The organism is Clostridium sp. AF32-7AC, from assembly GCF_003477925.1.
Taxonomy (GTDB): domain Bacteria; phylum Bacillota; class Clostridia; order Lachnospirales; family Lachnospiraceae; genus Otoolea; species Otoolea fessa.
The window spans coordinates 19,707-77,377 of the sequence record NZ_QUEG01000007.1 but is presented as its reverse complement, the minus strand read 5'-3'; the positions used below and the strand labels follow the sequence as shown (position 1 = coordinate 77,377).

Here is a 57,671-nt window from a genome sequence, read left to right as displayed (position 1 = left end):
ATGACCCTTAACCGGCTTTGTCACAAGTTTTTCTCTCTTGTCTACAAAACCAACCTGTACTGCTTTGTAGCCATCGTTCTCTTCTGTCTTAACCTGTGTAACAACACACGGTCCAGCCTGAAGAACGGTTACTGGAGTTAAAACTCCGTCTTCGTTGAAGATTTGAGTCATTCCGACTTTGGTAGCTAAAATCGCTTTCTTCATTAATCTGACCTCCTGTTTTTCTACAGCGGAACGCGTTCGTCAAACTCCCGCGTTCATCCTAGAACTGTCCAGATGTCTCTATCTAAACTAGTATAGGATTCTTAATTATTTGTTTTTCATCTTTACGTTGATAGACACGCCAGCCGGCATTTCCAGTCTCTGCAGTGCATCAACTGTCTTCTGGCTCGGAGCAATGATATCGATGAGTCTCTTATGAGTTCTCTGCTCGAACTGCTCTCTGGAATCTTTGTACTTATGAACTGCTCGCAGAATGGTTACTACCTCTTTCTTAGTTGGCAGCGGCACCGGTCCACTCACCTTTGATCCGTTTTTCTTTACAGTCTCAATGATTTTTGCAGCGGATGTATCTACCAGCTGATGATCATAAGCTTTCAGTGTGATTCTCATTACTTGACTTGCCATAAAAAAAGTCGCCTCCTTTTCGTACTATTAAGCACGACAAGCGGTGACTGTACACATACCCGTGTGTGTCCTCGCAGTCCACACACCAAATCCGTCATTTGTCTTCAGGATACTCTATTCTTGTACAGTGACTTGTCGCCAGTTTCCTAACTTGACATTCGCTCCGCGGAATAACCTGCTTATCATAAGCAGCAACCTCTCGTTTCATCGCTATCATGCCACAGCTTCGTTATAATAACACAGCTTTCTGGGAAATGCAAGTGTTTTTTTAAGAAAAAATCTATATTTTTTAAGAAAAAACAGGAGTTTCTTCTTCCGGTGGGTAATTACACCTTATATATAGAAGAAACTCCTGTTTATCCACAAGAATATATTTCCATGCAGAAATTTTATCTCAGTCGAGAAGACTCCCAGCTTTTTTAATTAATCCTCCCAATACGTCGGTTCCACCGGGGTTCTAGCCTCGTCGCTGCCATCGTCGCTTGTGCCGTCCACCTCTGTGACAACACCCGCAGAGCTTGTCTTAAACTTTGTGCCGTTCGCATCCTTCACGGTGCTGGATTTCACTACCTTGCCGCTCGTCGTTACCAGATAGTTTTTGTCATTGACTTCAATGACTTCATACTTAGTACCGCTGTCTGCCTTCTGAAGCTTACCCATGTAGTACAGGAATCCATCCTCCACACCTGAGTAGCCGCGTCCAGCCTTGTTGCCGCTGTCAGTGAAATAGAACTGTCCGGTCGTTCCGTCGCCCTCTACTACATTTCCCTTGCCTTTTACGACTGAGCTGGTCGCCTTGTCCGCGCCGAAGAAATAGCAGGCATACTGACCGCTCGTTCCTACCTCCAGACGTCTCAGACCATAGACCGGGTTGCCCTTCTCATTAAATAAGTAGGTAATATTGTTGATGCGGACCAGGTTGCTCGTCGAAGCGTCAGAAATCTTCGGACCCACCTTCGGCTCGCCGTTGCTTGAAAAATAATACCACTGTACATCGCTGCCGAGATCCAGATTGTAATCATCATCCTCCGGCGGAGTCGTGGAGAGCCAGCCAGTCTGTACCTGACCGTTGCTCTGATAATAACGGTAATTTTCAAATCCAGAGGAATTTCCCATATCGACCCAGCCGGTCTGCATCGCTCCGTTTTCGTCGAAGCAGTAGTAGGTTCCGTCAATCTTATATTGTTTATATTTGGCACTGCCTAAAGAAGGCACATATTTCTTTCCCGAACTCTGAAAGTAGTACCAATGATGATCCTCATCGTCGTCGCCGGGTTTCACTTCATCATCGTCCTTTTTGGTATCATCCGGATCTTCCAGATATGCCCAGCCGATCTGCATGACACCATCTGCATTCGTGTAGTAGGTGTCATCATCCACCCAGCCCGTCTGCATCGCTCCATCACCGTCGAAGTAATAGTACTTGCCTCCGATCTTGGACCAGCCGTCGGATACCATCTTTCCGCTGGTGGAGAAATAGTACCAGACCGTCGTAGCGGAAGTCTCGTTCCATGCCGGATTGCGCTTCGGCAGTTTCAGCCACTTGTCAGTCGCCATGATGCCGGTACTCTCGACAAAGTATTCGTCGTCCACCCAGCAGTTCGACGCGATGTTGCCCTGGGAATCGAGATAGCGCCAGAGATTGTCTGCTCCCTTCTTCCAGGTATTCGTCACCTTGTTGCCATTGTTGTCCACATATATCCAGCTGTTTCCAGACTGCTGCCAGCCTTCTGCCGCGTAAGATGTCAGGGTCGCCGCCCCTATCATCAGCGCTGCGGAAAGGACGCAGACTGCCAGTTTCTGTTTCTTCATATACAAGCCCTCCCAGTTCACGATTGATAACGTCTATTCTCCCAGCTGCTGCGCATTCGCACACTTCCCGTCGTGTGGAGACTGCATCAGATGCTTATAACGCCTTGTTTTGTTCCAGATACGTGCAATCTATCTTTTACCTAATATACATTTTAACAGGAGATGTAGGAATCTTCAAGGAGATTTATCTTTCAATTTATTTACTTTTTTTTGGCAGGAAGCCGTTCAAAAGGTTTGACACGCCAATCAATGACCGATATAATTAGGTATGCATTTCAACTGAACCGTTTTTCCGGTCAGACAGACTGCGTTTATGGTTACTGTGCACGCATCGTGCCCAGTAACGGAATTTGCCGTGGCTTCGCATTTAAATACGGCAAATTCCTGCTGTCACCACGTTTTCTTACGGCACTTTCGGTTCCAAAAGTGCCTACCCGGGAACAGTAACCATTTATGCCATTTGGATGGAAATGGCTTATGGATAACACCGATTATAAAGGCGGCAGATACCCTTTTCCGGGGTTTGCGCCTCATTTTTTTGAAAGGATAAAATTTTATGTGGATTGCAGATGGATGGAACGATTATGAAGTGATTGACTGCTCCGAAGGAGAGAAACTGGAGCGGTGGGGCGACTATCTTCTGGTTCGCCCGGACCCGCAGGTTATCTGGAACACCCCCAAGACACACCGCGGCTGGAAAAAGATGAACGGACACTACCACAGAAGCTCCAAGGGCGGCGGCGAATGGGAATTTTTCGACCTGCCGGAGCAGTGGTCGATCCATTACAAAGAACTGACCTTTAACTTAAAACCGTTCAGCTTCAAGCACACAGGTCTCTTCCCGGAGCAGGCGGCAAACTGGGACTGGTTCGGTGACCGCATCCGCAATGCCGGACGCCCAATCAAGGTTTTAAACCTCTTTGCCTACACAGGCGGCGCTACCCTGGCGGCAGCCGCAGCCGGCGCCAGCGTGACCCATGTGGACGCCTCCAAGGGCATGGTAGCCTGGGCGAAGGAAAACTCCCGTTCCTCCGGGCTGGAAAATGCACCCATCCGCTGGATCGTCGATGACTGTGTGAAATTTGTTGAGCGTGAGATCCGCCGCGGCAACCATTACGACGGAATCATCATGGACCCGCCGTCCTACGGCCGCGGACCGAAAGGCGAGATCTGGAAGATCGAAACTTCGATTTACCCGTTCGTGCAGCTCTGTACGAAACTGTTATCGGACAACCCGCTCTTCTTCCTCATCAACTCCTACACCACCGGGCTGGCGCCGTCCGTCCTGACCTATATGCTCTCAACCGAAGTTGCCTCCACCCACGGCGGCACAGTGAAATCGGACGAGCTGGGACTTCCGGTTACCCGCACCGGACTGGTATTACCATGCGGTGCATCCGGACGCTGGGAATCTGGTAAATAACACTGGTATTCGGATGACATAGACACCCCATTTTTAAGTTTGATTCCTATTCATTCCAATCCCGGATATCTAACAGCCCCGGGACCAGTTCCCGCGCACTCGTCTCTAATATAATTCGCCCCTTCTCGGCGCTTGCACCAGACGGATCTCCTCCAATTCCAATCGGCGATCCGTCTTTTGTTTTCCAATCCTCCGACACCCAGCCGATCGAAACCGGACCGTATGGCTTCAGGGCGCGGGTCTTCTCAAACGCCGTCGGCTCTCCCGCTTCCGAAAGTTCCAGCTTCACAAGACTCTCATCGACCGCCATTACCATCGATGTCTCCATCTCTCCACCGTGGAAATCCCAGATATTCCCCTTTGAAATCGTTGCTTTTACATCCGGATGACCAAATGCCCCCGATGAAAGGATAAACGGTGCAATCCCCAGCTCACTCCGAAGTTCCCGGCTTAAAACCTGCGCTATCGGCGCATTCCCACCATGGCATACCAAAAAAGCCAGCTTTTTAAAACCGTGATGCGCCAGGCTGACGCATATATCATATAAGAGATGATAGTAAGTGTCCGGCCGGACTGTGACCGAACCGCAGAAATTCTTATGCTCTGTACTTAAGCCCACCGGAATCACCGGAAACAGCAGCATCGGGAAGTCTTCTTCCCCCTCTGCCTCCAGTGCCTTTTTGATCTCCTGACTCATCGCCTCCGCGATAATATCATCCGTTCCCAGTGGTGCCTGATTGCCATGCTGTTCCAGCGCCCCGAGCGGAATCAGGACAATCGTGTTCTCACGGTCCACCTGCTCCATTTCCCATCTTGTCAAATCTCTATAGTTACGTATCATAGTATCTCCTCCTCTTATAAAAACAGATATGTCTTTGCACGTTCCATCAAACAAAAAGGATTGTCCGGGATTCTTCCCCCAGGCAGCTTTCCCAGCGGTTTCCCGACAATCCTTTCTATGAAATGGTTCTGCCGTTTCACAGCAAACAGCCAAATCCGTCAAACCATTCCTCTTATTTCATTTTATACTGCTTTCGGCACAATCTTCGCCGCACGCAGGCGTACAAACAAAAGCTGTCCAACGATATAGTTGAGTCCCACTTTCAATACATTGAATGGGATCGTCGCCAGGATGATAAATCCATTCAGGTCTTTGATCGCCGGGTTGACCGACGCTACCATGCGGATCACTTCATCCAGCGGCAGGCTCATCGCTTTCGCATATAACGGAAGCGTAATGTTCGCATTGATAAAGCATGCACACGCGGTGCGGATCACGATACTGATCAGAAGTGCTTCTACAGCTGCCTTACGGTTAGCGCCCAGCTTCTGATAGAGGAACCACAGCGGCCATACGAACAGGAACGCCGCAATCAGGTTGGCCAGCTCACCGACGTACATCGTGTTAGTTCCGACAGTAATCAGCTTGATTAACAGCTTGATGACTTCTACACAGATACCGGATACCGGTCCCATCAGAAACACGGCAATCACAGACGGTACATCACTGAAATCCACCTTATAAAACGGCGGCATCATCGGAACCGAAAATTCCAATGACATCAGCACGCCAGCAACCGCTGCCAGCATCGCCGTATAAATCAATTTTTGAATACTCCATTTTCCTGTCTTCATCTTAAATCTCCTTTCGGTTTTAAAACTCATTTCTCCGAAGGAGGAGTATGAATCAAGTGCCGGACTAGCTGCATTTGTAAAACTAAAAAAATCCCGGTCGTTCGGGACCTGGGATGATAAATCACAACTTAGCCGATGTACACCAGCCTGCTTACGCTCAAGCGGTACACTCTCTGACTCCTGCCTCTTCTCTCATCCAGACTATACTGTCGGTTTCGGAATCTCACCGAATCGGCCGCCATCGCGGTTCGCGGACTATACCGCCGGTAGGGAATTTCGCCCTGCCCCGAAGAAATCATGGTAATTACTCCGTCTTCATACATATAAACATATGAATCTGCGGAGTAATTATCTCACCCGTTCATAGTATCACATACAAACGAGAATTTCAATATTTTTTTAACAATCTTTCTTTTCGTTCTTCTCATCTACGGCATCGCCGCCCCGGCATCCAGCATACCTCCAGTTGCCACCTTGCCGGACAGACTCTCAAGCGGCCGCGCCGACTGCAGAATACGGTTTCTCACATCCATAAGCGACAGGGACGCATCGTAGGAGTACAGCATCGCCGCCGTTCCGGTCACCATCGGCGCCGCCATCGATGTGCCGCTCATGTAGGCATAGTCATTGCCCGTGATCGTGCTCAGGATATAATTGCCCGGCGCTGCCAGATCCACGCTTCTCACCCCGTAATTGGACGCACGGTCGAGCTGACCGTCAAAGCGCAGGTTTGCCACGGAAATGATATTGTCCAGTTCAAAGCTTGCCGGGTACATCGGCTGCTCATCGATGCTGTAGCCATTGCCGGAGGCGTCGCCGTTTCCAGCCGCCACAATAAACAGCATCCCCGAATCCTTGATCGCCTGATACAGCTCCTCGCTATATTTCATCGTGCCAAAGCTCAGATTGCAGATCGACGCGCCATTCGCCTGCGCATACCGGATCGCCTTAACCACGTTGCTGACGGTTCCGACACCGGACGATGTTCCAAGCGTCTTGATCACCATGATCTTCACATACGCCGGATCGCAGATTCCAACCGTTCCGACTCCATTTCTCGCCGCCGCGATAGTGCCCGCCGAGTGGGTACCATGATTGTCATCCGTCCCGGTAAATACCTGGGCATTATTATCATAGAAATTCCAGCCGTAAACGTCATCGATATAACCATTTCCGTCATTGTCAATGCCATCGCCCGGAATTTCCCCCGTATTCGTCCAGATCGAACCGCTAAGCTCCGGGTGAGTTATGTCAACCCCTGTATCAATCAGCGCCACAATCACCTGACGTTTTCCACTTTTCGCGTCATATTTCTTCCATGCCGGGACAATATTCATATCGATCCCTTCCAGAGAACGAACCGTTCCATCTGCTGAGAGCGCCGGGCTGCCGGTAATCGCCCCAATCGCTGCATCCACTGCCGCCGTATGGCTCGGCACCAGACGCAGTTCACCTGTATTTAAAAAAGCCCACTGATAGGAGGCATAGGAATCCGCATAGGGAACCGACTCCCGTGACGGACCCGCCGCATATGCCGGAAGCGCCGCGCTCCCTGCCATCATGGCAGCACACAGGGCGGCTGCCAGCCCTCTAAAAAGTTTCTTTTTCAACTTGCTTTATCCTCTTTCAATTCCGTTCTTACAGTTCGCGTGCTGCCGCAACCACAGTCTCCGCTTCCTTTTCCGGTTCTTTTCTGACATTCTGCCGTTTTACCGATTTTACCACTTTCCCGGCTTTTTTGCCATCCTTTTCGGATGCCGGACCGGAAATTGGCTTAAAGCCGCGAAATACCAGAATACTCCGCGGCGGAACCATATACTGGCGAAGCTCTTCCTGCGGCTCCTGCCCTGCCTCCAGGCTTTCTGGCGGACAGATTCCGTTATTGTCTGCGTCGTCTGTGTTGATGCACAGAGTCCACTGCATTCCCTTCGGAAGTTTCGGAAGATCAAATTCATGCGGCTCCCAGTGCATATTGTAGGCGACAAAGAAATAGTCATCGCTGGTGCCGTCCGCTCTTCGCCCGTACTCGCCGCAGTAGAGAATGCCGAGCTGGCGGCGGAAATTTTCAAACTCCGGGCACCATGTTTTGACGCCGTGGTAGGAAACATCCGGGTGTCCGCAGACGAGGTAATCAATATTTTTCGGCTCCACCGGCAGATGGAACACTGGATGCGCTTTGCGGAACGCTATCATATATTTTACAAATTCGTAAATATCCCGGTTCGTCTCCAGCTGATGCCAGTTGAGCCAGGAAATCTCATTGTCCTGACAGTAAGCATTATTGTTGCCGTTCTGGGAATTGCCGAACTCATCGCCCGCTAAAAACATCGGCGTTCCCTGGCTCAGAAAGAGCAGCAAAAATGCGTTGCGGAGCTGTTTTTTCCGCATCTGCACAATCTTCTTTTTCCGCGTCGTGCCCTCGACGCCGCAATTCCACGTATAATTATAATCGCTTCCATCCCGGTTATTCTCCCCGTTCGCTTCGTTGTGCTTCTGCTCACAGGAAACCATATCCATCATCGTAAAGCCATTTGTCGCCGCCATATAGTTGATCACGCCATACGCGTCCGGATTCCGGCGTGTCTGGTAAATGAGACGGCCGACCTGATCCTCATCACCCTTTAATACCCGGCGCATATCGATCAAAAATCCTTCATTGTACTCGCCCAGATGCCAGCGGCGCTCCCGCAGCTTCGGTGCCGCTGCCGTTTTTGGCACACGCACGCCATCCCAGGAACCAGCTAATAGCTTCGTATCAGCTAACAGCGGATCAGACGCCAGCAGTTCGGTCGGCGCAAACCCGGACAGGTGCACGCCATCCACATGATACTCGTAAACCCAGAAACGAACCGCCTCCTGCGCCAGTGCCGCGCTCTCCTCGCCGGTAAAATAAAGCTCAACCAGCACTTCAATATCATTTTTATGAAATTCTTTCACCAGATCCTTAAATTCCCGCTCCGGTTCTTTCTCTTTCCCGGATGTGTACGAAGCTTTCGGTGCAAACAGGTATCCCGCCCCATAGCCCCAGTAATTGAGCCGTCCGGTCGGTGTCCCGGTCGCATACGGATTCCCGTCTGCCCCATCCTCCATCATCACTTCCTGAAATTCATTCGGCATCATTAATTCAACTGCTGTGATACCCAATTCCTTTAAATAGGGAATTTTCTCCGTCAGCGCACGGAACGTTCCCCGCTCCCCGGTGCCGGAAGAAGTATGACGGGTAAATCCACGCACATGCAGCCGGTACAGGATCGTCTCATCATACGGATGTTTCAGCGGCTGATCCATTTCCCAGTCATACGTTTCTTCCGGGAAACGGCAGCGCACCGGACGGAGCGCCGCTTTTAAATCGCCCCAGCGCTCATGTCCTGTATAGATGCGCCCGCACGGATCCGGCAGCTCCCCCTGCTCGGTCTCGATCGTGTATTCCAGTCCCGAAAAATCATCGCCCGCAAGCTCCATCATCCAGAGATCCCCCACCCGTTCTTCCGGGGAAAATGGGATCCGGACACCCTGTTTTTTACCTGTCTCATAAATTGCCAGACGGCAGAATGTCCCCGGTGCCTCGACGCACAAGTGCATTCCCGTCTCTGTCCGCTTGATTCCCGGTGTAAAATCAGGGGTTCTTATCTTCTGTCTCACGATTTTTTCTGCTTTCACCTGTATCCCCTCCACGTTTTCATACGGCACTTTCGGTTCCAAAAGTGCCTACTTGTGAGCAGCTGCCTGCGCTTCTATTTTTTCCGCCAGATCGTTCAGATACATCCAGCGGTCCATCTTTTCTTCCAAAAGAGCTTCTTTTTCCTCTTTTTCCTTTATGATGCCGTTCAGAGCCGTATAATCGCAGGCAGAGTCCTGCATCTGCTGCTCCAGATCCGCGATTGTCTCTTCCAGCGCCGCGATATCATCCTCGATCGTCTCCCACTCTTTCTGCTCCATATAACTGAATTTGAGCTTTTTCTCGCGCTGGCGACCGCGGTTTTTATCCTTTGCCGTCTCCGCTGCATCTGACGTTCCCGCACCAGAAGCGTCTCCGGTCTTCTGGCCTCTGCCGCGTTCCTGACCGGATGCCGTCCCAGATGCCTCCATCTCTGCCGCTATGCGTTCCCCGCAGGCTGCCTGATAGTCGGTATAGCCGCCCTCATACTGACGGATCGCGCCGCCGCCCTCAAAGGCGAAGATCCGGCGCACTACGCGATCAAGGAAATACCGGTCATGCGATACCGTAATCACGATCCCCTGGAAATGATCAAGATAATCCTCCAGAATCGTCAGCGTGCCGATATCGAGGTCGTTGGTCGGCTCGTCGAGCAGAAGGACGTTTGGCGCGCCCATCAGGATATGGAGCAGATAGAGTCTGCGCCGCTCTCCGCCTGATAGCTTGCCGATCAGCGTGTACTGCATATGGGACGGGAACAGGAACCGTTCCAACATCTGGGATGCCGATACCAGCCCGTCCGCCGTCCGCACGTACTCTGCCACATTTTTAATGTAGTCGATCACGCGCATCGACTGATCCATATCTTCGTTTTCCTGTGAAAAATAACCCATTTTTACGGTCTGGCCGATGATCGTCTCGCCCGAATCTGGTTTCACCCAGCCGGTAATCATCTTCATCAGCGTCGATTTGCCGCTGCCGTTCGGTCCGATGATGCCGATGCGGTCATCCTTCAAGAAGATATAGGAAAAATCATCGATCAGGAGGCGGTCACCATACGCCTTATGAAGATGGTGTGCCTCGACCGTGGTCCGTCCGAGACGGCTGGAAATCGAGCTCATCTCCACATTTCCATCTACTTTCGGCGCTTCCACCGCACTCAACGCCTCGAAGCGCTGAATACGCCCTTTCTGCTTCGTGCTGCGTGCCTGTGCGCCGCGCCGGATCCACGCCAGCTCCGTCCGCAGGATATTCTGGCGTTTCTGCTCCGAGCTCACCGCCATCGCCTCGCGCTCTGCCTTTAATTCCAGATAGCCCTCATAGCCGGACTGATAACTGTACAGCTTTCCCTTGTCCAGTTCGACGATACGGTTCGTCACGTTATCAAGGAAATACCGGTCGTGCGTGATCATCAGAAGCGCGCCGCGGAATTTTTTCAGGTACTCTTCCAGCCAGTCTGCCATCGCACTGTCCAGATGGTTCGTCGGCTCATCTAAAATCAACAGATCCGCCGTCGATAACAGCACCGCTGCGAGCGCAACGCGCTTTCTCTGTCCGCCCGAAAGTGTCTCCACCTTGGCACTATAATCGGTGATTCCAAGCTTATTCAGCATGGATTTCGCATCGCCCTCGAGATCCCAGGCGTGCTCATGCGCCATATTTTCCCGGATCACGCAGTCTAAGACGGTCCGTCCCGGTTCAAACTCCGGATTCTGAGGCAGATAACGGATATAGAGATTTCGTCCCTTTACCACCGTACCCTCATCCGGCTCTTCCAGACCGGCTACAATCTTTAGAAGAGTAGATTTTCCGGTTCCGTTGATGCCGATGAGACCAATCTTATCACCTTCACCGATGGAAAATGCCACGTCATCAAAAAGCAGCCGTTCCGTATATGATTTTTTCAGATGTTCTGCTGTCAGTAAATTCATGCCTCATCCCGATCCTTTATCTGTAATTCTACCGGGCAGTGATCCGAACCCAGTATCTCCGTATGAATCTGTGTGCCCGCCAGCCGGTCCTTCAGGCTCTTGGAAACACAGAAATAATCAATCCGCCACCCAGCATTCTTCTCGCGCGCCTTAAACCGGTACGACCACCAGGAATAAACGCCCTCTTTATCCGGGTAAAAATAGCGGTACGTGTCGATATATCCAGAGTCCAGAAGCTCCGTAAACTTGCTTCTCTCCTCATCCGTAAATCCGGCATTTTTCCGGTTCGTCTTTGGATTTTTCAGGTCAATCTCCGTGTGTGCCACATTCAGATCCCCACAGAAAATAACCGGCTTTTTCTCCTCCAGCTTCTTCAAAAACTGGCGGAAATCATCCTCCCACTGCATCCGGTACGGAAGTCTCGCCAACTCATTCTGGGAGTTCGGCGTATAGCAGGTCACCACATAATAATCCGGGTACTCCGCCGTAATGACGCGCCCTTCATGATCGTGCTTCTCAATGCCAAGACCGTAGCTCACGCTAAGCGGCTCCTCCTTCGAAAACAACGCTGTTCCCGAATACCCCTTCTTCTCCGCATAGCTCCAATACTGATAATACCCCGGAAGCTCCAGATCAATCTGCCCTTCCTGCAGCTTGCTCTCCTGAATACAGAAAATATCCGCATCTAGCTCATGGAATACATCCAGAAATCCCTTTCCCACACACGCCCGCAAGCCGTTTACGTTCCAGGAAATCATTTTTTTCATTCTATCTCTCCTTTTTATCAAATAAGGTTTTTCCGATACATAAAAAGACAGCAGGCAGGTGGCAGACGCTCCGAAACTGGTCTGTGGATGCAGAGCAGTTTCGGGGCGGCTGCTGCCTGCCCCACCTCTCTCATTTTTATAAATCTACGTGTAAATCCTGATGTTTAATCCCATGTTTCTCCACATATCCCGTCAGCATCAGGGTCAGCGCGCCATCGCCCGTTACGTTGCAGGCAGTACCAAAACTGTCCTGAAGCGCAAAGATCGTCAGCATCAGCGCCGTTCCAGTCGCATCGAAACCGAGGACACCGGTGATCAGTCCCAGAGACGCCATAACCGTACCGCCCGGAACACCCGGTGCACCTACGGCAAATACACCTAAAAGAACACAGAACAGAACCATCGTCATCATATCCGGGAGGGCGCCGTACAAAATCTTGGATACCGTCATGACAAAGAATACCTCGGTCAGAACCGAACCGCACAGATGGATATTCGCAAACAGCGGAATACCGAAATCAACCATATCGTCACGAAGCGGCTCTGCCTTTTTGGCACAGCTGAGCGCCACTGCCAGGGTCGCCGCAGAAGACATCGTACCGACTGCCGTCAGATATGCCGGACCATAATGCTTGATAACGCCTCTCGGGTCACGGCCAGAGTAAATACCAGCCAGTGTATACAGCAGCGCCATCCAGATATAGTGGCCTGCCATAACAATCAGGATAACCGAAATGAAGATCGGAGCCTGTTTTGTGATGGTTCCCTCATATGCCAGGGAACAGAACGTAAATGCGATGTAAACCGGAAGAATCGGAATGACAATCTTCTGTACTATCTCCAGAACGATCTTCTGGAACTCGTCTAAGAGTTTCGTTACCGTCACCGCCTTGGTCCAGGTCGCTGCCAGACCCATCATAACGGAAAATACCAGCGCACTCATGACGCCCATGATCGGCGGAATGTCCAATTTAAAGACAACCTCCGGCAGACTGCGCAGTCCATCGACTGCCGACTGAATCGACATATGCGGAATCAGCGTATATCCGGCTGCCATCGAAAACAGCGCCGCGCCAAGAGACGATGTATACGCCAGAATCAGCGCTACTCCAAGCAATCTGGAGGCATTCTTTCCAAGCTTCGTGATCGACGGGGCAATAAAGCCGATGACGATCAGCGGTACACAGAACGAAATAATCTGCCCAAAAATATAATTCAGCGTCACAACGAGATTCATAAAACTTTCATTTGCTATAAGACCGGCAATAATACCGATCGCTACACCCAGCACCAGCCGAAACGGCAGGCTTTTCATCAACTTGCTCATACCCATTTTTCCTTCCTAATACCTATCTCTTCATTCTTACTCTTCCCAAAGTTTTTTCGGATACAGACCGCTGTCCTTCATCCCCTGGATCGCGTCTGTCACCATCTTCTTATCTTCCTTGTAGGTCACGCCGTACCAGCGGTCCACGCTCTTTAACACGGTCACCTCGGCTTTCCCCTCTTTCAGAAGTTCATCCACCACAAACGGGAGGAAATACTCACATTTGAGTGGATTTACCGACAGGTTTTTCTCCAAAAATGGAACAAAGCGCGCCTTTAACTCCTTTAAGATGCTGGAAGTAAAGCCCCAGAGGTTCATCGATACAAGCGTATCCTCCCCCAGCTGCTCCCAGGTTGCACCGTCATCCTCAGTATATTCCGCCTGATCGCCGTGCTTCTCGATGCGCGTTCTCTCGTGGATATCCGCCAGATGTCCATCCGCATCCACCGTACAGACGCCGCGCGCCACATGCCCGTTTTCCGTCAATGTGTTATAGAGATGATAGGCAACCATCGCATACTGATATTTGTCATCATCACCGCAGGATGCCAGACGATCGTAGATCGCCTTGAACGCCGATTTTCCATAGTAATCATCCGCGTTGATCACCGCAAACGGTCCGTCGATCACCTCGCTGCAGCAGAGAATCGCATGACCGGTTCCCCACGGTTTGACGCGTCCCTCCGGAACCTCAAACCCATCCGGAAGACGGTCATTTTCCTGATACACATACTCCACCTGCACGTGCTTTTCCATGCGGTTTCCAATATGTTCCTTAAACTCTTTCTCAATCGATTTCTTGATAATAAATACGACCTTTTCGAATCCAGCCTCGACTGCGTCGAAGATCGAAAAATCGATGATCAGATCTCCTTCCCGATCGACCGGATCAATTTGCTTCAAGCCGCCGTACCGGCTGCCCATACCAGCCGCCATGATCACCAGAACTGGCTTCTGACTCATGAAAATTGTCCTCGCTTTCTGTTTCTTATCCACAATCCTGCCGTTTTCATTCAAAGCAGAATTGCCTGTTTCCTTTTATTTTAAACTAATTCGGGCAGACTGTAAACAGTAAAACAAAAACCCGGCTGCCGTTTTATTCCATAGAGCGGATATTCTTTTTTTGTTTACATTTTTATAAATGTATTTTTTACTGTTTCTACACCAGTTAATTGTATCTTTTAGTTCTGCGCATACTTGTATGATAGATTGTTTTCACAAATATTTGATGTATGCGGGAGGTGCTTTAAATGATTGCTGCTGGTGACCGGCTCCGTGATTTACGGGAGGACAAAGGAAAAACGCAGGCGGAAATTTCCAGTCTGCTGGGTACAACTCAGCAAATCTATTCCCGCTATGAAACAAACCGGACGGATCTGCCTCTTCGGCATCTGATAAAACTGGCAGATTATTACCAAGTCAGCGCCGATTATATTCTCGGTCGAACCTCCTACCCGAAGAATCCGCCCGAAATGGCGAAACCATTTCTTAAAAATGTCACCTATGGAGAGGTCAATGGACGTATCTCATCCTTCCAGACTTCCACGAAAAAGCAGTTGATCGAATACATCAATTACCTGGTTTATCTGGAATCACGCCATAAGAAGGATTGATCGCAGTGAACAGGACATTAATACCATAGGTGTGCAAAAGACAGCTCCAGGCATCGCTCACATGCAGCGTCTGGGGCTGTCTTTTATCTTTCAGACTTTTGTCTAAATCACTTTGATTCCAGCTCTTAGTCGTCCTCTTCCTCACTATCCGTAACAGTAAATACCTGACGTTTTCTCGCCATCTCATCGTTTGCCAGATACTCATCGTAAGTAGTAATCTTATCGATCAGCTTGCCGTTTACGATTTCCATGATACGGTTTGCGGTCGTCTCAACGATCTGGTGGTCACGGGAGGAGAATAACAGCACGCCCGGGAACTTGATCATACCGTTGTTCAGAGCGGTAATGGACTCCATATCCAGATGGTCGGTCGGCTCGTCCAGAATCAGGACATTGGAACCGGAGATCATCATCTTAGAAAGCATGCAGCGCACCTTCTCACCACCAGAAAGAACGCGGACCTTCTTCACGCCGTCCTCACCGGCAAACAGCATACGTCCTAAGAATCCGCGGACATAGGTCACATCCTTAACCGGAGAGTACTGGGTCAGCCAGTCTACGATCGTGTCGTCGTTATCGAACTCTTTCGAATTGTCCTTCGGGAAATATGCCTGACTGGTGGTCAGACCCCATTTATAGGATCCCTCATCCGGCTCCATCTCGCCGGAAATAATCTTGAAGAGAACGGTCTTTGCCTGCTCGTTCGGTCCTACAAATGCTACCTTGTCCTCGCGTCCGAGAATGAAGGAAATATTATCAAGAACCTTCACACCATCGATAGTCTTAGACAGGTTCTCTACGCTTAATACCTCATTACCAATCTCACGTTCCGGACGGAAGTCGATATACGGGTACTTACGACTGGACGGTTTGATCTCATCTAACTCAATCTTCTCCAGAGCACGTTTTCTGGAGGTTGCCTGCTTAGACTTGGAAGCATTGGCAGAAAATCGCTGGATGAACTCCTGCAGCTCCTTGATCTTCTCTTCCTTCTTCTTGTTGGCTTCCTTCATCTGCTTGATCATCAGCTGGCTGGACTCGTACCAGAAATCGTAGTTTCCGGCATAGAGCTGAATCTTGCCATAGTCGATATCTGCGATCTGGGTGCAGACTTTATTTAAGAAGTAACGGTCATGGGATACCACGATAACCGTATTCTCAAAGTTGATCAAGAACTCCTCGAGCCATGCGATCGCATCGAGATCCAAGTGGTTTGTCGGCTCGTCGAGAAGCAGGATGTCCGGGTTTCCGAACAGTGCCTGTGCCAGAAGAACTTTGACCTTCTGGGCACCGGTCAGATCTGCCATCTGTTTGTAGTGGAGATCCGTCTCGATTCCCAGACCATTTAAAAGGTTCGCCGCGTCGGACTCTGCCTCCCAGCCGTTCATCGTGGCGAACTCGCCCTCCAGCTCGGCAGCCTTGACGCCGTCCTCCTCGGAGAAGTCTTCCTTCATGTAGATGGCTTCCTTCTCTTTCATGATCTCGTAGAGTCTCGCATTTCCCATAATAACGGTATCAAGTACCGGATATGCGTCATATTTAAAGTGATCCTGCTGTAAGAATGAAAGTCTCTGTCCCGGTGTGATGATAACCTCACCATTGGTCGGTTCCAGCTGTCCGGACAGGATTCGTAAAAAGGTAGACTTTCCGGCACCGTTGGCACCGATGAGTCCGTAGCAGTTTCCCTCGATAAATTTAATGCTTACGTCCTCAAATAACGCCTTCTTTCCTACTCGCAGTGTTACATTGCTTGTACTAATCATGGCAATTTCCTTTCATACTGTTCAAATCGTTCATACTCCCCAAGTGCATCTTTGCCCCGGGCGGGTGTAATCCATGTATATTTTACAGGTTTTTCCCGAATTTGCAAGCATTTTACGGGTTTTTATTCCCATCCGCCAAAAACTAAAATCTTCCGAACGTATCCACCAGACAGGACAAATAATCTGCCCGCTCATCCGTAAACTGCCCCGGAACCAGACGCCAGCGCCAGTTTTCCCCGAGGGTTCCCGGCGTATTCATGCGCGCCCAGTTGTCGAGTTTCAGCACATCCTGCATCTGGAAAATGGCAACGCTCGCGACCGAACCGTATGCCGCGCGGAACACGCGGTCTACCACCTCACTCTGGTGTGCTGCACCGAGGTAATCAGCAATGTACTGAAGTTCCCACCACTGACGTTTTTCCGGTTTAAAATACCCCGCCAGCGTCTCATTGTCGTGCGTTCCACCGTAGACTACGGAGTTCGGGTCATAGCAGTGCGGCAGATGCTCGTTGAAACGGTCGCCACTGAACGCAAACTCAATGATCTTCATGCCCGGATAGCCCGTCTCTGCCAGCAGATCCTTGACCTCCTGACAGAAGACACCCAGATCCTCCGCGATGATCTTCGTCTCGCCTGCCGCCCCGTCAAGTGCGTCGGTCAGCTTTTTGCCCGGACCTTTCTCCCACTCGCCGTCTTTCGCAGTCACAGCGCCATACGGGATTGCATAATACTGCACCACGCCGATGAAATGGTCGATCCGCACCGCATCGTAGAGCTTCGCGGACGCTTTCATCCGGCTTCGCCACCAGGCGAAATCGGTTTGTTCCATTTTCTCCCAGTCGTAAAGCGGGTTGCCCCAGAGCTGTCCATCCTCTGAAAATGCATCCGGCGGCACACCCGATACCTTGAGCGGCGTCAGATTTTCCTCGTCGAGCTGGAACAGCTCCGGGTGGCTCCAGACATCCGCGCTGTCGAGCGCCACGTAGATCGGGATATCGCCGACGATCTGGAGATCTTTTTCTTTTGCATACTGTTTTAATTTTTTCCACTGTTCAAAAAATTTAAACTGTAAGAATTTCCAGTAATTTATTTCTTCTGCCAGCTCTTCGCGGTATGCCGAAAGTGCCTCCGGACGGCGGAACCGGATGTCCTCGTCCCAGTCCATCCAGCTTTTTCCTTCATATTTACCCTTGACTGCCATGTAGAGCGCATAGTCGTCCAGCCATTCTTCATTTTCTTCCAGAAATACCTGATATTCCGCACTTTCCTTATGGTCACTCCGCTCATACGCCTTGCGCAGAAGCGGAAAACGGTAATAATACAGCGCGTCATATTTGACCTGATCCTGCTTGTCGCACCACCAGCAGGCGTCTATCTCATCCTGGGTCAGAAGTTTCTCGTCTTTCAGCGTATCCAGATCAATAAAATACGGATTTCCCGCAAATGCAGAGTAGGACTGGTACGGGCTGTCCCCGTAGCAGGTCGGTCCCATCGGAAGCACCTGCCAGTACGTCTGGCGTCCGCGTTTTAACTGATCAATAAACTCATACGCCGCCCGTCCGAACGTACCGATTCCATACGGCGACGGCAGGCTGAAAATCGGCATCAGTACGCCTGCGCCGCGTTTTAACATTGTCTTCATCGCTTCGTTTCCTCCTATTCTGCCCGATATACTGTCTCACCGCTGCAGATGGTATAGTGAACCTTTCCATAGAGCTTCACTCCCACAAACGGGGAGTTAGACGCCTTGGAATGGAATTTTTCTACGGTATATGGTGTCTGGTCGTCAAAAAGAACCAGATCCGCCGCGCCGCCCTCGCGGATGCGTCCCGCCTCCTTCATCCGGTACAGCTTCGCCGGATTCAGGCACATTTTCTCAAACAGAGTCAGATAATCAATGTGACCAGCTTTTACCAGCCTGGTAACCGCCAATGGCAGGGAGGTTTCCAGCCCGATGATGCCGCTCGGTGCCTCGGTCAGCGGTTTTTCCTTCTCCTCGGCGCTGTGCGGTGCATGATCCGTCGCAATCATATCAATCGTGCCGTCCTTGATTGCTTCAATCAACGCCTCGCGATCCGCAGCACTCCGCAGCGGCGGATTCATTTTCGCCAGTGTTCCGTACTCCAGAACCGCCGTCTCGTCCAGTGTAAAATGATGCGGTGTCACCTCCGCCCAGACATGCGCGCCCAGCTTTTTCGCCAGCCCGACCATCTGCACCGCATTACGGGAACTGATGTGCTGGATATCCACATCTGCGCCCGTGTGAAGCGCGATCATGCAGTCGCGCGCCACCATCGAATCCTCCGCCAGCGCCGGGGAACCACCGATTCCCAGCTGCTCGGACACCGGACCGCGGTTGATGCCGTTGTTGAAAATAAATGCCGGATCCTCCTCATGGAAGCTGAGCGGCACATTGAGACGTTTCGCCGTCTCCATCGCCTCTTTGACCAATTTTTCGCTCATCAGCGGGATTCCGTCATCCGTAAATCCGATCGCACCCGCCTCTTTGAGGGACTCCATATCGGTCAGTTCTTTTCCTTGAAATCCCTTCGAGACTGCCGCGCAGGTTTCCACGTGGATTCCCGTTTTCGCACCCTTTTCCAGAATATACCGGACAATCTCCGGCGTATCGGCAACCGGTTTCGTGTTTGCCATACAGACCACCGTCGTAAAGCCGCCCGCCTTCGCAGCCGCCGCGCCCGTCTCGATGTCCTCCTTGTAGGTCAGACCCGGATCGCGGAAATGCACGTGGACGTCCACCAGTCCCGGCGCGACGATCAGCCCTTCTGCATCCAGCACCTCGGCATCCGCCGGGATGAACGGTGCGTCAGATGCCTCATCTGATTCTGATTTTGTATCTTTTTTCACGATTTTCTGGATTTTTCCATTTTCAATCCACAAATCTGCCCTTCCGTCGAATCTGCTCTCCGGATCGATGACTCTTCCGTTTTTAATTATTTTTACCATTCTAACCCCTTTTTAACTCATATGTTAAAACGTAACTGTTCAGTACCTTCACAATCACGTCAAAACATTTTTTCAGACAAACTCAGCCCTTAACTCCTCTTCGCCGGCACGATCTCCAGCCAGTATCCATCCGGATCGTTAATGAAATAAATACCCATCGCCGGATTTTCAAAACAGATGCATCCCATTTCCTTATGTTTGGCATGTGCCGCCTCCATGTCTTCCGTCTCAAATGCCAGATGGAACTCATTGTCGCCCAGGTTGTAGGAGTCCTTCTCCCAGTCGCGCAGCCAGGTCAGCTCCAGCTGGTAGCTGGTCGTGGCGTCGCCCAGATAAACAAGGATAAAGCTTCCGTCTGCCGCCTCCTTGCGGCGTACCTCCTTAAGTCCCAGTGCTTCCTCATAAAATTTCAGTGACTTGTCCAGATCGATGACATTGAAATTGTTGTGTGCAAATGTAAATTTCATCGAATAAACTCCTCTCCTTCCTTGTGAATCTCTACAATCCGATCCCGCCAGCCTTCACTGGATGGATGTTCGATTAATTTTGGTATAATCGTATAATCTTCCCAGAAATGCATCGGGAAAATCCATTTTGCGTCCGCCTGCTCCATAAAACCGGCAGCGCCCAGATAAAACCACTGCTCCTGCCTCGGATCGACCGGGATAAATGCCAGATCCGCCGTGCGCCCGGAAAGCTTTTTCATCTCCTGTTTATAAGAAGCCGCCATATTCCGGTTCCATGCCATATCTTCGCCTTCCCACCACCAGTTATTTAAGTCACCGGCGTGATAAATCTCCTTTCCTTCGCAGGAGAGCCAGAAGGCGACGCCTTCGTCGGTGGAATGGAACGTCTCGACGATAAGGCTTTCTTCAGAAATATTCAGGCAAAATCTTTCTCCTGCCTTTACCAGCCGTATCCTGTCTTTATATCGTTTACGATATTCCTCTGGTATCTTTTTCCCAATCTCTTTTGAGAGAATATAAAAAACATTTTCCCGTTTCTCTCCCAGCTGAAAGATTACCGGAGCATAATGATCGGCATGGAAATGGCTCGCAAAGATAAAGAGGGGCTTCCCTGCCGGGAACTCCGGGAGAGTTCCCTTAAAATAATCAAACAGAATCACGGCATTTTCAAGCTCAACTGAAAACGAGCTGTGATGAATATATGTGATTTTCAAACGAATTAATTCCCTTCTATAATGAAAAAGAATGTGCCTTGGCACATTCTCGCGCCGAGCGCGGTCGCTTGCGACATGTTTCTGCTTCGCGCGAGTGCGCATCATTGGCACGTTAGTGCCTTTTTGTGTAATAAGAAATTTCAAGGAATTTCCTATTACACGAAACAACAGCCAGCCAAAAGTATCCCGCATACGATACTCGCAGCGCTTTCAGCCGGCTGTGCTCTCTTCGCAACCTTTAGTTTTCTTTCTTGCTCTGTGCTTTTGCTAAGAATTTCTCATTTTTGATGATGAAACGCTCATGTGTGCCGCCGCCGATGGAACCTTTCGCGTCAAATGCCTCTACCTTAAATACGAGACGTCTGCCGTCTACTTCTACCAGCTCACTCTCACACCAAACCTGCATGCCGACCGGGGTCGCTGCATTATGGGCAATTTCCAGCTTTGTACCAACGGTTCCCTCACCGTCGTTTAAGTACGGAGCCACGCTCATCCACGCGGTTTTCTCCATCAGTGCAACCATCGCCGGAGTTGCAAACACCGGTAACAGACCGCTTCCCACTGCTGCTGCGGAATTTTCATCCGTAACCATAACTTCCTGTCTTCCCTTGATACCAGCTTCTAACATATTGTCTGCCTCTCTTTCTTTTTTGCGCCAAAATCTGCGCTGTATCAAATTTTTGTAACCGTCCCGTGCTTCCACAGCCGCCATCACTCTTTTAGCGGTATCCGTCTGTATTTCCCCGCCTTACAGCGGTTTGCCGCACTTTGGACAGTACGAAAAATCCTCATCCGTCTCAAATCCACAGGACGGACAGACCTTATGACGGTGTGATGCATCACTTCCCGTCCACGGATTTCCATTTCCATCCTGCCGAAGTGTCAGATCGCTTTCCGTGATCTCGACCTCCTCGCCCCGAAGCAGCCTCTTTCCTACCTCCGGATCCAGCTCATAGACCGCACCGCAGCACGACATTTCTACGAAAAAGCGCCGGTTCCATTTAAAAATCGGGATAAAAAAGAAACTAAAATACATATAGGTCATGTACACCTGATACCGCCCATAAGCGCCGCAGCGCCCGCAGATCACTGTTTTCAGGTACTCCAGCGGCTTCACGCCGGAACTGATGCCACCGATAAAAAACATCCGTCTCCCCTCCTGCCATAGAACAAAGCATGTGCTCTGGCACATTCTCGCGCCGAGCGCGGTTGCTTGCGACATGATTCCTCTTCGCGCGAGTGCGCACATATATACATCATACCTAAGTAGCGCGTCTTTCGCAAGATTTTTTTACGCTCTGATGCAATTCTGATGCAATTCTCTTTCTGATAAAAGGTAACCGTTTGCAGTCAAAGGTCTTCTATGCTATGATACGTCTCATAAGAATTACATGATTTGATACTTTATGATTCAAGGTTTTATAACTTGATATTCCATTGATATAAGCAAAAAATATTTAAAAAAAAGAGGATGCCCTGCCATGAACACACATACAACAAACCTGCCTGCAATCGAAAAGCACAATTTTCCCAACTCCCACATCATCTCCTGCCTGAACCTGAACCTCGCACAGATCGCCGCCTCCGGTCAATGTTTCCGTATGCTTCCGGTTCCGGAAAAACCGGGGATCTGGTCACTCATCAGCGGGACGCACTATCTGGAAATTTCCGAGACGCCGGACGGTTTCTTCTTCGACTGCCCGGACGAAGCGCTTCCTTTTTGGAAACAATACTTCGATCTCGGCACCGATTACGGCTCTTTCATCGCCTCCATCCGCGCAGACGATGCCTACCTCGCGGCGGCGGCAGACGCCGGTTCCGGCATCCGGATTCTCCGTCAGGATCTCTGGGAAATGATGATCACCTTCCTGATCTCCCAGCAGAAAACCATCCCAAAGATCCGCGAAGCCGTCGAGACCCTGGCAAAAAAATACGGTGCGAAGAGAACCGCCGCCCTGTCCGACGGTTCTATCCGCACCTACTATTCTTTTCCCTCGCCCGAAGAACTGGCATCTGCCAGCCTGGACGACCTATTAGCCTTAAAACTCGGCTACCGCGCCAAATACATCCACCGCCTCATCCAGGATGTCCTCGCCGGAACCGTATCCTTAGAATCCCTCGCAGCCCTGCCGCCGGACGAAGCCATGACCGCACTTACCAGCCTCTATGGCATCGGTCCCAAGGTCGCCAACTGCGTCTGCCTCTTCGGACTCCACCACATCGACGCCTTCCCCGTCGATACCTGGATCGAACAGATCCTGACCAAAGAATACCTTCCCAAACATCCCATCCGCTACCGCCGCCTTCCAAAAAGCCGCCTGTACACTACTATTATCCAGGATTTTTTTGGAAGCTATAAAGGATACGCAGGGGTAATGCAACAGTATATCTTTTATTATGAGCGCAGCATCCGAAACGGAAAATTCTAAAGATTCAGCAGCGCCAATGCCACCAAAATAATCCCGCATCCCCCAATCTGTCTCCGGCTGATTGGATCCCCGAGCACCAGCACGCTCACAAAGCTGACCACCAGGATCGTGCCGACACTAAAGCTCGGATACACGATAAACGCCGGCAGTCTCGACACACTCGCCAGCAGCAGCGAGGTTGAAAAATAGTTTGGAAATCCGACTGCCACACCACTCAAAAAGTCCATCTTTCCAATCTTGCGGCGGGTTCTCTGCTGCTCGAGAAATGCCAGAACCACAGTCAGAACCAGTGCGGTCAGGAACGTATAGAACAGAAACAGCGCATCAAACCGTCTCTCGCCGATCCTCTCCGTTACCTTGGACATCCCGTCTGCCATACCGCTGACGACAAATAAAACGAGCAGAAGTCCCGCCGAACCCATCCTCCGTCTGCGTCCGCAGCCGCGGTCCCCCTCGCTGTTGATGACCCAGATCGCCACAATAACCAGCACAATTCCCACCAGCTGGAACAGCGTCGGGATCTCACCTAAAAACAGGATACTCGCCGTGACCGGAATCACGATACCAAGCTTCGCAAATGCCGACGACAGAACTGCCCCATTTTCACGGATGCATTTCTGCATCAGAACCAGATTTCCTGTAAACAAAAATCCATTCACGATTCCCGTGAGAACCGCCGTCCGGCTGCCTGCCGCAAAGATATTTTTATCTGGAAGCAGAATAAATGCCACCACCAGGCAGGTCACATAATTTCCAACCAAAATCCCATATCGGTTATCGCTGAACGTCTCACTGATCCGCAGCGCCAGCGCCAGGGACGCGCTGAAAAGAATCGCAAAAATCAGATAAATCATACCTACTTATAAGAGATCGCCAGTCTCCCGGAATTTCCGGTAATGATGCGTTCTCTTTGCCTCCTCCAGTTTTTTAAGCATGGCCGGGATATCCCCGTTTAAGGTTCCCGCCAGAATCACGTAGTTCGACGCATGGTTCGTCCGGAATACAGTGCCCGGAGAATCCACATTTTTCAGGAAAATTTCCATTTCATCCACAATTTCATCCGGGGTTATCCGCTGGAACCGCCCTTCCACGACATCTGCATACATCGGCGTGCCCTCGTACAGGCGCAGCGTCAGGAAGGATGCGTACTCCGGGTTCATCGCCGTGATGAGCTTCGCACAGGACAGGGCATGTTCTTCCACCTTGCTGCGTCCGCCAAGCCCCGAAATCAGCGTCACTGAGGTCGCGATGCCGCAGCGTTTCAGCTTCTGCCCTGCCTCAATGGTCTGTTCCGCCGTCACGCCTTTATTGATATATTTTAAAATCTCATTGTCGCCGGATTCCGCGCCCACATAGACGATTCCGAGTCCCGCCTCGCGCAGGCGGATCAGCTCTTCTTCCGATTTCCGCAAAATATCCTGTGCCGTTCCGTAGGAAGCCACCCGCTTCACGCCCGGATACAGGCGGTGGATCGCATCCAGAATTACCAGAAGATCCTCTGTTTTCATAACCAGCGCATCGCCGTCCGCCAAAAATACCTTCTCGATATACGGCGCATACGGATTGTGCGAAACCTCCGTCAAATCTGCCAGAATCTCCGCCAGGCTCCGGATCCGGAACTTCTTTTCTTTATACATATTGCAAAAGCCGCAGGTGTTGTGTGCACATCCGATCGTCACCTGAATGATCAGGCTGCGCGCCTCACTCGGCGGTCTGTATACAATTCCCTCGTAGTCCATATGATTCCTCCTTTTTCTGTATCTCCTCTGCCGGACTGCCCGCATCTGCTCCGACAGTTTCCTCTTTTTCTGCATTCTCCGGGTTTTCTATCGTCTCCCCCGGCAGCGGGAAATCCACACCCGCTTTCAGCTCCAGCACCGTGTTGTCCGTCCGGGCATCGTGCAGGATCGCCTGCAGCCTTGCCAGCCAGAAATCATTGCCGCTATAACGGATCCAGTACTGATATGCCTCGCTTTTTCTGATCTTTGCCACATCAATCTTCGTGCCCGAACAATAATCACGGTTCATATCGGCATAGAGCCTTGCCATCTCTTCTTTGATATCCTTTGATGCCGACTGCAGCGCCTTAAACGCCTGTTTCGAAATCACATCTACCAGAAACTGATCCGCATAAGCATCAAAATTGAGAAGATTCTCGTCTTCTTCCCCGTAGCGCTGCGCCCAGCCTGCTATGTCTACCTTTTTTGTATGGTAGGACAGACTGCCATCCGTCTGCCAGTTTAGGATACTGTACTGGCACGGCGCCATCGGAAGCGGAGAAGTCACTATCTCCCGGATTCCATATCCGCCCGGTGTATTCAGATTTGACGTATGCTTCTTGATTCTCTGCAAATGCAGATGCCCGCTCAAATACACCGGAACTCCATATGCTTCCAGAAGCGCGGTCACTTCTTTCGTATTTTCAATCGTGCATTCCTCCGGATAGAGTGTACTCTCATCCAGCAGATTGTGGTGTGAAACCGGAATGACCGTCACACCCTGTTTTTTCGCCTCCTCCAGCTGTGTTTTCATCCACGCAACCGTCTCTTCGCTTAGCTTTCCGCCCGTCTCATGGACCGGTTCACACATGCAGCTGTCCAGCATCATCAGCCAATATTTTTCATCCAGGCGGTAAACATAACTCAGCGAATCCGAAGCCCGGGACACCGCCTGATCATAGCCAAACTTATGGTAAATCTGGTAAAACTCTTCCGAACTTGTTCCCTCTGCCGGGGATACCTGATCATCAAAATACGTTGCCGCCCACGGGTGGTTAATATCATGGTTGCCCGGAATCACCAGCACCGGAATTCCCGCTGCCTGCACCCGCTCTAGCTTCTCTGCAAGCGCTTCTTGGTTTGCTTTCTCACCATTCTGGGAGAGATCTCCGCTCAAAACCAATGCCGATGGATGCGCCGTCCGCACCTCCTCCAGAAATGCCTCCGTGATCTCATCCAGATACGGCACGATCGTCCCATCATTTCCCATCGTATAGGTATCAAACGCCGACTGGAAATCTGTCATCTGCGGGGACTGATAGTGAAGATCCGTCGCCAGCCAGATGGTCGGCGGCATATAAACTGTCTCTTCCTGTGCCTTCTGGGGCTCTTTTTTTCTTTTATACAGCTGTTTCCGGGAAGTCCGGCGCTTTAAAGCCGTTTCTCCATCCGAAGCGTTCTCATCTGCATCATCCTGTATCACTTCCCCGGCGGATGATTCATCCTCCTCCAGATTCCCGGCGGCTCTATTTTTTTCATTCTCCGCCACATCGCCACCATCTGTCTCAGCTTCCGAAGCTTCCGTCCCGGATGCATGCTTTTTCCCTGCATCCGGCACCAGCCATACAACCAGAAAAAGTGCGAGGACCAGCAGCAGAAGCTGTGCCCCCCGCACCAGAATCGACATCTGTCTTAACTGTTTCATGGCTGCTCCGGTTTCGGCGCATTGCTCTTACCTGTCAGAGTTTCCACACGCAGGCAGAGGACGGTGGTTCTCGCCGCTACCTCCGGAGCAAACTCATACGGTCCGCCCTCCGGGTCATACTGCTGCATGATCCTTGTCAGTGCCTCTCCTTTCTCCCCAGGATCAGCCACACGGGATAACCGTCCAGTGCCGCAGACACTCTCATAAATCATCGTGCTTCTGCATGCCGGTTCCAGAATCTTTATCTCTTTTTCATTCTGCACACAGAATGCCACCCGGTTGTCGCGCTCCATATGCTCAATCTTCGTTCCCACCGGAGCGCCGTGAAAATACAGCACCGGCGTCTCCTGGTCTTCGTTCCACACAAAACCATAATTTAACGGGATCACATACGGGTATTCATCCCCAGAAAAGGCGATACTACACACCCGGCAGTGTTCCAAAATGGCTTTCTGCCCGTCTTTCGACTCAATCGCACGTTCTCCTCTTCGCATTATTTATCCCCCTTCTTATCCGAACCTTTCTTCTCCTGATTCTCTTTCTCCCGTTGCTCCCGTACCTTCTGGAACGCCTCGTCGCCGACTGCCACGCGGATAAACTCCTCCATCGCCTTCGTGAGGTACTTATTTCTCTTCTTGTACAAATAAACGTAACGGACCGCCAGCTCTTCATTCATCTTGTAAAAGCACAGCGGCACTTCATATGGAAGATTGACGATCAGGCCATCCGGGATGAAGGCCGCGCCCACGCCCCGTCCTGCCATGTTGAACGCAGAGACAACCTGGTCCGGTTTCATGATAATATTCGGCGAATAATTCTGGCGGCTGCACATCTTCATGCTACGCTTGTAAATGCTGTTTTCCTCTTTAACGAAGATAAACGGAGTACTCTTTAAGAGCGGCAGCGGCAGTACCGGGAACTCCGCCTGACTGTGGCGTCCTGCCCGGATATCTTCCGCGGTAAGCTGATACTGGGTCAGCTCCTCATTGATCGGAAAACTCTTCGGAACAGCCAGAATAATTCTCTCCGTGCTATAATAATACTTTTCATAATTTTTGTCATCCAGTTCCGAGTTATCGATCAGAAGATCCAGTTCCTCGGCAACCAGCTTATCGGTCAGCTGTGTGGTCGTGCCCTCCTGCAGATCAATCTTGATCTGCGGATACCGATGGGAAAACTCGCTCAACACGCCCGGAAGTACAAACGAGGTAAAAAAGATCGTTCCGCCAACCGACAGCTTGCCCGCCAGAAGCCCATTTAAATTATTCAGTTGATTGAGCGTGTTCTGTTCCAGCGCAAACAGCTTTTCGATCGCGTCGATATAAACTTCACCGCCCGGCGTCAGTCCGATCGGAGAGGTGCTCCGGTCAAAAATCGGAGTTCCTATCTTTTTCTCCACCTTCTTGATCGCCGTGCTTAACGCCGGCTGCGTAATATACAGTTTCTGCGCCGCCTTCGAAAAACTCTTTTCCTCGTAGACCGCGTATACATACTCTTTTCCGTCGAACATGTTTCCTCCTATGTACCCTGCTTTTTCTCATCGCTGCATCCTGCGGGATATTTCATCCCGAAACTTCCCGCCCGTGAACATTCTCATTCCGTTCCATTCTTTTCCCTTTATCTACAGAGTTTCCGGCACTTTTGTCCACTTATGATTCTATAACAAAAAATTTATAATAATTATCTTCTTATTTATATTTGATTATATACGATGAATGATATATAATCAAGTTAAAGATAAGGAACAAGAGAAAATAATTCATCTTCTTATCTTTCTGGCATAGCCAACCACCCCGATTTTCCCCAAAATCGGTTCCCATATATTGATTATTCCTCATGAGCACGCACTGCAGAACCCTCGTTCCCCAACCAACCCGCAGTTGCGTGCTTATTTGTATGTAATTTTTACCCCGTCCAGCTCAGCTTCTATCAGCTCGTCCCCATCATATGACAATTTCAATGAAAAAAACGTATCCCTTTCAATCAGAAGCTTCAAAAAGATCCGATCGCCGTCCCAGAGCCGCAGAGCCGGCACATCCTTTTTCGCCACCCAGGCAAGCTCGCCCTCGTCACATTCGCGAAGCGTTCCCTCAAATCCATCCGCCGTGTACAGGCACATATATTCCGTCGGCCAGCCTTTCGCGATAAACGTCACGATTCCGCGGAATCGCCAGGAAGTCAGAGTCAGCCCTGTCTCCTCCTTCACTTCGCGCAGCAGGCAGTTCTCCGGGCTTTCATTCTCCTCAAAATGTCCGCCGACGCCAATCCATTTTCCTTCATTCACATCCTGTTTCTTCTTGATGCGGTGCAGCATCAGATATGAATCGTCTTTTTCAATGTAGCAGAGCGTTGTCAGCGGCGAACGCTGTTTTTTTGTCTCTCCCATGCCTCCTGGTACCTCCATTTTTATTTAATGTAAGCTCGGAATCTTCAGATGCCCGTAGTCCTTCGCCTCGTCCTCCAGGATATTCTGCAGAAAATCGCTCAGTTCGCTGACATAGCCGATCTTGTTCCAATCTTTCAGCACCGGATTTTCCTTTGCGGCTTCCTCGATCTGATACATCCGTCCTTCATAATAATTCACGCACAGATCCGCGTAGTACGAAGCCATTTCCTGTTTCTTCTCGTCCGTAAAAAATGCGTGGCGATCCTCGATATGGCGATTCAGATCCCGAATTGCATCGCGGATTGCCGCCCGACGCAGGATCGACTCCGAATAGGCCGTAAAATCTGCCAGATCTCGGTTGTGGTACGAGTGGCGTATCGCCCAGCCGTCCACATCGACAGGTTTCGCATTATACTGGTAGGTCCCGTCGTTCCAGATGCGGACAATCCCGTAATGGCACGGAGCCATCACCATGGAACCCGTCACAACCTCATAGATGCCCGTGTCCTCGTCTTCCTTATAATGCTGGATATGCAGATGTCCGCTCAAGTGCAGGCGCACGCCATGATCCGACAGCATCCGCACCAGTTCCTCGTTGTGCTCGATCGTACAGTTGTCATAAAAGGTCCGGCTCACTCCGCTCTCATCCAGCAGGTTATGATGGCTGACGGATATCACGCGGGCGCCTTCCCGCTCCGCCTCTTCCAGAATCGGCTCCATCCACTCATACGTTTCCCGGCGGATCATGCCGCCGACCTCATTTTTCGGTTCATACTGACAGGAATCCAGCATCAGCACCCAGTTTGCACTGTCTATCTTATAAAGATAACTCAGCGATGCCGGATCCCGGCTGTCCGCCGCTACATAGCCAAAATCAGCATAGATATCCCGGAACTCGTCCGCTGTGATGGACTCCACCTTTTCCGCTCCATCCGCCGTATAGCGGCGGGCATCCGGGTTATTGATATCGTGGTTTCCCGGTATAACCGCGACCTCAATTCCCGCCTCGCTGAGTCCTTCCAGAAGTTCTGCCAGTTCCTCATGGCTCGCTTTCTCTCCGTCCAGCGTCAGATCTCCGCTCAGAATCAGGAGGTCTGGATCTTCCTTCTTCATATCATCGAGAAAGGCGTCCATGACCTCCCAGCCGTACTCCAGCACGCGCCCGTCTCCGCCCCTCGCCATTCCGACAAAGGAATCACAGCGGTTTCCTGCCAGTTTCTCGGCAAAATAGTGCATATCCGTTGCCACCACGATCTTCTTTTCCACGAAATGGTCCTCGGTTTCCTCTTCCCCGCTTTCTTCGTCTTCGGCAGCCTCATGGCTCTCCTGTGTCTCCTCTGTCTCAGCTGTCTCAGTCTCCGACTCCTGTGTGGCACCCGGACTTTCCGTTTCCGCCTTGCTGGAAACCTCCGTCGCGTCTGCCTCCTTCGATAGAAACGAACAGCCGCCAAGCAGCGCTGCCAGAAGGACTGTTGCCATCACTATACATCCTTTGTTTCTTCTACTTTTTCTCACTGTACCTATCCGCTCCTGTTTTCTCTCTATCTTTCAATTTCTGTAACTGTTCAGTACCTTCACAGTCACGCGCAAAAATCCATTAAAAATTGCCTACGGCAATGGGATTTTTGCCTGCTGGCCCATGTTTTCGTACGGTCAGCACAGTAAATGTGCAGACCTACTGAACAGTTACCAATTTCTACTGCTGTTTCTTGCCTTTACCGCTATTGTTTGTACCAATTCTTCGTACATAATCTGCCCCGGCGCGATATATCTACGTCTCGTCATCCACCGGAAGCTCCGTCCGTCCCAGCGCTGCCATCGCCTCTTTTTCCTTTTTGGTCAGTTTCTTGAGCGCTGCCTCCCGGCGCATCGCCTCGCTGCGCGTCGCATATTCTTCATAGTATGCCAGCACTACCGGACGGCGGGTTTTCGTGTATTTTGCACCTTTCCCGGCATTGTGTGCCGCCACCCGCGCTGCCAGATGGTTCGTCCACCCGCAGTACAAGGTTCCGTCCGCGCAGCGCAAAAGATATGTATAATTCATGCCTCATCCTGCCTTTATGGTTCGCACTCCCGACAAAAATTTCTCAGTACACAGGAAAACGCATCCGGATGCCCTATGTAAACGGCGCCGCGCCTTGCAATGCACGGGCACCGCCCGGTTCGGGAAACTCCTTCCCCGGATCTATCATCAAGCACCGGCCGGATGCGTTTTCCTGGCTTACAAGGCGAAAATCCTTTGTCAAAGTCAAATCTGCATGGATTTTTGCTTGTAACTGTGAAGATATTGAACCGTTACAATAATAGTATATAAAGTTTTCCCCCAAATGCAACCATTCCGGCTGGATTTTTTGTTACTGTACACGCATACGTGTCCAGTAACGGAATTTGCCGTGGCTTCGAATTTCAATACGGCAAATTCCTGCTGCCACCACGTTTTCTTACGGCACTTTCGGTCCCAAAAGTGCCCACCCGTGAACAGAAACGATTTTTTCTCTCTAAAATTCCTACCTATGAACAGTTACCCGCCGTTACCTCTTTGATCAGAAGCAGCCGCGCCCCTGCACCGGCTTCCTCCCCGTCGATTTCATTCATTTCCCGCACCTGATCCACCGTCGTGTGGAATTTTTTTGCAATTTTCCACAGAGAATCCCCCGGCTGCACAATATAACCCACAATCCCTGGCTGCTGCTCCCAGCGCTTTAAATCGAACGGCTGTGTCTGCACGGATGTAACCACCGCTTCCTGCATCGGCTGGAATACAAGCAGTTCCACCGTGAGCTGCGCCTTGACCTCCGCCTCACCGCCACCCAGCATCACCGCGCCGAGCTGTTCCAGCCCCAGATTCAACTGCCAGACGCAGTCTTCCCGGATCCCCTCCGCCTCGACCGTGCCGGAAAATGGCAGAACCTCAGAAATTGCCCCGACCGGCGCCGCGTCATCATCCGTCAGATACAGGAGACTGACTTCCAGCACTCCCTCGATCGCCAGACCGTTTTCTGACGGGCGGCTCTCATCCAGCCGGACAATCCCACTGCTGTGGCAAATCTGCAGAATTCGATCCGGTTTCTGAAAAGAAACGCTTCCGCCCACCCGCATTTTGCAGCTGTTGCGCGTCAAAAGCCGGTCAAAGCACACCTCCCCCTGCTCGCTCACGACCTCGCAGCCGGTCGAATAGAGATCGCTTAAAAGTTCCACTGATTCTTCTTTATAAAGTCGGATGTCCAGCTCCAGCACCGCCTCCACTTCCACTTCGCGCATCTCCCCATCGCTGTCCGGCTTTTTGTCCGCCTCTGCATGAAGAATCCGGACCCCGACCGCCGGGATCATCTCCTCCACCGCCTCCGAGAGTTCCACTTCACCGGAAAACGGAATACTCTCCTCCAACCACTGAACCGGCGTGTGCTCGCCCTCGCCGCTGTAAATCAGGAACACCGACAATTCACCGTCCAGATGCAGTTTTCCATCCAACGGGCGCACCGAAACATCCCGAAGACGCATCTCCTGCCAGAGAATCGTCTCAATATTCGGCTTATTTGCCGATACGCTTACTTCCTCCCGGACCCGGTAGATATCTTTGCGCCGCACTGCAAGCGTCGCTGCCGGAACGCTTCTCTTCAGGACTTGCAGCCCCGCATCGTCCGTCTCGACGTCCGCGGCAGCCTGCGCATCGACGCGGCTTTCCGCCCGCACCGTAAGCGTCAGCACCGCTTTGGCGCTCAGCTTGCGCGAATGAATCATGGTAATATTCAAATCTTCGATATTCCATACGATCTGCGTATAGTCGCGCTCCGAAAGCTCCGGCACATTGACCGTTTCCTCAAATGGAATCTCCCCGCCCATCGCCTGCAGCCCGCCCGACTCCCGGCGGTACAGCACCCGGAACACAAGCTTTCCCCGGATCAGCACCTTTTCTCCCTGAATCCGTGAATTTTCTATCTGAACTTCCCCGTCTGACAGCAGTATCTGCACCGCATCATCCAGCGCATCCGGCACAATAAAATCATCATCCAGCGTCAGCTGCGACACCGCCGTCCCCCTCTGCCGATTCATATGTATCTCTTTTTTGATCAGCTCTATCATAAAAAACGCCCCTTTCCAAACCGCACGCATTTCTCTCAAAGAAATTTATGCAGCCGAAAGGGGCGTTATGAATAATTTTGTGTCAGGCTTTCTCCTGTCCTGCCCGCACTGCCTCCAGTTCCTTCCGCAGGTTTGCCGACTCTTCTCTAAGTTCCTGAAGCTCTTTCCGGAGCGCGTCGATCTGCTCTAAAATACGCTGATCGTCCTCGCCGATGATCATCTTCTGCTTCTTCGGCAGCGCCACGCCGTCCTTCTTGACCGGACGCGCCGGAATGCCGACAGCCGTGGTATTTTCCTCGAGCGGGCGGAGCAGAACCGCATTTGCCGCTACGGAACAGTTATCACCGACCTCGAAAGAACCGAGAATCTTTGCGCCGGAACCGACCGTCACATTATTTCCCAGCGTCGGATGACGTTTACCCTTCTGTGTTCCGACACCGCCCAGCGTCACACCCTGGTAAATCGTACAGTTGTCGCCGACCACCGCCGTCTCACCGATGACAACGCCGCAGCCGTGGTCAATCAGAATACCGTGTCCGAGCTGTGCACCCGGATGAATCTCAATCAATGTAAAGAAACGTGCCACCTGTGAAATCAGGCGCGCAATGAAAAACATATGGTGCTCATAAAACCAGTGCGCCACCCGGTGCCAGATCAGGGCATGTACGCCCTGATATAAAAGTAGTACCTCCAATGCATTTCTCGCAGCCGGATCTCGCTCCTGAACCGCTTTTACATCCATCCAAATATCTTTTAAAATCATGTCTCTTCCCCTTTTACTGAACTGAATGACCTTTCCGTTTCCGCAAAATCTCAGAACCTACCATCCTTCTCCGACAGCCATTCTTTCTGACTGGCTGCTGCAGTTTCTCATTGTCATCCTATGTTGTTTTTATGCTGCCGTTCATATATTTTGTAAACTACAACACCCTGCGATCCCGCCAAATACCTTGCCGCAGAGACGCACATATTCCTGATATTCCGGTGTCTCATTCAAGTCCTTTAAAAGGTCTATCATCGACGTGTAATACCACGCCTGTTTCTCTCTGTCCTTCATATTAAACCGCTGCCAGAGCTCCTCCCCGACCAACAGATAGTCACGCGCCATGCTGCGGATATTGCTCAGCTTGTCCGCCATCGTCAGGATCTTCTCCGCCGGACTCGCTGTTTTCAGATGTTCCAGCGTGTGCCCCTTGCGCTCAATCCAGGTTTTGGACTTATCCTCGCTCTCCGCCGCGACCAGATCCGCAACCCGGGTGCCAAACTCCTGTTTCAAATCCTCGTAGGTCACACCCGTGTCCTCGATCGTATCATGCAGAAGTGCCGCTGCCAGTATCTCCTCATCGTTCGTCAGCATCGACGCAATCAGCGCCGTCTCCAGCGGATGAACGATATACGGAATTCTGGTTCCCTTCCGGTGTGCGCCCTTATGCGCCTGTTCTGCGAATTTTGCCGCTCTGTCAATCATGGTTGTTCCTCTGTCTATATTGCTTATACTGTTTAAACGATTGCTACTGTTTCAAATGTACATCCATCTTGTTGTATGGAATTTCGATGCCCGCCTCGTCAAATGACAGCTTGATCCGTTCCAGAATGTCCCATCTCGTCTGCCAGTAATCGGACGTCTCTACCCAGCCCCGGATACCAAGCACCACGCTGCTGTCGCCCAGGCTGTCCACAAATACCTTGATGTCCTCGTCCTTCTTCACCATCGGATGTTCCCTGTAAACGCGCTCTAACACTGCCTTTGCCGTCCGGATATCTGCCTCATAGGCGATACCGACCTTGAGTTCCAGCATCCGCTTGTCCATCGCCGTCACGTTGGTCACGGTTGAGTTTGAAAGGGTGCCATTCGGGATGGTAATTGCTTTATTATCGGTTGTCAGGATAGTCGTGTAAACCAGCCCGACCATCGAAACCCTTCCCTCCCCGGACGGGGAAATGATATAATCCCCCACCCGGAACGGTTTCATAATTAAAATCAAGAGTCCGCCCGCAAAGTTTCCAAGACTCTGCTGGAGCGCCAAACTCAGCGCAAGACCTGCCGCGCCAAGAACCGCCACAATCGAGGCGCTGTCCATGCCAAGCTGCCCTGCAATCATAAAAAGCAGGAAGACATTCATCACAAACTGGGTCAGCGCCCGCAGGAAACGAGTCACACCCACATCCATACCGGCATGCTCCATCGAGCGGGACAGCATCTTCTCGATCATCGAAATGACCTTACGTCCAATCAGGAAAATGATGAGCGCCACCAGTACCTTCTGTCCCAATGCCATAAGCCCCGGGCCAATCCGGTGCATGATCGCAGCCATCGTATCCACGTTCAAATTTGCCGGATCCGATAGTGACTCTGCTACCGCCGCGATCTCCTCGCCTGTCAGCTCTGCCGCTGTTGCCATCTATTTCATTCCTTCCTGTACTTACTCTTTTCCTACCTTTTTATCCAGACCTTCTTCCAATCCCGCCTGTCGTCTCGCAATCGAGGACAGACTGATAATCTTGGAGGAAAGCCCCGCCTTCGCCTCTGCCAGCTTATCTGAAATACCCGCCAGGCGTTCTGCTGCCGCAGCAGCTGTCCCCCCGGCTTTTCCATTGAATGCCGCCGCTGCATCCGCCATCATGCTCTGGAGATCGGTTTCAGCCTTTTCTTTTACACTCTTAGTGCTGTGGGTCGTCTTTTTCGCCTTCGCCGGTTTTTCTTTCTTCTCCGGCTCCGTCGGCGTGCAGTTGAAGACGCTGATGCCAAGCGGCGCCAGCTGGATCGTGATGGAATTTTCCTTTCCATCACATTCCTCTGCCTTCGAGGACTTCATACGCGGATTGACCTTTCCGCTTCCGCCGAACTTCTCCGCATCGCTGTTGAAAATCTCTTTGTATTTTCCCTTAAACGGTACGCCGACCGTCAGCTTCTCATGCAGCTGCGGGGCAAAGTTGCAGACAAAGAGCAGTGTCTCATCCGCGCCGCGCCGGAGAAATGCAATGATATTGTCCGCTGCATCCATGCAGTTGATCCACTCGAAGCCTTCCGTCTGATAATCTTTCTGATAGAGTGCCGGATGGCTGGTATAAAAGTGATTTAACTCCTTCACATACTCCTTCATCTGGCTGTGGATCGGATACTGCAGCAGCTCCCACTCGATCGATGCATTCTCATTCCACTCATCCATCTGGGCGAAATCCTGTCCCATGAAGAGGAGTTTCTTGCCCGGATGTCCCATCATAAAACCGTATGCCGCCCGCAGGTTCGCAAACTTGTCCTCAAACGTCTGTCCCGGCATCTTATTGACCAGGGAACCTTTTCCGTGAACCACCTCGTCATGTGAGAAAACGAGGACGAAATTTTCACTGTAGGCGTAAATCATGCTGAAGGTCAGTTCATTGTAGTGGTGGCACCGGAAATATGGATCCTGCTCCATATAGCCCAGAAAATCGTTCATCCAGCCCATGTTCCATTTATAATCAAAGCCAAGACCGCCGTTCTTCACGTCACCGGTAACCTTCGGCCATGCCGTCGATTCCTCGGCAATCAGAATCGCGCCGTCCTTGCGTCCCCTGAAGACAGAGTTCAGATGCTTTAAGAACTCGACCGCCTCCAGATTCTCATGACCGCCGTACATATTGGCAATCCATTCACCCGGATTCTTGCCATAATCCAGATACAGCATCGACGCCACCGCATCAAACCGGATGCCGTCCGCGTGATAGCGGTCCGCCCAGAACATCGCATTCGCAATCAGGAAGTTTGAAACCCCCGGTCTGCCGTAGTTGTAGATCAGCGTACCCCAGTGCGGATGCGCCCCCTGTCTCGGATCCTTGTGCTCATAGAGGCAGCTTCCGTCAAACTGCGCCATGCCCCATGCATCACGTGGGAAATGTGCCGGAACCCAGTCAAGGATAACGCCAATCCCCTGTCCGTGCAGGTAATCCATAAAATACATGAAATCATCCGGTGTGCCGAAGCGGCTGGTCGGTGCGTAATATCCCGTCACCTGATAGCCCCACGAAGCATCCAGCGGATGTTCCATGACCGGCAGAAGTTCCACATGGGTATACCCCATTTCCTTCACATATTCCGCCAGCTTGACCGCGATCTCACGGTAATTGTAAAACTCTGATCCGACAATCTCGCGTCCTCTCTTATCCACCTCGGTCGGTTTTCGCATCCAGGAACCGAGATGCACCTCATAGATCGACATCGGCGCCGTCTTCGTGTCGAGCGCCGCCCGTTTCTTCATCCAGTCCTGATCGTTCCATTTATATTCGTCCAGATCCCAGACGATGGATGCCGTGTTCGGTCTAAGTTCCGCATAGTTCGCATACGGATCCGCCTTCAGCGCCGGGTCGCCGTTCTTGAACTTAATTTCATATTTATAAACAGCGCCCTTTTTTAGCTCCGGGATAAAAATCTCAAACACGCCCGAATCTCCCAACCGCCGCATCTGGCTGCGTCTGCCATCCCACAGGTTGAAATCACCGACGACACTCACGCGCATCGCTTCCGGCGCCCAGACTGCAAAATAGACGCCGCTCACACCTTTGACCGTCATCGGATGCGCGCCCATCTTATTATAAATGCTGTAGTGGACGCCCGCCTCGAATTTCTTCAAATCCGATTCCGTAAACTGCGGTGCAAAGGAATACGGATCGTGTATCTCGCTTAACGTACCATTATCATAAAACACAAGGAGGGTATAATCCGCCAGAGTCTTGCGCGGAATCAGCGCCGCAAAAAAGCCAGTCTCGTCCGCCATCTCCATCTGGTACTGCTTGCCGGTTGCCGAAAGTTTGACCGTAATATCGCGCGCCGTCGGAATAAACGCCTGTACCAGCATTCCCTCCGGCGTCATATGGGCTCCCAGCATCCGGTGCGGGTTTGCCGCTTCCGAATAGACAATTTCTTCAATTCCAGCCCAGTCCATCAGATCGTATAATGTTTTATCCATACATACGCCCCCTTGCGTTCCTTTGTGGTTTTTGGTTTTAGCTTCATTTTAGCATCCCGCGCCCAATAATACAATCATACACTTCAAAACATTTATGAATTTTCCCGAAATTTCGTGAAAAAACTTGATAAATCAAGGCATCTCATATACACTATTATGTCAGAAGGTTACCATTTACAGTAGCCTATTACTGCTCATGCGTTGCACAAACGTTACTGCCGTAGCAGACACCTTTGGAACTGAAAGTGCCATAAGATAACGTCACACAGACAGCAACAGCAGAGAGAGGAGATATATATGGAAGATCAAGATAGAGACCATATTTCGTCCCGAAGCAATTTCTCCGGGCGTTCCGATCAGGAACTGGATGAGATGCTCGATGAACTCCGCGCCGGAAAAATCGGCATCAACCAGCCAGGCCAGAACTCTTCGGAACACGATTTGGAAGATACGCCCGAAGAGAACAACAACGCTTCAGGTACCGGAAATGCCGCAAAATCCAAGAAGGGCAAGAGCCGCAAGGAAGGCTTCAATCTCAAGGACGAGGTCATAAGCTGGATTCAGGTTCTGGTTGCCGCCGCTATTATCGCATTCTGCGTCAACCATTTCATCATCGCCAACAGCGAAGTCCCGACCAGCTCGATGGAAACGACCATCATGGCTGGCGACCGCGTCATCGGCTCACGGTTAAGCTACAAATTCGGAGATCCGCAGCGGGGTGACATCGCCATTTTCATTTATCCGGATGATGAAGCGAAAGGCATCAAAACGTACTATGTCAAACGTATCATTGGTATGCCGGGCGACACGATCGACATCGTAGACGGCAAGGTATACTTAAATGGTTCCGATACACCGCTCGACGAACCGTATCTGCATGAACCGATGGAACCGGAGGAACCGCAGCACTACGAAGTGCCGGATGGCTGCTATTTCATGCTGGGCGACAACCGGAACTATTCCAACGACGCCCGCCGCTGGACGCACAAATACGTCAAGCGCGACAAACTGGTTGCCAAGGTACTGTTCCAGTATTTTCCGAAGATCCAGAAACTGAATTAACCCAATATTTACTTTAGGAAGGAACAAAGAACATCATGAAGAAAGTAGTAAAGTTTGGCGGAAGTTCCCTCGCCAGCGCAAAACAGTTCAAAAAAGTCGGAGATATTATCCGTGCTGATAAATCCAGACGCTACGTTGTACCGTCTGCTCCGGGCAAACGCAACAAAAATGACACCAAAGTAACCGATATGCTCTATGCCTGCTACGAGGCAGCTTCCACCGGCGCAAGCTACGGCAAGCTTCTCTCCGCCATCAAAGAGCGCTATGAGCAGATCATCGACGGTCTGGAGTTGAATTTAAACCTCGATTATGAGTTCAAGACCATCGAGGAAAACTTTATCGCAAAAAAAGGCAGCGATTACGCAGCTTCCCGCGGTGAGTATTTAAACGGTATCATCATGTCCCATTACCTGGGCTATGAGTTCATCGATGCAGCCGAGGTAATCTTCTTTGACGAGAATGGTACATTCCTGTCCGAGAAAACCAATGAAGAGCTGTCCGAACGCCTCGCGCACACTGAGCGCGCCGTCATCCCGGGCTTCTACGGGTCCAATCCGGACGGCACGATCCACACCTTCTCCCGCGGTGGTTCTGATATCACCGGTTCCATCGTAGCCCGCGCGATTCACGCAGACCTCTACGAGAACTGGACCGATGTATCCGGTTTCCTGGTAACCGACCCGCGCATCGTGGAAAATCCGGTTCCAATCGAGACCATCACCTACAAAGAACTGCGTGAACTGGCTTACATGGGTGCAAGCGTCCTTCATGAGGATGCCATCTTCCCGGTACGCCGTGAGGGCATTCCGATCAATATCCGCAACACCAACAAGCCGGAGGATCCGGGTACACTCATCGTCGAGAATACCTGCCGGAAGCCGAAATACACCATCACCGGTATCGCCGGAAAGACTGGTTTCTGCTCTGTCACCATCGAGAAAGCGATGATGAACTCCGAAATTGGGTTTGGGAGAAAAGTTCTGGGTGTCTTCGAGGACTGCGGTATTTCCTTCGAGCATATGCCGTCCGGAATCGATACGATGACCATCTTCGTACACCAGTCCGAATTCGAACAGCATGAACAGTTCGTTATCTCCAACATCCACCGCGCGGTACAGCCAGATTCCATCGAGCTTGAGTCCGATTTAGCACTCATCGCCGTCGTAGGACGCGGCATGAAGTCCACCCGCGGCACTGCCGGACGTATCTTCTCCGCCCTGGCACACGCCCGCATCAACGTCAAGATGATCGACCAGGGTTCCAGTGAACTCAACATCATCATCGGCGTGAAGAACGCAGATTTCGAGGCGGCTGTGAAAGCAATTTATGATATTTTTATTACGGCGGAGCTGTAAGAGCAAATTTTAAAGTTATTAAGATAAAAAGTCATCTTTGAGACAAACAAAACATCTCAAAGATGACTTTTTATAATTTTATCTTTATGATATACTAATACAGCTACCACCCCTAGACAGGTGCAGAAAGGGGGGTGTGCCATTTTGAATATATTTCTGTCTTTTCTTGTGTCCGTCGTGGCAAGTGTAATCGCCTATTACATATGCAAGTGGTTGGACGGACATCGTTAGGTAGTCAGCCAGAGGCTTAAGCCACCTCGCCCAAATGGAATAAAATCCCTCAGGTGTGCCCGCACCTGAGGGATTTGTTTTTGTGCCACTTTGAACACTTTTGTCTTTTCGCCTAATGGCATTATAGCATATGCCAAATATAATTTCAATATGCTCTTTACTTCCGGTTCGCCTTCTCCATATGCACGTTCTTGCCCTTGATCTTCGCACCGCGCATCGCCTGCAGTACAACGTCCGCATGCTCTCTCGGCACCTCGACGAATGTGTAATTATCGAACATATCGATACTTCCGACCATACGTCCCGGCATGCCGGATTCTCCGGCGATCGCACCGAGGATATCGCCCGGACGGATGCCCTGGTTCTTTCCGATGTTGATGAAGAGACGCGCTACGTCCTCATTTCTGCCACGGCTTCCTCTGCCGTTTCTTCCACCACGGCTGCGGCGGCTCTCATCCTCGAGATCCTCCAGCTCACGCAGCGGACGGTTCTCCTCTAAGAGCTCCTCGCCCTCTTCGCCCATCATCATTTTGAGCAGCGCTGCTGCCAGATCGAGCGTCGTGTAGTCCTCTTCCAGCACACGTTTTTCTACAATATCGATCACCTTGCTCAGATCGCTGTCCTGCAGCACCTCGCCCACCTGGTCGAGAATCTTATCTGCCTTGATGGAGGTCACATCGTCCAGAGACGGAATCGCCTGCGGAATGATGCGGGTCTTGCAGTAGCGCTGGATCTCGCGCAGCTTGTAAACCTCTTTGCCGACTACGAGGTTAAACGCCTTGCCCTCGCGTCCGGCACGGCCGGTACGTCCGATGCGATGTACATAATACTCGTCATCCTGCGGTACATCATAGTTGAATACCGCCTCAACATCATCGACGTCGATACCGCGGGCTGCCACATCCGTTGCCACCAGAATGTCCGTCCGTCCGGTACGGAATGCACGCATGACACGGTCACGCTGCTCCTGTTTCAGATCGCCGTGAAGTCCTTCTGCAAAATAACCGCGTCCCTGTAAGCCCTGTACCAGCTCATCGACCTGCTTTTTCGTGTTGCAAAATACCACTGAGAGCTTCGGATCATAGAGATCCAGCAGACGGCACATAACCTCCAGCTTATTCTTCGGTTTTACTTCATAATAATACTGGGTTACCTTCGGAACGGTCAGCTCTTTCTTGACCACGCGCACAATCTGCGGATCTTTCTGGAAGTTCGTCGCGATCCGCTGAATCGCCTGCGGCATCGTCGCTGAGAACATCAGCGTCTGTCTCTCCTCCGGCAGTGCGCTTAAGATGGTTTCCATATCCTCTAAAAAGCCCATGTTCAGCATCTCGTCCGCCTCGTCGAGGACAACCGTGTGGATCTGATCCATCTTGACGGTTTTGCGGCGCATGTGATCCATCACACGCCCCGGCGTACCGATGATAACCTGCACACCATCCTTGAGGGAACGGATCTGACGTCCGATCTCCTGTCCGCCGTAGATCGGCAGAACCTTGACACCGTGCATGTATTTTGCCAGGCGGCGGATCTCCTCAGATACCTGGATGGCAAGTTCACGGGTCGGGCAGAGAATGATCGCCTGCGGCTTCTTATTCTTCGGATCGATCTTCTGTAACAGCGGAATACCAAACGCAGCCGTCTTACCGGTACCGGTCTGTGCCTGTCCGATGATATCCAGTCCCTGCAGTTCCAGCGGAATCGCCTGTCCCTGAATCGGAGAAGCCGCCTCGAACCCCATATCGGTGATCGCACGCATGATCTTTGCATCTAACTCTAAATCTTCAAATCTGATTGTTTCCATTCTATTCCTTTCATTGTCTGATTAACGGTCTGCACATTCCGGAGATACATTTCATATATCATATTAGTTATCTTTTTTGCATTCTTCCGGAATATTTACAAAAAAAGAAAGAGGCAGTTTGCCCCTTTGCAATACGCATAGCTATCACTATACCAGATCATAGTGTGGATGTCAAACAGATGGAGAAAAATTTGACATCCACCCCATTTGGGACTACACTAACAGTTGATTTCATACAGTTGCTGCATGCTCTATGAACCTGCCGGACTGTCACTGCATTTCTTATTTATATACACCCGAAGTTTTGTTGCACCGGATTTTCTCAAAACTTCCAGACATACATCACAGCAGAAAGGAGGACAGCGCCGTTCTTTTTCCAAAAGGTTTTTGATACAGGCGCCTGTTATCATTATGAAAATCATTGATTCACATTTGCACTTTTGTCCCGGTTACCCGCATTTCGATGAGATTGCCATCGAAGCCGGTCATATCAATAATGAAGAGCATCTGCGGGAATGCTTTCAGAAATATAATATCGTCGGCGGCATCGTCATGGGAAACCGCGGCGTTCACCCGGATAATCACACATACCCGGATTTTCTGCGCTATTGCGTCGGCGTCGAAGCACGAAAACTGACGCCGGAAAAGATTCAGAAGACATGCGATCTTGTCGAAGAAAACTTAAAACGGAATACCTGCGTCGGCATCAAACTCTATCCGGGATATGATTCCATCTACGTTACCGACGAGCGCTTCGAACCGATCTACGACCTCGCCAAGGCGTATAAAAAGCCGGTTGCCATCCACACCGGACAGACCGCCGGTTCCAAAGCATTCATCAAATACAGCCATCCGCTGACCCTCGATGAAGCCGCCGTCCGCCATCCGGATGTCCAGTTCGTCATGTGCCACTTCGGCAACCCGTGGCTGATGGATGCCGCCGCCGTTGTCGAGAAAAATGAAAATGTCGCCGCCGACCTCTCTGGGCTTTTAGAGGGCAAATTTGACATTCCGGAGTTTCTGGAAGAGCAGAGCGGGTATATCAGCACCCTGAAAACCTGGCTTGCCTACATCCGCGACTATGATAAGCTCATGTTCGGCACCGACTGGCCGCTCGCCAACTATGAAGATTACATCGAAATTACGAAACGGCTGATTCCGGAAAAATACTGGGAAACTGTGTTCTATCAGGCGGCGGAGCGGATTTATCATTGCAATTTTTAATGGATTTTTAGAAATCATAGCTCTTTTAAACCATAAAAAAGATACTGAAAACGGCTTATTTCAGGCTGTTCCCAGTATCTTTTTTATCTCAAAACATCATTCTTTCCCGGCACCTGTCACATCTAAAAATACATCCGCCACTCTTTCCATCCCCAGATACGCATACGGCAGCAGCAGCATAAAATACACCACCGAATACTGCCCCTTTGCCTCCCAGACCAGATGGAACAGGAATCCCCCAATAAACACGATTCCCGGAATCAGCATCCCCCATCTGTCCGTTTCTCCACGTTCCTGCCTCTCCCAGACCGTTTCCATTCCCTGTTTTTTCACAGCTTTCACAGTTTTTTCTGCCTTTTCTGCTTCTATCCTCTTTTCCCATGTTCGGTTCATCAGGACATGCTTACTTCGGCTTCCTTTGGCACTCATCCCGGCAATCACCCATACACATGCCATCGCATACACAAACGTCTGCACCAGATTCGCCGCAAAAACATAGAGCCGGTTCAGACCCCCTTCTTCCTTGAAAAGCTCCCATGGCGGGCTTCCCTCCGCCCAGGAGGTATTTCCCACCTCCTGGATCCAGAGACTCTGAAAGGTCGGTTCCGCCCAGATTGACTCGATCTTCCGAACAAAGAAATCAGCGGCTTTCGCCGGTTCCTCTGCCATATCTGAAATCGTTTTCCGCAAATCTGCCTGCGCCCATGCGGCCGCCAGATCCGCATCCCCATCTGCCTTCTGAAAGAGTTTTACCTGATAGCCATTGTACCAGCCCGGTCCACGTTTGCTCTCCTCCAGTCCCATCTGCACCCAGGCAATCATCGGCGCACCGTCCGATACCGTGTGTCCGGTCACAGAAGAAATTCCTGTCTGAATCCCCCGGTTTCCAATCACATACACTGTAATCAGAAGCACCGCTGCCACCAGCAGGCGTGCTTTCCTTCGAAAGACTCCCGAGGATGCCAGATACAAAAACAGCGCCACCAGCACAATCTCATAATTCGACTTGAGGATCACCGCCGCCGCTACTGCTGCCGCGCCAATCCAGAAGTCTCTTCCCCGCCCCTCTTCCACATACCGCACCAGACGTTCCATCGCCAGACACGAAAGTCCAAATCCTGGCATCGTGCCGTACACGAAGAGGATATAGAAAGAAAATGGCAGACAGCACGCCATCCACAAAAGCAAGCTGCACCTTTCGTTTCCCCGGACCGTCATCCGCTGCAGGCTCACGATTCCCAGAATAAAAAATCCGATATTTAAAATCTGGAAAACTACATACGCCGCATCTCCAAAGAAAAATGCCAGCACTGCCATATAGAGAATCAGCCCGTTCTGAGACGGGTAAGTGTACGCATACCCAAGGGGTCCTTCCGCTGTCCCATACGAATACGCCACCGGCTCCCAGGCGCTGAAATCGCCCTGCAGAAGTCCCTGCGCGGACGCCATACACTGATGGGAGTCAGAACCGCCCCAGGACGGGACAAGGAGAATCCAAAAAAGATAGGCAGCAGCCGCTAAAAGAAGCCACTGGTTCTTCCGGCACTTTCGTTCCTTTCTCCTCCTGTAAAACACCGTCAGTCCAATCACACCCGCACCAAAAAACAGGTGCAGAAACAGACTGTCCCTTCCATACTGTACAATCTCAGAACCTCCATAGACCCGGCAGGTCACAACCGCGCTGAGCAGTGTCAGGAAAAAAAGAATTCCTCCCAACAAAATCCGCACCAGCCCGACACAAAATTTTTCCAGCATTTTCTTCCTCACTTCTGTCATTTCTGTCAAATTCAGGTTTCATCATTACTGTTCAAGCATCGTGCCCAGCAACTTTTTATCCCTTTTTCATTCCCATCTGCCCTAAAACTTTACTCATTTTATCAAGTCATTTGCCAAATGTCCACTCTTTCCGGCACTCTTTTTGTTACTGTGAACAGCTACGGATTTGAACCGTTACCTCTTCCCCCAAATATAGCTTGACATTCCTCTTCGGTTCTGATATATCTTAAACATAGCAGTCATACAACTGACGGATAAGTGGATCAACCACATGAAGTATGACTGGAAATTGCCGACCGTCTGGGCGTCACAGCACAGACCGTGGGTATTTTTTTTACTTTTTTTCACTCTCACTGTCTCTGCTGGGATCGAAATTTTTCAACCAGGAGGGAAACACATGTCTGCTATGTATCAAACATTCCAAAACACACCTATCTTTCAAACAGCCTGGAGAGGTTTTCTGGGCTCCAAATGGACCGACGAAGTGAACGTCCGCGATTTCATCCAGAACAACTATACGCAATATGATGGCGATGAAAGCTTTCTCGCTGCCCCAACCAGTGCCACTCATCTGCTCTGGGAACGCCTTCAAAAGCTTCAGAAGAAAGAGCACGAAAAGGGCGGTGTGCTCGAATGCGAAACTGAAATCGTATCCAGCCTGACCGCCTATGGTCCGGGATATATCGATCCGGAGCTTAAAGATCTGGAACGCATCGTCGGACTTCAGACCGACAAACCACTCAAGCGGGCTTTTATGCCATTCGGCGGAATCAAGATGGCGGAGGAAGCCGCCAAAACCTACGGCTACCATGTCAATCCAAAATTTCATAAAATCTTTACCGAATACCATAAAACCCACAACCAGGCCGTCTTCGATGCATATACCCCGGAAATGAAAACCGCCCGCCACTGCCATATCGTCACCGGGCTTCCGGATACCTATGGACGCGGCCGGATCGTAGGCGACTACCGCCGGATCGCCCTGTACGGAATCGATTTCCTAATTCAGGAAAAGAAAAAGGATCTGGAACGCTGTGGAAATGGCGCCATGTTTGATGACATCATCCGCCAGCGGGAAGAGATCGCCGAGCAGCTCCGCGCTCTAAAGGACATTCAGGAGATGGCTGCCATCTATGGTTTTGATATCTCCCGTCCGGCTTCCAATGCCAAAGAAGCCGTCCAGTGGCTCTACTTCGGTTACCTCGCTGCCGTTAAGACCCAGAACGGTGCCGCCATGAGTGTCGGACGCATTTCCACCTTCCTTGATATCTACATCAACCGGGATTTAACAGAACAAACACTGACCGAGATCGAGGCGCAGGAATTAATCGACCATATGACAATGAAATTCCGCATGGTAAAATTTGCCCGGATCCCATCCTACAACCAACTTTTCTCCGGCGATCCGGTCTGGGCAACGCTGGAAGTTGCCGGTCTGGGACAAGACGGGCGTCCGATGGTAACGAAAAACGATTTCCGCTTTTTACATACGCTGGAAAATATGGGACCGTCCCCAGAACCAAACCTGACCGTCCTTTACTCTTCCCGCCTGCCAGAGGCATTTAAGAAATATGCTGCCAAAATCTCCATCAACACATCCTCGATCCAGTATGAAAACGACGATGTCATGCGTCCGATCTGGGGGGACGACTACAGCATCTGCTGCTGCGTCTCCGCCACCCAGACAGGCAAGGAAATGCAGCTGTTCGGCGCCCGTGCCAATCTTGCCAAATGCCTTCTCTATGCCATCAACGGAGGCAGAGACGAGAAATACACTACCAAAGACGGACGCCCGATGCAGGTTGGTCCGGCGTATGCGCCGATCACATCCGAATACCTCGATTATCAGGAAGTCATGCATAAATACGATCAGATGCTGGACTGGCTGGCGGGCATTTATGTGAATATCCTCAATTTGATTCACTATATGCACGATAAATATTACTATGAGTCCGCTGAGATGGCGTTGATCGACACGGATGTCCGGCGTACCTTTGCCACCGGAATCGCCGGTTTCTCCCACGTGGTCGATTCTCTCTCCGCGATCCGGTATGCAAAAGTGAAGGTCATCCGTGATGAATACGGCATCGCCCGCAAGTTTGAGACAGAGGGCGATTTCCCACGCTACGGAAATGATGACGACCGCGCCGACGAGATTGCCGTATGGCTGTTAAAAACCTTTTTACATAAAGTAAAAAAATACCACACCTACCGGAATTCCGAGGCAACCACCTCCATCCTCACGATCACCTCCAATGTTGTATATGGCAAGGCAACCGGCGCACTTCCGGACGGACGGCCGGCATTCACCCCGTTTGCCCCGGGCGCAACTCCTTCCTACGGCGCAGAGCAGAACGGTCTGCTCGCTTCTTTAAACTCGGTCGCAAAGCTTCCATATGAATATGCGCTCGACGGCATCTCCAACACAGAAACGATTGCACCGGGGGCGCTCGGTCACTCCGAGACAGAGCGGAAAAACAACCTGGTTCACGTCCTGGACGGATATTTTGATCAGGGCGCGCATCATTTAAATGTAAATGTCTTTGGAATCGAAAAACTGAAAGACGCGATGGAACACCCGGAAAAACCGGAATATGCCAACTTCACCATCCGTGTTTCCGGATATGCCGTTAAATTTATCAATCTGACCAGAGAACAGCAGCTCGACGTGATCGCCCGCACCTGCCACGAGGTGCTGTAACGATGCATACCGGTTATATTCATTCCATCGATACCTTCGGCTCCGTAGACGGTCCCGGTGTCCGCTTCGTGGTATTCATGCAGGGCTGTCTCATGCGCTGCCGCTACTGCCACAATCCGGATACATGGGTACTGCCAAAGGAACTTTTCCTCCCGGACGTCTCCACCCACACTTCCGGCACATCCGCTCTTTCCAAAGGCGTTTCTTGCCCATCCAAACACACCGGTTCGCAGGAAATCACCCCGGAAGCACTTCTTCGCCAGGCACTCCGCTACCGGAGTTACTGGCGCGGGGGCGGCGGCATCACCGTCAGCGGCGGAGAACCGCTCCTTCAAGCTGACTTTTTATGTGAACTTTTCCAGCTTGCCAAAGAACAGCACATTCACACCACACTGGACACCGCGGGACAGCCATTTACCACCGCCGAACCTTTCTTTTCCCACCTGACCACGCTTTTAGAGCACACCGATCTTGTTATTCTGGATCTGAAACACATCGATCCGGAAAAACATCGTCTTCTGACTGGGCACTCCAACGAATCCATTCTTTCCTTTGCCCGGTTTTTAGACCAGATTCATAAGCCCCTGTGGATCCGGCATGTTTTAGTCCCCGGCATTACCGATGATCCGGCCAACCTGCATGGAATCCGTGCATTTCTGGACACACTTTCAAATGTGGAAAAGGTAGAAATTCTCCCATACCACACGCTCGGCATCTATAAATGGGAAACGCTCGGCATTCCCTATTCCCTGTCCGACATCCGTATCCCGGACGAGAACGATCTGAAGCGGGCAAGCCAAATCTTGTTGGGATGAAAAAGAATGTGCCTTGGCACCTTCGGGCGTCTCGCGCGGTCGCTTGCGACATGTTTCTGCTTCGCGCGAGTGCGCATCCTCGCGGAGCATTTTATATTTCATAGGACGCAATTTCCTATGAAATATAAAACGGCCCTTGGAAAGCGCTCCTGTTTGCGTTTCCCAAGGGTCGTTTTTATGTGGCTTACCCAGTCATCAGACTTTAAACCGGTATCCAACACCCCATATCGTCTCAATATACTGCGGTTTCGCCGTGTTGAACTCGATCTTCTCACGGATCTTCTTAATATGCACGGTAACCGTCGCGATATCTCCCAACGACTCCATATCCCAGATCTCGCGGAAGAGTTCTTCCTTGGTAAATACATGGTTCGGGTTCTGTGCTAAAAAGGTCAGCAGGTCAAATTCCTTCGTCGTGAAGTTCTTCTCCTCGCCGTTGATGTAAACGCGGCGGGCAGTCTTATCAATCTTGAGTCCCCGGATCTCGATGATCTCGTTTTCCGGCATACCGCTGCCGATCAGGCGCTCATAACGCGCCAGATGCGCCTTGACACGCGCCACCATCTCGCTCGGACTGAATGGTTTCGTGATATAATCGTCCGCGCCCAGTCCCAGACCGCGGATCTTGTCAATATCGTCCTTTTTCGCAGATACCATGATGATCGGTGTGTTTTTTACTTCCCGGATCTTCTTGCAGATCTCGAAGCCATCGACCCCTGGCAGCATCAGATCAAGAATCAGAAGGTCAAAATCTTCCTCCATGCCGCGTTTCAGTCCCGTTTCTCCATTATTTTCTATCTCAACCTCAAAACCAGAAAGCTCCAGATAGTCTTTTTCCAGCTCTGCAATACTCTCCTCGTCTTCTACGATTAATATTCTGCTCATCTGTGAATTCCTCCTGCTGTTTTTATTTAAACGACCAAACTTCAAATCACTATGCCCCGACATACTTGCGCAAAACGAAATGGATCTCCGTTCCGATGCCTTCCTTGCTGGTCGCCCAGATGCGTCCGCCGTGATCTTCGATAATCTTCTTTACGATCGAAAGCCCGATGCCGCTGCCGCCCTTGGACGAATTTCTCGACGAATCCGTCCGGTAGAAACGATCGAAAATATACGGCAGATCTTTCGCCGCGATTCCCTTTCCGTTGTCCTCGATGATGACCTGGATAAAATCGCCGTCATCCTTGATGCGGATATTTAAAATACCCTTTTTCTTGTCCAGATATTTGAGCGAATTTCCGATAATGTTGTTGATCACTCGCTTCATCTGCTCCGCGTCCGCGATCACGACCACATCCTCGTCCACATAGTTGAAATATCCCAGCTCGATGCCGCGCGTCTCCATATCCAGACCAACTTCCTCAACACAATCACCAAAATACTCCGCCACATTGATCTTTGAAAAGTTGTACGGAATCTTGTTCGTATCAATCTTCGAATAGAACGTCAGCTCGTCAATCAGTCGATCCATATCGTTTGCTTTATTATAAATCGTCCGAATATATTTATTCAATTTCTCAGGTGAAGAAGCCACGCCATCCTGAATGCCTTCCACATACCCCTTGATCGCCGTGATCGGAGTCTTCAGATCATGGGAAATATTGCTGATCAGCTCTTTGCTCTCCTTGTCGTACTGGAGTTTTTCTTCCTGCGATTCCTTGAGACGCAGACGCATCTCCTCGAAATCCTGGCAGAGCATTCCGATCTCATCTTCATCATCCACATCGAGCGTAAAGTCCAGATTTCCATCCCGGATCTGCTTGGTCGCCTCCTGCAGCTTGTGCAGCGGACGCAGCAGAGAACGGTAGATCCACATGATCAGCAGACCGCCCATAAAACTGATGATCAGCACGCCGAGAAGCAGCATCTCTCCGAGCAGCGCCTTGATCTCCGGCACATAATCCCCGACGTTCGTCACGATGAACACACTGCCCTGTGAATCATCTGAAAACCGGAAATCGATCTGTTTGACCAGATGCTGTTCCTCGCCATCCATGTAAATACTGCCTGCCATACTTCCCTGATCACCGTACGGCGCCAGCCGTTCGCAGAGCTCGCGTCCATCCTCGTTTCCGCAGAATGTGATGTCCTTGCCCTTGCGGATGACCAGATACGAATATTTATCGCGCAGTTCTTCATTGACCTTGCTCAAATAAGCCGGTTCTTCAAATAAATCTGTATTTTTCCCGACCGCCTCGCGGATCTCCTCCTGGATTCCCTGCGTCAGCCGGTTAAACACCTGTGTCTGATTGCCGGAGAGCAGATCGATCTGCTCCGACAGCCCGTATGTTTTCTGAAACAGATGCTCCTGATAGTTTACGAGTCCGAACGCCGCCACAAATATGAGCACAATCGGAACGACCGTAATCGTCACAAAAGCAATCGCCAGACGTGTGCGTATCTTCATCCTATTTCCTCCAGTCATTGCCCGGTCTGATACCAGATTGCCCCTACAAAAATCCTCCCGCAAAACTGCGTCGGACTTCTGCGCTTTTGCTCCTGATATCTTCCACAAATAGTGTATCATATTTTGCAGATTACGTCTCTAAAAGTATTATAAATAAAAAAGCATGTGCCTTTTTGTGTAATAAAAGAGACTGCCGCAAAAGCGGCAGCCCCCTCGTTCTGATCTTATGATTTTTTACGGGCAGATACCCCTGCAGCGTTTCCTACTCTTACAGATACGCCTTTAATTCATCCACCTTATCCAGCTTCTCCCACGGAAGATCCAGATCGTCGCGGCCGAAATGTCCGTATGCAGCCGTCTGTTTGTAGATCGGGCGGCGCAGGTCAAGCATCTTGATGATGCCAGCCGGACGCAGGTCAAAGTGCTTGCGGATCATCTCAACCAGCTGATCCTCACGCAACTTGCTGGTTCCGAATGTATCTACCATGATGGAGGTCGGCTGTGCAACACCGATCGCATAGGAAAGCTGAATCTCACATCTGTCTGCCAGTCCGGCTGCTACGATGTTTTTCGCAACATAGCGGGCTGCGTATGCAGCAGAACGATCCACTTTTGTGCAGTCTTTTCCGGAGAATGCGCCGCCACCGTGACGCGCCATGCCGCCGTAGGTGTCCACAATGATCTTACGTCCGGTCAGACCGCTGTCTCCATGCGGACCGCCGATAACGAAACGTCCGGTCGGATTGATAAAGAATTTTGTATTCTCATCAACCATCTCTGCCGGCAGAATCTCGTCAAATACATATTTTTTAATATCCTTATGGATCTGCTCCTGGGTTACTTCCTCGTCATGCTGGGTGGAAAGAACCACTGCATCCAGACGGGATGGTTTGCCGTTCTCATCGTACTCTACGGTTACCTGTGTCTTGCCGTCCGGGCGCAGGTAGCGCAGGGTTCCGTCTTTGCGGACCTTGGTCAGCTGGCGTGCCAGTTTGTGTGCCAGATAAATCGGATATGGCATATATTCATCCGTTTCGTTGGTCGCATAACCAAACATCATACCCTGATCGCCGGCACCGATTGCCTCCAGCTCCTCGTCGCTCATCTTGTTCTCTTTTGCTTCCAGCGCTTTATCAACTCCCATCGCGATATCCGGGGACTGCTCGTCCAGTGCCACGATCACGCCGCAGGTATCACAGTCAAAACCGTATTTCGCACGGTCATAACCGATCTCACGGACGGTATTGCGGACTACCTTCTGGATATCCACATAGCCTTTCGTTGTGATCTCGCCCATAACCATAACCAGACCGGTTGTCGTCGCCGTCTCACAAGCCACACGGCTCATCGGATCCTGCTCTAAGAGCGCGTCCAGAATCGCATCGGAAATCTGATCACACATTTTATCCGGATGTCCTTCGGTTACTGATTCAGATGTAAAAAGTAATCTCTCCATATTTCCTCCTTTGATAAGTTTGTCGTAAGACATAAAAAAAGTCCGCAGCAACACGGACTTGATTATCTCGATCAAATCCTCTTATTGCTCGATAAACCGATCTCCCGGTTCCTCGCTCAGGCTGGCACCTTCCGTTCCCTGCTGAGACCAATTTTCAGTCCCATGTAACGGGGTTGCCGTGACTTCATAGATCCTTTGTATCTCCATCACTCTGAATAAGGGATATATACGAACTTTTTAATTGTTAAAAGTTTCAACAGTACGATAACATACTCCGCGGTGTCTGTCAAGCAATATGTGACACCGCATTCTTTTTTATCAGCCCACTTTGAGTCTGAACTTCTGCGCCTCTTTCTCGGAATCGACTTTCTCGATCACCGCGCCAAGTCCCTGCAGCTTCTTCTCAAAATGCTCATAGCCTCTCTGGATATAACCGATCTCATCAACGGTCGTATATCCTTCCGCTGCCAGCCCCGCAATGACCAGGGCAGCGCCTGCGCGCAGATCTGGTGCCTCCACCTGTGCTCCGGTCAGCTTCTTCACGCCGGTAATGATCGCGGTATTGCCCTCTACCTTGATGCGTCCACCCATACGGGCAAGTTCGTCCACATATTTAAAACGGTTTTCAAAAATACTCTCAGTCACTACACTGGTTCCCTCTGCCAGTGCCAGTGTCACAGTGATCTGCGGCTGCATATCAGTCGGAAATCCCGGATACGGAAGTGTCTTGATATCGGTATGCACATGGCTCGGGCGTCCCACAACACGAACCGCCTCATCAAACTCCGTCACCTCACAGCCCATCTCGATAAGCTTCGCAGAAATTGCTTCCAGATGCTTCGGAATGACATTCTGTACCATCACGTCGCCGCGGGTGATCGCTGCCGCACACATAAATGTACCTGCCTCGATCTGGTCCGGGATGATCGAATATTCGGTTCCATGCAGCTTGTGGACGCCGCGGATGCGGATCACGTCGGTTCCGGCACCCTTGACATTGGCTCCCATGCTGTTTAAGAAGTTCGCCACATCGACGACATGCGGTTCTTTCGCCGGATTCTCGATGATCGTCTCGCCCTCTGCCAGCGTCGCTGCCATCATGATATTGATCGTCGCGCCGACCGACACCATATCCAGATAAATATGGGTACCAACTAAATCAATCGCATGTGCGAGCACCGCGCCATTTTCCACCTGCACCTTCGCACCGAGGGCACGGAAGCCCTTTAAATGCTGGTCGATCGGACGGCTGCCGATGTTGCATCCGCCCGGAAGCGGAACCTGTGCGCTTTTGTACTTGCCAAGCAGGGCGCCAATAAAATAGTAGGAAGCTCGGATCCGGCGGATGTACTCGTCATCCACATGGATCGCATGAATCCCCTTCGCATTGATGCGGACAGTGTGCCGGTCAATCCGGTCTACCATCGCGCCAATCTCCGAAACAGCCTCCAGAAACACGTTGATATCACGCACGTCCGGCAGATTTTCTATTAAAACATCCTCGTCAGTCAGAATCGATGCCGCCAAGATTCCCAGCGCCGCATTCTTCGCTCCGCTGATAGTCACTTCGCCTACCAGCGGATTTCCGCCCTTCATAATAAATTGTTCCATTCTGCACCTCAAAATCTATTATCTTACGATACTTACACGCGCCAGACGGCGCCTCAAATCTTTAATATTTTCTTAAATTTATATCACGTTATCTACATGATTATATCATAACATCTCAATTTGTAAAGCATTGGCTTTCCGTTTATTACTGTTCACGCATATGTGCCCAGTAATGGAATTTGCCGTGGCTTCGCATTTTAATACGGAAAATTCCTGCTGCCACCACGTTTTCTTACGGCACTTTCGGTTCCAAAAGTGCCTACCCGTGAACAGTAATTTCCGTTTTTTCCTTAATTGGCAAGGAAACAAATGAAATCATTGCCTCCGTTTCCCTCGAAAAATGCCGCTGCATCGTTGAGTCCCATCTTATCCGTGTAGGCAAATTCCGTGCCCGGATACCAGAGACAAGAGATGTTGTACGCGTCGTATCCACAGATCAGACCATAGCTTCCGTCTCCCAGATATGCCACCACCGGCATGCCCGTGTAGACAAAGTAGAGAATCTGGTTCAGCGTCAGCCCGCGTGCGTCGATTAACTCTGTGCCATCCGAGGAGGTCGTCTTTCCGTCCGCCATATCCGACAGATAGCGGCTGACGGTTCCCGCCATATTCTGGACGTCGCGGATCGTCTTCGCGTCGCTCCGGTTTGCTCTCACCCAGACAACCCGGTCATTTTCATCCGTTACAAGTCCCATGCCATCGTAAGCTGCCTGCACCGCGCTGGAAAATTCCGCATACGAGCCTTTCAGGCGTCCCTCGCTGTAGGCACTGTAAATCCGCTGTGCAGCTGCGCCATTGTTCTGAAGCACAATCACATCATTTTCTTCTGCTGCCACCTGCTTCGGAACATGCACCTTCGTGCTCCGTGCCGTCTTGCCTGCATCCAGCTTGACGCAGTAGAGACGCCCCTTTGCACTGTCATTTAACGTAGCGATTCCATCCAGTGGATCTTTCGACACTTCCTCATTACAGACCAGCGTGTCCTCGTCCATCGGCTGATAGCCGCTTCCTATCTGGTGCATCCGTGACAGATGAACCCGGCTGTCCTGAATCCGCACATCCACCAGGCTGACACCCGGCTTCTCATAGCGGGTCTCCATCTCCATATTGCTGCCGACGATCTCGACCGCATACAGCGGAAGCCCCGTCACGCGTCCGTCCATCGTAAGCTGCTCGTTCGGATGGGCAAGCCCGTAGACTAAGTCGGTTCCGACAAATCCGATCAGCCGGATCACGGTCTGATCCGGAAAGGAAATCTCATCCTTCTTGCCTGTCTCCAGATTCATGACATGCAGCTTGGTCGAACGGTAAATATCCGCCCCATCCTGCCACGCAATCCGGGAGGCATCCGTGCTGACTGCAAAATTTTCCTCCGTCAGGCCATCTGCCACCACCATGTACTCTTTTCCCGTCAGATCGACACTGTAAACCGCATGGTTCATCAGCACATACAACGTCTGCCCGCCGCTTAAGTAGCACAGCTGGTTGATATCCTGGCGCAGGTTGCCGTAATCGGTCGATGCCGGCAGATACAGCCGCTCTGTCAGGGCATTTCCCGCACTCTCATAGCGGTACAGCGCGATTCCCGTCGTTCCCTCGTGGTTACCGCGGCTCATATAGCCGTACACGGCAAAATCAATCTGGCCTGCCTCGCTCACATCCAGAATCTTGATTCCGTAGGTATCATAATTGACCCTCGTATCATTCTCGCTCTTGCGGAACGCAAATACCTTTGTGCTCTCTTTTTTTCCTGTATCATAAATCCAGAGCGCCCGGTTTGCCACAAAGGCACGGTATTTCCCCGCTTCATCCTGCATCGACTGCAGATCCTCCGCATCCGAAACCCCCAGCTGAATCCGGTCGCCAGAATAGGCGCTGCTCTCCCCCGTAAAAATCTGGTCCGCGCGGCGGTCATAATTCATCATGTAGATGCGCTGTGCGCCCAGCTTCATCGTGAAGCTCTCGATCACATCGTAATAAGCAGCCGCCTTGCCATCCTTCATCTCACTTACAACATACTTTAAATCGATCGTCCCAATGATGCCCTGCAGCTCCCGCAGATGAATTTCCGGTTCGCTGACCCGCTCCATCGAAAGCCCTTTCCAGGTCAGCTGGCTGAAATCGCTTTTTAACGTCACATGTCCCAACGAACTGTTATCCGCATTCGGATCCGTCTCCAGATAGGTCGTCAGCTCCCTCGCTGAATCATAATCAAACGTCTTTTCAGAAAAGGACACCGCCAGATCGACCATCTCCTGCACACGGCTCTCCTGCTGCCACATCACGCGCGTGTAAAAATAGATCGCCGGGTGCTTTTCCGTCGCGATCGCAATCGTTAAGCGGTATTCGCTTTCCTCCGTCAGAAGGTTCTGGATCGGAAGCTCCGCAGAAACCTCTTCCCCTGACTGTTCCCAGTGGTCAAGCGTTGTCCGTTCTACCAGACGTTCGCCGTCCAGACTGCGGATCTCATACTGCATCCCCGTAATCTGGGAGTCCAGCTTGTCGATCGTCACCGACAGTTTCCGGTCTGCCGGAAGCAGCGTCAGATCCCCGCGTCCAGCCGCTTTCTGGCTGTCCTCCACGAAACCGTCCAGCTCGTTCATCCGCCGCCCCAGAATATTCACATAAGCGACTGGAAGGTTCGCGTCCTCAATCGAGGTATAGACCGCCCCATCCTCCCGCAGCTGCATCCAGGACCAGGTAAAATAACCGGCTGCTGCCAGCACAAATAAGATCAGTAAAATCAGTATCTTTTTCAGGTTTTTCTTCATATATCAAATCAATTCCTTTTATCTCTCCACCATACCAGTTCCGTATCTTCACAGGTACAGGAAAATCTACCCGCCGAACTGTTTCCGTTTTGTCATGCACGCCAAAAACTGCCGCAGGCACCCATCTGTCCCGGCGGCAGCCTTTGTTTCAGTATAACACAAGCAGGCTTCAAATTCCAGAATTTCTATGATTTGTAAGAACTCCGATTGTGTTACTGTTCACGCATACGTGCCCAGTAACCCGATTGTTCTTTTTCCAAATCGGTAAAATTCGTTGTCACACCTGGATGTTACCGCATTTTAATTTAAAAAATTTACACCTGAAAACCGCAATTTCAGCACTTCCGACACCGTCTTCGCTCCTGCAACTCATTCATTAATAAAACCTGAAGAAAATCCTGAAGCGGCGCTCCCCACGGATTCCCCGGTCTCCCCGGGCGCGGTCCCGGCGGCGGAGGCGGCGGTCCCCACGGATTTCCCGGTCC

Annotated in this window: 46 protein-coding genes and 3 riboswitches (1 of these 49 only partly in view); of the genes, 8 read left to right on the top strand and 38 right to left on the bottom strand. The window is 51.0% G+C overall.

What is annotated here, in order from left to right; genetic code table 11:
* From rplC to DWZ45_RS10735, 3 genes are all read right to left on the bottom strand, one after another.
* Positions 1 to 204, bottom strand: partial view of a 50S ribosomal protein L3 gene (gene rplC, locus DWZ45_RS10745; RefSeq protein ID WP_022360575.1) — the beginning only. It extends 432 nt beyond the left edge of the window; only the first 204 of its 636 coding nucleotides appear in the window; the start codon lies at positions 202 to 204; its stop codon lies off the left edge, out of view.
* A gap of 105 nt (positions 205 to 309) precedes the next feature.
* Positions 310 to 627, bottom strand: a complete 318-nt coding sequence (gene rpsJ, locus DWZ45_RS10740; RefSeq protein WP_022360576.1) for a 30S ribosomal protein S10 — start codon at positions 625 to 627, stop codon at positions 310 to 312.
* Positions 628 to 1,050: 423 nt separating this feature from the next.
* Positions 1,051 to 2,439, bottom strand: coding sequence for a cell wall-binding protein (locus DWZ45_RS10735; protein WP_107000795.1), 1,389 nt, complete (start codon positions 2,437 to 2,439; stop codon positions 1,051 to 1,053).
* 556 nt (positions 2,440 to 2,995) lie between these two features.
* Here DWZ45_RS10735 and DWZ45_RS10730 point away from each other — a divergent pair.
* Complete coding sequence (locus DWZ45_RS10730) at positions 2,996 to 3,862, top strand: class I SAM-dependent methyltransferase (RefSeq protein WP_117796499.1); 867 nt, start codon at positions 2,996 to 2,998, stop codon at positions 3,860 to 3,862.
* 46 nt (positions 3,863 to 3,908) lie between these two features.
* On the opposite strand, the gene DWZ45_RS10725 is transcribed toward DWZ45_RS10730, so the two are convergent.
* From DWZ45_RS10725 to DWZ45_RS10690, 8 genes are all read right to left on the bottom strand, one after another.
* Positions 3,909 to 4,703 carry a creatininase family protein gene (locus DWZ45_RS10725; protein WP_107000797.1) on the bottom strand — a complete coding sequence of 265 codons (795 nt, stop codon included), beginning with the start codon at positions 4,701 to 4,703 and terminating at the stop codon, positions 3,909 to 3,911.
* Positions 4,704 to 4,885: 182 nt separating this feature from the next.
* Complete coding sequence (locus DWZ45_RS10720; protein WP_117796500.1) at positions 4,886 to 5,497, bottom strand: ECF transporter S component; 612 nt, start codon at positions 5,495 to 5,497, stop codon at positions 4,886 to 4,888.
* Between the two features lie 180 nt (positions 5,498 to 5,677).
* Positions 5,678 to 5,795: riboswitch (FMN riboswitch) on the bottom strand.
* A 130-nt stretch (positions 5,796 to 5,925) separates the two neighbouring features.
* Positions 5,926 to 7,107, bottom strand: coding sequence for a S8 family peptidase (locus tag DWZ45_RS10715; RefSeq protein ID WP_227589445.1), 1,182 nt, complete (start codon positions 7,105 to 7,107; stop codon positions 5,926 to 5,928).
* Positions 7,108 to 7,135: 28 nt separating this feature from the next.
* On the bottom strand, positions 7,136 to 9,157 hold the full coding sequence (locus DWZ45_RS10710; protein ID WP_227589444.1) for an alpha amylase C-terminal domain-containing protein: 2,022 nt from the start codon (positions 9,155 to 9,157) through the stop codon (positions 7,136 to 7,138).
* A gap of 48 nt (positions 9,158 to 9,205) precedes the next feature.
* Positions 9,206 to 11,086, bottom strand: coding sequence for an ABC-F family ATP-binding cassette domain-containing protein (locus tag DWZ45_RS10705; RefSeq protein WP_118469070.1), 1,881 nt, complete (start codon positions 11,084 to 11,086; stop codon positions 9,206 to 9,208).
* Positions 11,083 to 11,853 carry an exodeoxyribonuclease III gene (locus DWZ45_RS10700; protein WP_118469068.1) on the bottom strand — a complete coding sequence of 257 codons (771 nt, stop codon included), beginning with the start codon at positions 11,851 to 11,853 and terminating at the stop codon, positions 11,083 to 11,085. The genes DWZ45_RS10705 and DWZ45_RS10700 overlap by 4 nt, the downstream gene beginning before the upstream one ends.
* A gap of 136 nt (positions 11,854 to 11,989) precedes the next feature.
* On the bottom strand, positions 11,990 to 13,180 hold the full coding sequence (locus DWZ45_RS10695) for a dicarboxylate/amino acid:cation symporter (RefSeq protein WP_118469113.1): 1,191 nt from the start codon (positions 13,178 to 13,180) through the stop codon (positions 11,990 to 11,992).
* A 36-nt stretch (positions 13,181 to 13,216) separates the two neighbouring features.
* Positions 13,217 to 14,143 carry a sugar phosphate nucleotidyltransferase gene (locus DWZ45_RS10690; RefSeq protein WP_118469111.1) on the bottom strand — a complete coding sequence of 309 codons (927 nt, stop codon included), beginning with the start codon at positions 14,141 to 14,143 and terminating at the stop codon, positions 13,217 to 13,219.
* Between the two features lie 287 nt (positions 14,144 to 14,430).
* Here DWZ45_RS10690 and DWZ45_RS10685 point away from each other — a divergent pair, with 287 nt between their 5' ends.
* A complete protein-coding gene (locus DWZ45_RS10685; RefSeq protein ID WP_022360587.1) occupies positions 14,431 to 14,793 on the top strand; it encodes a helix-turn-helix transcriptional regulator in 363 nt (120 codons plus the stop codon).
* A gap of 125 nt (positions 14,794 to 14,918) precedes the next feature.
* Here the strand turns inward: DWZ45_RS10685 and DWZ45_RS10680 are convergent, their stop codons facing one another.
* The 7 genes from DWZ45_RS10680 to DWZ45_RS10650 form a co-directional block, all read right to left on the bottom strand.
* On the bottom strand, positions 14,919 to 16,556 hold the full coding sequence (locus DWZ45_RS10680; RefSeq protein ID WP_107000800.1) for an ATP-binding cassette domain-containing protein: 1,638 nt from the start codon (positions 16,554 to 16,556) through the stop codon (positions 14,919 to 14,921).
* 142 nt (positions 16,557 to 16,698) lie between these two features.
* A complete protein-coding gene (gene malQ / locus DWZ45_RS10675; protein ID WP_118469066.1) occupies positions 16,699 to 18,198 on the bottom strand; it encodes a 4-alpha-glucanotransferase in 1,500 nt (499 codons plus the stop codon).
* A 14-nt stretch (positions 18,199 to 18,212) separates the two neighbouring features.
* Entirely contained in the window at positions 18,213 to 19,523 is a 1,311-nt protein-coding gene (locus DWZ45_RS10670; RefSeq protein ID WP_107000802.1) for a dihydroorotase, read from the bottom strand.
* A gap of 89 nt (positions 19,524 to 19,612) precedes the next feature.
* Positions 19,613 to 19,990 (bottom strand): VOC family protein, encoded by a 378-nt coding sequence (locus DWZ45_RS10665; RefSeq protein ID WP_107000803.1) that lies wholly within the window; start codon positions 19,988 to 19,990, stop codon positions 19,613 to 19,615.
* Positions 19,987 to 20,703, bottom strand: coding sequence for an MBL fold metallo-hydrolase (locus DWZ45_RS10660; protein ID WP_107000804.1), 717 nt, complete (start codon positions 20,701 to 20,703; stop codon positions 19,987 to 19,989). The genes DWZ45_RS10665 and DWZ45_RS10660 overlap by 4 nt, the downstream gene beginning before the upstream one ends.
* Before the next feature lie 238 nt (positions 20,704 to 20,941).
* Complete coding sequence (locus DWZ45_RS10655) at positions 20,942 to 21,331, bottom strand: thioesterase family protein (protein ID WP_022360593.1); 390 nt, start codon at positions 21,329 to 21,331, stop codon at positions 20,942 to 20,944.
* Positions 21,332 to 21,451: 120 nt separating this feature from the next.
* Complete coding sequence (locus DWZ45_RS10650; protein ID WP_022360594.1) at positions 21,452 to 21,850, bottom strand: zinc ribbon domain-containing protein; 399 nt, start codon at positions 21,848 to 21,850, stop codon at positions 21,452 to 21,454.
* A 334-nt stretch (positions 21,851 to 22,184) separates the two neighbouring features.
* On the opposite strand from DWZ45_RS10650, the gene DWZ45_RS10645 reads away from it, so the two are divergent.
* The gene (locus DWZ45_RS10645; RefSeq protein ID WP_107000805.1) at positions 22,185 to 23,132 is read left to right on the top strand and encodes a DNA glycosylase; all 948 of its coding nucleotides are present in this window, start codon (positions 22,185 to 22,187) and stop codon (positions 23,130 to 23,132) included.
* On the opposite strand, the gene DWZ45_RS10640 is transcribed toward DWZ45_RS10645, so the two are convergent.
* The 13 genes from DWZ45_RS10640 to glgB form a co-directional block, all read right to left on the bottom strand.
* Entirely contained in the window at positions 23,129 to 23,986 is an 858-nt protein-coding gene (locus DWZ45_RS10640) for an EamA family transporter (RefSeq protein ID WP_107000806.1), read from the bottom strand. The genes DWZ45_RS10645 and DWZ45_RS10640 overlap by 4 nt on opposite strands.
* Before the next feature lie 6 nt (positions 23,987 to 23,992).
* Positions 23,993 to 24,871 carry a radical SAM protein gene (locus DWZ45_RS10635; RefSeq protein WP_117796508.1) on the bottom strand — a complete coding sequence of 293 codons (879 nt, stop codon included), beginning with the start codon at positions 24,869 to 24,871 and terminating at the stop codon, positions 23,993 to 23,995.
* Complete coding sequence (locus DWZ45_RS10630; RefSeq protein ID WP_118469064.1) at positions 24,834 to 26,555, bottom strand: metallophosphoesterase; 1,722 nt, start codon at positions 26,553 to 26,555, stop codon at positions 24,834 to 24,836. Before DWZ45_RS10630 ends, DWZ45_RS10635 begins: the two co-directional genes overlap by 38 nt.
* On the bottom strand, positions 26,552 to 27,049 hold the full coding sequence (locus tag DWZ45_RS10625; protein WP_118469063.1) for a pyridoxamine 5'-phosphate oxidase family protein: 498 nt from the start codon (positions 27,047 to 27,049) through the stop codon (positions 26,552 to 26,554). The genes DWZ45_RS10630 and DWZ45_RS10625 overlap by 4 nt, the downstream gene beginning before the upstream one ends.
* Positions 27,049 to 28,065, bottom strand: coding sequence for a LysR family transcriptional regulator (locus DWZ45_RS10620; protein ID WP_118469061.1), 1,017 nt, complete (start codon positions 28,063 to 28,065; stop codon positions 27,049 to 27,051). Before DWZ45_RS10620 ends, DWZ45_RS10625 begins: the two co-directional genes overlap by 1 nt.
* Before the next feature lie 378 nt (positions 28,066 to 28,443).
* A complete protein-coding gene (locus DWZ45_RS10615) occupies positions 28,444 to 28,941 on the bottom strand; it encodes an 8-oxo-dGTP diphosphatase (RefSeq protein WP_118469059.1) in 498 nt (165 codons plus the stop codon).
* Between the two features lie 24 nt (positions 28,942 to 28,965).
* Positions 28,966 to 30,420: a metallophosphoesterase gene (locus DWZ45_RS10610; protein WP_118469057.1), complete on the bottom strand. Its 1,455-nt coding sequence runs from the start codon at positions 30,418 to 30,420 to the stop codon at positions 28,966 to 28,968.
* Between the two features lie 292 nt (positions 30,421 to 30,712).
* Positions 30,713 to 30,985: a GIY-YIG nuclease family protein gene (locus DWZ45_RS10605; protein ID WP_118469055.1), complete on the bottom strand. Its 273-nt coding sequence runs from the start codon at positions 30,983 to 30,985 to the stop codon at positions 30,713 to 30,715.
* 467 nt (positions 30,986 to 31,452) lie between these two features.
* Complete coding sequence (locus DWZ45_RS10600; RefSeq protein ID WP_118469053.1) at positions 31,453 to 33,024, bottom strand: SPOCS domain-containing protein; 1,572 nt, start codon at positions 33,022 to 33,024, stop codon at positions 31,453 to 31,455.
* Positions 33,025 to 33,106: 82 nt separating this feature from the next.
* Positions 33,107 to 33,787 carry a serine O-acetyltransferase gene (cysE, locus tag DWZ45_RS10595; protein ID WP_022359459.1) on the bottom strand — a complete coding sequence of 227 codons (681 nt, stop codon included), beginning with the start codon at positions 33,785 to 33,787 and terminating at the stop codon, positions 33,107 to 33,109.
* 141 nt (positions 33,788 to 33,928) lie between these two features.
* Entirely contained in the window at positions 33,929 to 34,492 is a 564-nt protein-coding gene (locus DWZ45_RS10590) for an HD domain-containing protein (protein ID WP_118469051.1), read from the bottom strand.
* Between the two features lie 43 nt (positions 34,493 to 34,535).
* Positions 34,536 to 35,426, bottom strand: a complete 891-nt coding sequence (locus tag DWZ45_RS10585; RefSeq protein WP_118469049.1) for a mechanosensitive ion channel family protein — start codon at positions 35,424 to 35,426, stop codon at positions 34,536 to 34,538.
* A gap of 21 nt (positions 35,427 to 35,447) precedes the next feature.
* On the bottom strand, positions 35,448 to 37,970 hold the full coding sequence (glgB, locus tag DWZ45_RS10580; protein WP_227589443.1) for a 1,4-alpha-glucan branching protein GlgB: 2,523 nt from the start codon (positions 37,968 to 37,970) through the stop codon (positions 35,448 to 35,450).
* A 549-nt stretch (positions 37,971 to 38,519) separates the two neighbouring features.
* Here glgB and lepB point away from each other — a divergent pair.
* The gene (gene lepB, locus DWZ45_RS10575; protein WP_227589452.1) at positions 38,520 to 39,032 is read left to right on the top strand and encodes a signal peptidase I; all 513 of its coding nucleotides are present in this window, start codon (positions 38,520 to 38,522) and stop codon (positions 39,030 to 39,032) included.
* 35 nt (positions 39,033 to 39,067) lie between these two features.
* The gene (locus tag DWZ45_RS10570; protein WP_107000817.1) at positions 39,068 to 40,387 is read left to right on the top strand and encodes an aspartate kinase; all 1,320 of its coding nucleotides are present in this window, start codon (positions 39,068 to 39,070) and stop codon (positions 40,385 to 40,387) included.
* Between the two features lie 388 nt (positions 40,388 to 40,775).
* Here the strand turns inward: DWZ45_RS10570 and DWZ45_RS10560 are convergent, their stop codons facing one another.
* The gene (locus tag DWZ45_RS10560) at positions 40,776 to 42,422 is read right to left on the bottom strand and encodes a DEAD/DEAH box helicase (RefSeq protein WP_107000818.1); all 1,647 of its coding nucleotides are present in this window, start codon (positions 42,420 to 42,422) and stop codon (positions 40,776 to 40,778) included.
* A 411-nt stretch (positions 42,423 to 42,833) separates the two neighbouring features.
* On the opposite strand from DWZ45_RS10560, the gene DWZ45_RS10555 reads away from it, so the two are divergent.
* Positions 42,834 to 43,646: an amidohydrolase family protein gene (locus DWZ45_RS10555; RefSeq protein WP_022359467.1), complete on the top strand. Its 813-nt coding sequence runs from the start codon at positions 42,834 to 42,836 to the stop codon at positions 43,644 to 43,646.
* A 96-nt stretch (positions 43,647 to 43,742) separates the two neighbouring features.
* On the opposite strand, the gene DWZ45_RS10550 is transcribed toward DWZ45_RS10555, so the two are convergent.
* Complete coding sequence (locus tag DWZ45_RS10550; RefSeq protein WP_118469047.1) at positions 43,743 to 45,401, bottom strand: hypothetical protein; 1,659 nt, start codon at positions 45,399 to 45,401, stop codon at positions 43,743 to 43,745.
* Positions 45,402 to 45,655: 254 nt separating this feature from the next.
* A riboswitch (ZMP/ZTP riboswitch) is annotated at positions 45,656 to 45,735 on the top strand.
* Between the two features lie 84 nt (positions 45,736 to 45,819).
* Here DWZ45_RS10550 and pflB point away from each other — a divergent pair.
* The gene (gene pflB / locus DWZ45_RS10545; RefSeq protein WP_279220378.1) at positions 45,820 to 48,123 is read left to right on the top strand and encodes a formate C-acetyltransferase; all 2,304 of its coding nucleotides are present in this window, start codon (positions 45,820 to 45,822) and stop codon (positions 48,121 to 48,123) included.
* A gap of 2 nt (positions 48,124 to 48,125) precedes the next feature.
* Positions 48,126 to 48,938 carry a radical SAM protein gene (locus DWZ45_RS10540; RefSeq protein ID WP_118469045.1) on the top strand — a complete coding sequence of 271 codons (813 nt, stop codon included), beginning with the start codon at positions 48,126 to 48,128 and terminating at the stop codon, positions 48,936 to 48,938.
* Between the two features lie 195 nt (positions 48,939 to 49,133).
* On the opposite strand, the gene DWZ45_RS10535 is transcribed toward DWZ45_RS10540, so the two are convergent.
* The 5 genes from DWZ45_RS10535 to DWZ45_RS10515 all read right to left on the bottom strand — a co-directional run bounded on the left by DWZ45_RS10535 (position 49,134) and on the right by DWZ45_RS10515 (position 57,186).
* Positions 49,134 to 49,823, bottom strand: a complete 690-nt coding sequence (locus DWZ45_RS10535) for a response regulator transcription factor (protein WP_022359471.1) — start codon at positions 49,821 to 49,823, stop codon at positions 49,134 to 49,136.
* A 49-nt stretch (positions 49,824 to 49,872) separates the two neighbouring features.
* Complete coding sequence (locus DWZ45_RS10530; protein ID WP_118469043.1) at positions 49,873 to 51,348, bottom strand: HAMP domain-containing sensor histidine kinase; 1,476 nt, start codon at positions 51,346 to 51,348, stop codon at positions 49,873 to 49,875.
* 268 nt (positions 51,349 to 51,616) lie between these two features.
* The gene (metK, locus tag DWZ45_RS10525) at positions 51,617 to 52,804 is read right to left on the bottom strand and encodes a methionine adenosyltransferase (RefSeq protein ID WP_118469041.1); all 1,188 of its coding nucleotides are present in this window, start codon (positions 52,802 to 52,804) and stop codon (positions 51,617 to 51,619) included.
* A gap of 78 nt (positions 52,805 to 52,882) precedes the next feature.
* A riboswitch (SAM riboswitch) is annotated at positions 52,883 to 53,026 on the bottom strand.
* Positions 53,027 to 53,122: 96 nt separating this feature from the next.
* On the bottom strand, positions 53,123 to 54,415 hold the full coding sequence (locus tag DWZ45_RS10520) for a UDP-N-acetylglucosamine 1-carboxyvinyltransferase (RefSeq protein ID WP_022359474.1): 1,293 nt from the start codon (positions 54,413 to 54,415) through the stop codon (positions 53,123 to 53,125).
* Between the two features lie 290 nt (positions 54,416 to 54,705).
* On the bottom strand, positions 54,706 to 57,186 hold the full coding sequence (locus tag DWZ45_RS10515; RefSeq protein WP_118469039.1) for a hypothetical protein: 2,481 nt from the start codon (positions 57,184 to 57,186) through the stop codon (positions 54,706 to 54,708).
* Positions 57,187 to 57,671 lie beyond the last annotated feature (485 nt).

Excerpts from the sequence above, each read along its gene's own strand:
- rpsJ (WP_022360576.1), bottom strand. The coding sequence starts at position 627 with ATGGCAAGTCAAGTAATGAGAATCACACTGAAAGCTTATGATCATCAG.
- DWZ45_RS10735 (WP_107000795.1), bottom strand. The coding sequence starts at position 2,439 with ATGAAGAAACAGAAACTGGCAGTCTGCGTCCTTTCCGCAGCGCTGATG.
- DWZ45_RS10730 (WP_117796499.1), top strand. The coding sequence starts at position 2,996 with ATGTGGATTGCAGATGGATGGAACGATTATGAAGTGATTGACTGCTCC.
- DWZ45_RS10725 (WP_107000797.1), bottom strand. The coding sequence starts at position 4,703 with ATGATACGTAACTATAGAGATTTGACAAGATGGGAAATGGAGCAGGTG.
- DWZ45_RS10720 (WP_117796500.1), bottom strand. The coding sequence starts at position 5,497 with ATGAAGACAGGAAAATGGAGTATTCAAAAATTGATTTATACGGCGATG.
- DWZ45_RS10705 (WP_118469070.1), bottom strand. The coding sequence starts at position 11,086 with ATGAATTTACTGACAGCAGAACATCTGAAAAAATCATATACGGAACGG.
- DWZ45_RS10700 (WP_118469068.1), bottom strand. The coding sequence starts at position 11,853 with ATGAAAAAAATGATTTCCTGGAACGTAAACGGCTTGCGGGCGTGTGTG.
- DWZ45_RS10695 (WP_118469113.1), bottom strand. The coding sequence starts at position 13,180 with ATGAGCAAGTTGATGAAAAGCCTGCCGTTTCGGCTGGTGCTGGGTGTA.
- DWZ45_RS10690 (WP_118469111.1), bottom strand. The coding sequence starts at position 14,143 with ATGAGTCAGAAGCCAGTTCTGGTGATCATGGCGGCTGGTATGGGCAGC.
- DWZ45_RS10685 (WP_022360587.1), top strand. The coding sequence starts at position 14,431 with ATGATTGCTGCTGGTGACCGGCTCCGTGATTTACGGGAGGACAAAGGA.
- DWZ45_RS10680 (WP_107000800.1), bottom strand. The coding sequence starts at position 16,556 with ATGATTAGTACAAGCAATGTAACACTGCGAGTAGGAAAGAAGGCGTTA.
- malQ (WP_118469066.1), bottom strand. The coding sequence starts at position 18,198 with ATGAAGACAATGTTAAAACGCGGCGCAGGCGTACTGATGCCGATTTTC.
- DWZ45_RS10670 (WP_107000802.1), bottom strand. The coding sequence starts at position 19,523 with ATGGTAAAAATAATTAAAAACGGAAGAGTCATCGATCCGGAGAGCAGA.
- DWZ45_RS10665 (WP_107000803.1), bottom strand. The coding sequence starts at position 19,990 with ATGAAATTTACATTTGCACACAACAATTTCAATGTCATCGATCTGGAC.
- DWZ45_RS10655 (WP_022360593.1), bottom strand. The coding sequence starts at position 21,331 with ATGTTAGAAGCTGGTATCAAGGGAAGACAGGAAGTTATGGTTACGGAT.
- DWZ45_RS10650 (WP_022360594.1), bottom strand. The coding sequence starts at position 21,850 with ATGTTTTTTATCGGTGGCATCAGTTCCGGCGTGAAGCCGCTGGAGTAC.
- DWZ45_RS10645 (WP_107000805.1), top strand. The coding sequence starts at position 22,185 with ATGAACACACATACAACAAACCTGCCTGCAATCGAAAAGCACAATTTT.
- DWZ45_RS10640 (WP_107000806.1), bottom strand. The coding sequence starts at position 23,986 with ATGATTTATCTGATTTTTGCGATTCTTTTCAGCGCGTCCCTGGCGCTG.
- DWZ45_RS10635 (WP_117796508.1), bottom strand. The coding sequence starts at position 24,871 with ATGGACTACGAGGGAATTGTATACAGACCGCCGAGTGAGGCGCGCAGC.
- DWZ45_RS10630 (WP_118469064.1), bottom strand. The coding sequence starts at position 26,555 with ATGAAACAGTTAAGACAGATGTCGATTCTGGTGCGGGGGGCACAGCTT.
- DWZ45_RS10625 (WP_118469063.1), bottom strand. The coding sequence starts at position 27,049 with ATGCGAAGAGGAGAACGTGCGATTGAGTCGAAAGACGGGCAGAAAGCC.
- DWZ45_RS10620 (WP_118469061.1), bottom strand. The coding sequence starts at position 28,065 with ATGTTCGACGGAAAAGAGTATGTATACGCGGTCTACGAGGAAAAGAGT.
- DWZ45_RS10615 (WP_118469059.1), bottom strand. The coding sequence starts at position 28,941 with ATGGGAGAGACAAAAAAACAGCGTTCGCCGCTGACAACGCTCTGCTAC.
- DWZ45_RS10610 (WP_118469057.1), bottom strand. The coding sequence starts at position 30,420 with ATGGCAACAGTCCTTCTGGCAGCGCTGCTTGGCGGCTGTTCGTTTCTA.
- DWZ45_RS10605 (WP_118469055.1), bottom strand. The coding sequence starts at position 30,985 with ATGAATTATACATATCTTTTGCGCTGCGCGGACGGAACCTTGTACTGC.
- DWZ45_RS10600 (WP_118469053.1), bottom strand. The coding sequence starts at position 33,024 with ATGATAGAGCTGATCAAAAAAGAGATACATATGAATCGGCAGAGGGGG.
- cysE (WP_022359459.1), bottom strand. The coding sequence starts at position 33,787 with ATGATTTTAAAAGATATTTGGATGGATGTAAAAGCGGTTCAGGAGCGA.
- DWZ45_RS10590 (WP_118469051.1), bottom strand. The coding sequence starts at position 34,492 with ATGATTGACAGAGCGGCAAAATTCGCAGAACAGGCGCATAAGGGCGCA.
- DWZ45_RS10585 (WP_118469049.1), bottom strand. The coding sequence starts at position 35,426 with ATGGCAACAGCGGCAGAGCTGACAGGCGAGGAGATCGCGGCGGTAGCA.
- glgB (WP_227589443.1), bottom strand. The coding sequence starts at position 37,970 with ATGGATAAAACATTATACGATCTGATGGACTGGGCTGGAATTGAAGAA.
- DWZ45_RS10570 (WP_107000817.1), top strand. The coding sequence starts at position 39,068 with ATGAAGAAAGTAGTAAAGTTTGGCGGAAGTTCCCTCGCCAGCGCAAAA.
- DWZ45_RS10560 (WP_107000818.1), bottom strand. The coding sequence starts at position 42,422 with ATGGAAACAATCAGATTTGAAGATTTAGAGTTAGATGCAAAGATCATG.
- DWZ45_RS10555 (WP_022359467.1), top strand. The coding sequence starts at position 42,834 with ATGAAAATCATTGATTCACATTTGCACTTTTGTCCCGGTTACCCGCAT.
- DWZ45_RS10550 (WP_118469047.1), bottom strand. The coding sequence starts at position 45,401 with ATGCTGGAAAAATTTTGTGTCGGGCTGGTGCGGATTTTGTTGGGAGGA.
- pflB (WP_279220378.1), top strand. The coding sequence starts at position 45,820 with ATGTCTGCTATGTATCAAACATTCCAAAACACACCTATCTTTCAAACA.
- DWZ45_RS10540 (WP_118469045.1), top strand. The coding sequence starts at position 48,126 with ATGCATACCGGTTATATTCATTCCATCGATACCTTCGGCTCCGTAGAC.
- DWZ45_RS10535 (WP_022359471.1), bottom strand. The coding sequence starts at position 49,823 with ATGAGCAGAATATTAATCGTAGAAGACGAGGAGAGTATTGCAGAGCTG.
- DWZ45_RS10530 (WP_118469043.1), bottom strand. The coding sequence starts at position 51,348 with ATGAAGATACGCACACGTCTGGCGATTGCTTTTGTGACGATTACGGTC.
- metK (WP_118469041.1), bottom strand. The coding sequence starts at position 52,804 with ATGGAGAGATTACTTTTTACATCTGAATCAGTAACCGAAGGACATCCG.
- DWZ45_RS10520 (WP_022359474.1), bottom strand. The coding sequence starts at position 54,415 with ATGGAACAATTTATTATGAAGGGCGGAAATCCGCTGGTAGGCGAAGTG.
- DWZ45_RS10515 (WP_118469039.1), bottom strand. The coding sequence starts at position 57,186 with ATGAAGAAAAACCTGAAAAAGATACTGATTTTACTGATCTTATTTGTG.